This is a genomic window from Pseudomonas abietaniphila (assembly GCF_039697315.1).
In the GTDB taxonomy this organism is placed as follows: domain Bacteria; phylum Pseudomonadota; class Gammaproteobacteria; order Pseudomonadales; family Pseudomonadaceae; genus Aquipseudomonas; species Aquipseudomonas abietaniphila_B.
Genome location: NZ_CP155619.1, coordinates 2,470,659 through 2,525,588 on the forward strand (window position 1 = coordinate 2,470,659; position 54,930 = coordinate 2,525,588).

Genomic DNA, 54,930 nt, shown 5'->3' on the forward strand with positions numbered 1-54,930 from the left:
GCCGGTTTGCATCACGGCGAAGGCTTTGGCGCGACCGGCAGGCGGCCAGATTTCCGACACCAGCGCGGCTGCGGCAGACCACAGGCCACCGACTGCAATGCCGACGCAGAAACGGAACAGGTTCAGTTGCCACAGGCTGTCGGCAAACCCGCAGAGCAAGGTGCCGGTGCCATATACGAATACCGACAGCATCATGGTCTTCTTGCGGCCGATCTTGTCAGAGATATTCCCGAGGAAGAAGCCGCCGATTCCGGTTGCCAGCAGAAACCAGGCCACGGTCGATACGACATCGCCCAGGCCAACGGAGAAGGTTTTGGCGATCGCGAGCAGGACGAAGCCGAAAACAGTGGCATCCAGCGCATCGAACAGCCATGCGGCCCAGGAGCCGCCCAAAGTGGCGTAACGCTGGCCGGTGCTCAATTGAACACTGCCGTCTACGGAAGCGGTAACGGGCGCAGGCCCGACAGCAAGGGTTTTCATGGGGAAACCTCGTGGGACTCAACTTATTATTTTTGGAAACCCGTTCGACGACATGACGCACAGTTGGCGAACGGTTGGTCATTGCGACCGATGTTAGGAGTCAGAGGCGGGGGCGTATATCAGGCATTGGCGAGCTTGCCATCGCGGATGGCGATGGCAGATTGGCTAGCGCTGCATGTGAACTGTAGGAGCGCGCTTGGCTTGGGCGGCAATCCGATGAATGCATCAGGTCAGCCGATGCAAATAGCGAATGGGCCGGACAACCCGCGAGCAAACTCGCCCCCACAGGAGTCTGTGTTGGCCGGCCATTCCCGATCAGGCTTGGGAGAGTTGTCCTGCGGGCGCTGCGGTGTCGACCTTGTGATTGCCCAGCATCGCTTTGGGAATCGACAGAATCAGCCCGGCGCTGACAAACAAACACGCCCCCAGCACGTAAGTGCCGTTGTTGATATTGCCAGTCAGGTTCTCGGCCATAGCGGTGATCATCGAGCCGGTGAAACCGGACAGGTTGCCGATGGCGTTGATCATGCCGATGCCCGCCGCTGCCGCAACGCCAGACAACACCGTGCCCGGCAACGTCCAGTAGATCGGCATCAGGCTCAACACGCCCGAAGCGGAAACGCTGAGGAAGATGATCGACAGCACCACGTTGTTGGCGAAGTACGCGCTGAGGATCAGACCGATGCCGCCGATGATTGCCGGAATCGCCGCGTGCAGACGACGCTCGCCGGTCTTGTTCGAATGCCGCGCATTGAGGGTCATGGCGATGACGGCGATGCCATAAGGAATAGCGGTCAGCAGACCGATATCCAGCGGGTTGGAGATACCTGCGCTTTTGATGATCGACGGCATCCAGAACGCCAGGCCGTAGAACCCGGTGTTGAACGTCAGCAGGATCAGCACCAGCAGCCACACGCGGCCATTGAAGAACACCTCGCGCAGGCTCGACGCCTTGCCTTTGCTGTCGGTCTCCAGATTGGCCTTGAGCAGGGCCTTCTCTTCGGGCGACAGCCACTTGGCCGCATCAACGTTGTTGGCCATGAACGCCAGCACCACGAACGCCATGATTACCGAGGGAATGCCTTCGATGATCAGCAACCATTGCCAGCCGGCCATGCCCTGCACGCCTTGCATTCTGGTCATCAGCCAGCCGGAAACCACGCCGCCCAGCGTCAGGCTGATCGGCATCGCCATCAGGAAACCCGACAGGACACGGCTTTGACGGCGGGTCGGAAACCAGTAATTGAGGTAAAGGATCACGCCTGGAAAGAACCCTGCCTCACAGATGCCGAGCAGAAAGCGCAGCACGTAGAACATGGTTTCCGATTCGATGTGAAAGAACTTCGCCAGTGGCACGGTGAACGCCACGGCCATGGAGATGATGGCCCAACTGAGCATGATCCGGGCAATCCACATGCGCGCGCCGAAGCGATGCAGCAGCAGGTTGCTCGGCACTTCGAAGAGGAAGTAACCCCAGAAGAACATGCTCGCGCCGAGGGCGTAGACGGTGTTGCTGAATTGCAGGTCGTTGAGCATGTCCAGCTTGGCGAAGCCAATGTTTACGCGGTCCAGATATGCGGCCATGTAGCACAGCAGCAGGACAGGGAGGATGCGCAGGATGACTTTGCGGTAGGTGCGGTCTTCAAAGCTGGCTTGCCCGGCACCCGAAGGCTCGGGCAGGCGTGGGGAAACGGTTTCCATGGTGGGACCTCCAGGCACATGGATGCGCCTGTATTGTTGTTATGGAGGGTCGAAACACGGACAGATGTTACCGATAACAGACAGGCGTGACTACCGTAAATGCGGGTCGGGACAATGACATGTTTCCATTGATTGATAACGCGGGGTTATCGAAGGTCACACCTGAATTTACTGTGGGAGCGAATTCATTCGCGAAAAAACCTTGTTCCAATGCAGAGGTGAGTTTGAAACCGAATCGCGAATAAATTCGCTCCCACAGATGATTTCGGCAGTCAGGAACATTAACTGCGTGCCGCCTGCGCATTCGCCAGCAGGATCCCGGCAAATTCCGACGCAGCCCCCAGCAACGGCTCGCCGCGACGGGTGAGTATTCCGTAATCCTGCGGCGCGAGTTTCAGCGGGGTGTTGAGCACTTTCAGCAGTCCGGTTTCCAGATGCGGCTGCGCCATCGAGGCCGGCAGCATGGCGATCATCGGCCCGGATTGAAGCACCTGGAGGAAGGTCTGCATCGAGATCGTGTCGATGGTGTTCTTGGGCGTTGCAATGCCGGCCTGCGCAAACGCCTGTTCCATGCGCGCGCGGATGGGCGTACCGACCGGGTAGAGAATCCACGGCCACTTGCCCAGTTCCTGCAACGGCGTCTCCTCCAACTCCGTCAGCGGATGACGGCTGTTGACCACCATGCAGAACGGCTCGGGCGCCAGCGCCTGGAAGTCATACACCTGTTGCTGGTTTTCGTCGGTGTAACGCGCAACGGCCAGGTCGAGTTTTTTGTCGTCGAGCATTTCCATAAGGTGATCGCTGGTCTGCTCGACCACCTCGATGGAGAGCAACGGCCAGCGTTTCTTCAATTGAACGATCGCGTCGGGCAACACCACCGCGGTCGCCGCGAAGATCGCACCCACCTTCAGAAAACCATGCCCGCCTTCGCGCAAGCTGCTGATCTGGTCGACAAACTTGTTCGCATCGTTCAGCGCAATCTGCGCATAACGCACCACGTGCTCGCCCAAGGCGGTCGGCGGCATGTTGCGCGGAAGGCGTTCGAACAGATCGAAGCCAAGCAGGCGCTCGATCTCGCGCAGCATCTTGCTGACTGCCGGCTGGCTCAGGTTCATGTGCTGGGCAGCGGCGTGCATGTTGCGGGTCCGCGCCAAGGTATCGATCAGCACCAGGTGCTTGAACTTCAGCCAATTGCAGACCGTGGAAAAGGAAATGTCGGACATGGAAGCAGCCTCGATTCGCGATAACCCAGTGTTATCGATAATTGAGCAGATGTCATTGGAGTTTATCGGCGGCGCTGATTAGGGTCGGTACGAAAAGCACAAAAATATCCGAGGACTGCCCCATGCCTATTCAGCTCACCCCCGAAAACACACTGCCTGCCGACGGCCTGACCGGCACTTTGATCGGCCGCGCCTGGGTGCCCGGCAAAATCAGCGGGCCTTCCCCCGTTGTGCTGCGCAGCGATGGGGCGTTCGATCTGTCGGCGCAATTCGCCACGTTGAGCGAGTTGCTGGAATCAGAATCGCCGCTCAAAGCGGTGCGTGAAACCCAAGGCACCCTGATCGCCAGCGTTGAAGCACTGCTGGCCAACTCGACGTCAAACCCCGACACCAGCAAACCGTTCCTGCTCGCACCTGCCGACCTGCAGGTCATCAAAGCCGCTGGCGTGACCTTCGCCGCGAGCATGATCGAGCGCGTGATCGAAGAGCAGGCCGCAGGCGATCCGGCCAAGGCAGAGAGCGTGCGCGCCATCGTGCACAACGCCATCGGCGATAACTTGCGCAGTATCAAGCCGGGTTCCGAGCAAGCCAGCAAGCTGAAAGCGTTGCTGATCGAACAGAAAATGTGGTCGCAGTACCTGGAGGTCGGCATCGGTCCGGACGCCGAAATTTTCACCAAGGCCCCTGTGCTCGCCGCCGTGGGCAGCGGCAGCCAGATCGGCATTCACCCCAAATCGGAATGGAACAACCCAGAGCCGGAAGTCGTGCTGGCGGTCAACAGCCGTGGGCAGATTCACGGCGCGACGCTGGGCAACGACGTCAACCTGCGTGACTTCGAGGGCCGTAGTGCGTTGCTGCTGAGCAAGGCCAAAGACAACAATGCCTCGTGCGCCATTGGCCCGTTCATTCGCCTGTTCGACGAGACGTTCTCGATGGACGACGTGCGCAACTGCGTGGTCGATCTGCAGGTGAAAGGCAATGACGGCTACGTGATGAAAGGTTCCAGCTCGATGTCGCAGATCAGCCGTGATCCGGAAGACATCGCCGCTCAAACCCTGAACGCCAACCATCAATACCCCGACGGTTTCCTGCTGTACCTGGGCACCCTCTTCGCCCCGACCGAAGACCGCGATCACGTCGGCGGTGGTTTCACGCACAAGCTCGGGGACCAGGTCAGCATCAGCAGTCGCCTGCTCGGCGGCCTGCACAACGAAGTGACCCACAGCAGTCAAGCGACGCCGTGGACGTTCGGCGTGGGCGCACTGATTCGCAACCTCGCGGCGCGGGATTTGCTGTCGCGCTGAACCATTGATCCGCCCTGAACCCTGGCAGTTTACAAAACCGCTTTTCAGGCTCAATGTTACCGATAACAGATCCTGGCAACACCCTAATTCCAAGAGAGACCCGAACCATGTCCGATACGCCCAAACGCCCCCTGCGCAGCCAGCAATGGTTCGACGATCCCAGCCACGCCGACATGACTGCGCTCTACGTCGAGCGCTACATGAACTACGGCCTGACCCGTGAAGAGCTGCAGTCCGGGCGCCCGATCATCGGCATCGCCCAGACCGGCAGCGATCTTGCGCCGTGCAATCGTCATCACCTGGAGCTGGCGCAGCGCGTCAAGGCAGGCATTCGTGATGCGGGCGGGATTCCGATGGAGTTTCCGGTGCATCCCATGGCCGAGCAAACCCGTCGTCCGACTGCCGCGCTGGATCGAAACCTCGCCTACCTCGGCCTCGTGGAAATCCTTCACGGCTACCCGCTCGACGGTGTGGTCCTGACCACCGGCTGCGACAAAACCACGCCTGCGTGCCTGATGGCGGCGGCGACCACTGACCTGCCCGCCATCGTATTGTCGGGCGGCCCCATGCTCGACGGTCGCCACAAAGGGGAGCTGATCGGCTCCGGCACCGTGCTCTGGCATGCGCGCAATCTGCTGTCGGCGGGCGAAATCAACTATGAAGGCTTCATGGAAATGACCACCGCGGCCTCGCCGTCGGTCGGTCACTGCAACACCATGGGCACAGCGCTTTCGATGAACGCCCTGGCCGAAGCGCTCGGCATGTCGCTACCGGGTTGCGCGAGCATTCCAGCGGCGTACCGCGAGCGCGGCCAGATGGCCTACATGACTGGCAAACGTATCTGCGATCTGGTGCGCGAAGACGTCCGTCCCTCGCAGATCATGACCCGCGAGGCGTTTGAAAACGCGATTGCCGTGGCGTCGGCGTTGGGCGCGTCCAGCAACTGCCCGCCTCACCTGATTGCCATCGCGCGGCACATGGGCGTCGAGTTGAGCCTGGACGACTGGCAGCGCATCGGCGAAGACGTGCCGTTGCTGGTCAACTGCATGCCCGCTGGCAAATACCTGGGTGAAGGCTTCCACCGCGCAGGCGGCGTACCGGCCGTGATGCACGAGCTGCAAAAAGCCGGAAAGCTGCATGAAGACTGCGGCTCCGTGTCGGGTAAAACGATTGGCGATATTGTGCGTAATGCCGTCGCCCAAGACGTGGATGTGATTCGCCCTTACGAAGACCCGCTCAAGCATCGCGCAGGCTTCATCGTGCTTAGCGGCAACTTCTTCGATAGCGCGATCATGAAGATGTCGGTGGTCGGTGAAGCGTTCCGCAAAACCTACCTGTCCGAGCCGGGCGCCGAGAACAGCTTCGAGGCGCGGGCCATTGTGTTCGAAGGCCCCGAGGACTATCACGCGCGCATCAACGACCCGTCGCTGGACATCGACGAGCGCTGCATCCTGGTGATTCGCGGCGCAGGCACGGTCGGGTATCCGGGCAGCGCAGAAGTGGTGAACATGGCGCCACCGGCCGAGCTGATCAAACGCGGCATCGATTCATTGCCGTGCCTGGGCGATGGTCGTCAGAGCGGCACGTCCGCGAGCCCGTCGATCCTCAACATGTCGCCGGAAGCGGCGGTCGGCGGTGGTCTTGCGTTGCTGAAAACCAATGACCGTCTGCGCGTGGATCTGAATAACCGCAGCGTTAACGTGCTGGTCAGTGATGAGGAGATGGCCGAGCGTCGTGCGCAGTTCCAACCGAAAATGCCCGCCTCCCAAACGCCGTGGCAAGAGCTGTATCGTCAGCTGGTCGGGCAGTTATCCACCGGCGGCTGCCTGGAACCTGCCACGTTGCATTTGCGCGTGATCGCGCGCAGTGGTGAACCGAGGCATTCACATTGATCGACAGTCGTTATCTCTGACGTGAAGCAATTGTAGGCATGAGCTTGCTCGCGATAGCGGTGTGTCTGGCGGCATCAAGTTGGATGACGTACCGCAACCGCGGGCAAGCGCGCACCTACAGGTCATAAGGGTATTCACAAAAGCTTCGGCAAGCCCTTCTCCATGTCGACGAACCGGCTCTTGAGCATTGAATGCAGTTGCTGCACCGCAGGCGAAAATTGTTTGCGGTGCGGATACACCAGATTCAGCGGCGCAGGTTCGCCCGGATAATCCGGCAGCAGCAACTCCAGCCGGCCTGCCAGCACGTCCTCGCGCACGTCCACCCACGATTTATATGCGATGCCCTCGCCCGCCACGGCCCAGCGGCGGACCAGATCGGCATCGTCCGTGAGCAACGGTCCCGACACCGTAAATATGCGTGCACCCACGGGCCACTTGTCATAGACGCGGCCATTGAGGATGTACAGCAGACAGTCGTGACGCAGAAGATCGTCCGACGTCAGCGGTCGCCCTTTGCGCGCCAGGTAGTCGGGCGACGCCACCAGCACCCGGCGGTTATAGGGTGCGAGCGGCATAGCGATGTAGTTCGCGTCTTCGATGACGCCGCTGCGAATGGCCACGTCAACAGGATCGCGGAACATGTCGGCCATCTGGTCCGACACGAACAATCGCAGGTTCAGCGCAGGATGCTGTCGGCGAAAGTCCGTCATCCAGCCCAGCAACACATTGCGCCCCAGATCCGACGGCGCGGCCACTTGAAGCGTACCGCTCAACGCGGCGCTCTCACGCTGCAGCTTTTCGCGTCCTTCGCTCAAGGTGTCGAGCACGGCCTGTGCGGTCGGCAAATACTGCTCACCTTCGGCGGTCAGGCGCAGGCTGCGCGTCGAGCGGGCGAACAGCCGGACATCCAGCTCACGCTCCAGTCGCTTGATCGCTGCGGCTACTTGGCCAGGCAGCAGATCGACCTCACGCGCCGCGTTGGAAAAACTGCCCAGCGCGGCGGTGCGGACGAACAGCGCCAAGTCATCGATGCGGATCATTTTCACTCCAGCTGTGAAAGTGTTGACGCATTGTGCGGGTTTTTCTTGTCGGTAGAGAAGAACAAGATACGCCCAACTTCACATCCCTTGCCTTCAGGAGAGAACGCCATGAAAGCCATCGCCTTTACCCAGCACGGTCTGCCCATCGAAGATCCGAAATCGCTGATGGACATGGACCTGCCCAAACCCGCGCCCGGCCCACGGGACCTGTTGGTTGAAGTCCGCGCCATTTCGGTGAATCCGGTGGACACCAAGATCCGCGCAGGCTCCGCCGCCACCGAGCCGAAAGTGGTGGGTTGGGACGCCGTGGGGATCGTTCGTGAAACCGGCCCTGAGGTCACGCTGTTCAAAGCCGGTGACGAGGTGTTCTACGCCGGCTCCATCGCCCGCCCGGGCAACTACAGCGAATTTCATCTGGTGGACGAGCGCATCGTCGGCCACAAACCGACGTCCATCGACAACGCCCATGCCGCCGCGCTGCCGCTGACCTCGATCACCGCCTGGGAACTGCTGTTCGACCGCTTGGGCGTGCAGGAAGGCGGTGGTGCAGGCGACAGCCTGTTGATCATCGGCGCGGGCGGTGGCGTGGGTTCGATTCTGGTTCAGCTCGCTCGACAGCTGACGAAACTGACCGTCATCGGCACTGCTTCTCGCCCGCAAACCCGTGAATGGGTCAAAGAGCTGGGTGCGCATCACGTGATCGATCACAGTCAGCCGCTGGTGGAGCAACTGGAAAAAATCGGCGTCGGCCAGGTCAGCCATGTCGCCAGCCTGACTCACACCGACAGCTATTTCCCGCAGTTGATCGAGGCCCTGCGCCCACAAGGCCAACTGGCGCTGATCGACGACCCGAAAACCCTCGACGTCGTCCCCATGAAACGCAAGGCGTTGTCGCTCCACTGGGAGCTGATGTTCACCCGCTCGCTTTACGAGACCCCGGACATGATCGCCCAGCACGAACTGCTCAATCGCGTGTCGGCGCTGATCGACCAGGGCGTATTGAAGACCACGCTCGGCGAACATTTCGGCGTCATCAACGCTGAAAACCTGCGCCGTGCTCACGCCGTGATCGAGAGCGGCAAGGCCCGCGGCAAGATCGTCCTCGAAGGTTTCTAACCCTGTTCGGTCGGCGAGGCGTGTGTGAAGATCGCGCCGCGCCGGCCTCGAAGCCTTTCAATCCCAGGCTGCCCTCTTTTTTGACTCGGAAGACACCATGCAACTCACTGCAATCGCCAAATCCCGCTACACCACCAAGGCCTATGACAACAGCCGCAAAATTCCGCAGGAAACCGTCGACACCCTGCTCGATCAACTGCGCCACAGCCCGTCGTCGGTGAACTCGCAGCCGTGGCATTTCGTGGTCGCCTCTGATGAACAAGGCAAGGCGCGTGTGGCCAAGGGTGCCGAAGGCGGCTTTGTTTACAACGAAACCAAGATCATCAATGCGTCGCACGTGATAGTGCTGTGCACCCGCACCGAAATGACGGAAGACCATCTGCAGGCCGTGCTGGGGCAGGAAGAGCTCGACGGTCGCTTCCCGACGGCCGACGCCAAAGCCGGTCAGGACAACAGCCGCCGCGGCTACGTGAATCTGCACAAGCACGATCAAAAAGACCTGCAGCACTGGATGGAAAAGCAGACCTATCTGGCGCTGGGCACACTGCTGCTGGGTGCCGCATCGCTGGGTCTGGACGCCACGCCGATGGAAGGCTTTGACTTCAAGAAGCTCGACGCCGAACTGGGCCTGCGCGACAAGGGCTACACCAGCCTGGTGGTGGTTGCGCTGGGTTATCGCAGTGAAACCGACTTCAACGCCAAGCTGCCGAAGTCGCGTCTGCCGGCCGAGACGGTGTTTACCTTTTTGTAATCACCGCCCGCGTAGAGCCCTTCTGTAGGAGCGCGCCTGCCCGCGAAAAATACATCTGCCCAAATAGATGTATTGCACGTACGTCACCTTCGCGGGCAAGCGCGCTCCTACACCTCACTGCACGAACACAAGCTGCACCACTTGCCAGCGACCCCCTGTAGGAGCGCGCTTGCCCGCGAAAAATGGATCTGCCCATAAAGATTTACTGCACTTACGTCACCTTCGCAGGCAAGCGCGCGCACACATACCGACCTGGTTATAGGCACCAGTCAGCACCTCTCATTTGCCCCGATGCCCTCGCTCTGCTAGTGTCGCGCCCGTTTAACGTCTACCGGGATAGCCGCCATGGCCCGCAAGAAAGCTGCACTGGATTTCGAACAGTCCCTCACGGATTTGCAAACGCTGGTCGAGCGTCTGGAGAACGGCGAGCTGTCGCTGGAAGATTCGTTGACCGCCTTTGAACAGGGCATCCGCCTGACGCGCGAGTGCCAGAGCGCGCTGGCCCAGGCCGAGCAGAAGGTCCAGGTGTTGCTGGAACGCGATGGCGAGCTGGCAGAGGAACCCTTCGACGCGGAACAGCCAGAATGATTGCCGAGTATCAGGCCCTCAGTCAGGCTCGCGTCAATGCGGCGCTGGACAGCCTGTTCGACGCCCCTGCTCCAGAATTGACCCGCCTTTACGCCGCCATGCGCTACAGCGTGACCAACGGCGGCAAACGTGTACGTCCCTTGTTGGTTTACGCGGCCTGTGAAGCTCTGGGCGGCGATGCTGAAACGGCCAACGGCGCGGCCTGTGCGGTCGAGCTGATTCACGCCTACTCGCTGGTTCACGACGATCTGCCGGCCATGGACGACGATGACCTGCGTCGCGGCCTGCCGACCACGCACAAAGCCTTTGACGAGGCCTGCGCCATACTCGCCGGTGACGGCCTGCAAAGCCTGGCGTTCAGTGTGCTGACCGACAGCAAGCTGACCCCGCAAGACGCCGATACCCGCCTGAAAATGGTCACCACCATCGCCCACGCCGCAGGCCCTGCGGGCATGGTCGGTGGGCAAGCCATCGATCTGGGCTCGGTCGGCCTGAAACTCGACCAGAAGGCGCTGGAGTTCATGCACCGGCACAAGACCGGCGCGCTGATCGAGGCCAGCGTCAGACTGGGTGCGCTGGCCAGCGGTCACGCCAGCCAGGACCGACTGAACGCGCTGCAGATTTACGCCCGCGCCATCGGTCTGGCCTTTCAGGTTCAAGACGACATACTCGACGTCGAAAGCGATACCGCAACCCTCGGCAAGCGCCAGGGTGCCGACATCGCACGCGACAAGCCGACCTACCCTGCGCTGCTGGGGCTGGAAGAAGCCAAGCTTTACGCGCTGGAGCTGCGTGATCAGGCGCTGGTCGCGCTGCGACCTTTCGACGCTGCCGCCGAGCCTTTGCGTGCACTGGCGCGTTATATCGTCGAACGCCGCAACTGATCCCTCACCTCGCCTGCGTGGTCCTGCCGCCCGCAGAACGCGTGCCTGCGATACATGAACATCCCGCACTTTTTCGGGGCCAGGTGGACTTTTCGCGGGCAAGCGCGCTCCTACACCGGTATGCACCATTCGAACGACCTGAACATCGCATCGCTGTCTTGCGTGCGCAGCCCGCGATGCATCAGGTAAACTGCCGCCTCTTTTACTTATAACGATTCGCCTGATGCCCACGACGTTCAAAGAGATTCCCCGCGAGCGCCCGTCCACGCCCCTGCTCGACAAGGCAGCGACGCCGGACGGCCTGCGCCGGTTAGGTGAAGCAGAGCTTGAAGCCCTGGCTGATGAACTGCGCCTGGAGCTGCTCTATACCGTTGGCCAGACCGGAGGACACTTCGGTGCCGGCCTTGGTGTCATCGAACTGACCGTTGCCCTGCACTACGTCTTCGATACGCCCGATGACCGGCTGGTCTGGGACGTCGGTCATCAGGCGTATCCGCACAAGATCCTCACCGGTCGTCGCGAGAAGATGTCGACCCTGCGCCAGAAAGGCGGTGTGGCCGCCTTCCCGCGTCGCAGCGAGAGCGAGTACGACACCTTCGGCGTCGGCCACTCCAGCACCTCGATCAGTGCTGCGCTGGGCATGGCCATCGCTGCCCGCCTGCAAGGCAGCGAGCGCAAGTCTATCGCCGTCATCGGGGATGGCGCGCTGACCGCTGGCATGGCTTTCGAGGCGTTGAACCACGCCCCTGAAGTCAACGCCGACATGCTGGTGATCCTCAACGACAACGACATGTCGATCTCGCGCAACGTCGGCGGGCTGTCGAACTACCTGGCGAAGATCCTTTCCAGCCGCACGTACGCCAGCATGCGCGAAGGCAGCAAGAAAGTGCTGTCGCGCCTGCCCGGTGCCTGGGAAATCGCCCGCCGCACCGAGGAATACGCCAAAGGCATGCTGGTCCCCGGCACGCTGTTCGAAGAACTGGGCTGGAACTACATCGGCCCTATCGACGGCCATGACCTGCCGACCCTGATCGCCACCCTGCGCAACATGCGCGACCTCAAGGGTCCGCAGTTCCTGCACGTGGTCACTAAAAAGGGCAAGGGCTTCGCCCCGGCCGAAGTCGACCCGATCGGTTATCACGCCATCACCAAGCTCGACCCGCTCAACGCCCCCGCCGTTGCGCCGAAAAAGGCCAGCGGGCCGAAGTATTCCGGCGTGTTCGGTCAGTGGTTGTGCGACATGGCCGACGCCGACGAGCGACTGGTCGGCATCACGCCAGCCATGAAAGAAGGCTCCGATCTGGTGGCCTTCAGCGAACGTTACCCAGAGCGTTACTTCGACGTCGCCATCGCCGAACAGCACGCGGTGACGCTGGCAGCAGGCATGGCATGCGAAGGCGCCAAGCCGGTCGTTGCGATCTATTCGACCTTCCTGCAGCGCGGCTACGATCAACTGATTCACGACGTCGCGGTGCAGAACCTCGACGTGCTGTTCGCTATCGACCGCGCAGGCCTAGTGGGTGAAGACGGCCCGACGCACGCGGGCAGTTTCGACCTGTCGTATCTGCGTTGCATCCCGGGCATGCTGGTGATGACACCGAGCGACGAGAACGAACTGCGCAAGATGTTGACCACCGGCCACCTGTTCAACGGTCCGGCCGCCGTGCGTTATCCACGCGGCACGGGACCCAATGCCATGATCGAAAGCGCGCTGGAGCCACTGGAAATCGGCAAGGGTATCGTTCGTCGTCAGGGCAGCAAGGTTGCGATGCTGGTGTTCGGCGTGCAACTGGCCGAGGCCATGCAGGTCGCTGAAAAGCTCGACGCGACTGTGGTCGACATGCGTTTCGTCAAGCCGCTGGATGAGTCGCTGGTGCGCGTCATGGCGGCCAGTCACGACCTGCTGGTGACCGTCGAAGAGAACGCCGTCATGGGCGGCGCCGGTGCGGCCGTCAGCGAGTTCCTGGCACGGGGAAACATTCTCAAGTCCGTGCTGCACCTGGGCTTGCCGGACGTTTACGTCGAACACGCCAAACCCGCGCAGATGCTCGCGGAATGCGGTCTGGATGCGGACGGGATTGAAGCGTCGATCAACGAGCGTTTGCAAAAAATCCACAACGCCTGACAGCCCCTCTGATCGTTCCCACGCTCTGCGTGGGAACGATCACTGAAACGACGAACATGAACCTGCACCGCCTCGCCTTTACCCTATCGCTGCTTCCCATTACTCCAGCCTTCGCCGACCTGCCGGACCGCGAAAACGCCTTGAAACTGCCCGACGTGCTGATCAGCGCCAATCGCCAGGTCGAGCAGCGCGACGACAGTACGGCGACCAACACCGTGTTCACCCGCGATGACATCGAACGGCTGCAACCGACCAGCGTCACCGACCTGCTCAGTCGCGTGCCGGGTGTCCAAGTGGCGCCGAGCGGTGGACGCGGCAGTCTGCCGGGGATCTACATTCGTGGCACCAAGGCGGCGCAAAGCCTGGTGTTGGTCGATGGGCAGCGCATCGCAAACGCCACCTCCGGCGACAGCGCGTTGCAGTTTCTGGATGTCGAGCAGATCGAACGCGTGGAGGTGCTGCGCGGTTCGCGCTCGGTCATCTACGGGGCCGACGCGATTGGCGGCGTGATCCAGATTTTCACCCGCCGGGGCGTTGAGCAAGGTCTGCAAGCGCGGCTGCACACGGGCTTCGGCAACCGCAACACCCGCGAGAACAGTCTTGGCCTGTCGGGTGGCGACGAACAGACGCATTTCAACCTCAGCACCAGCCTCGACGAAACGGCAGGCATCGACAGCACCGGGCCGTCGTTTGCCAGTGACGACGATCACGACGCCTACCGCAACAAATCCATGAGCCTGAACCTCAGCCATTGGCTGAACGACGATGTGGAAATCGGATTCAACGCGCTGGATAACAAGGGCAAGAACGAGTTCGACAACCCGTTCGGTCTGTTCGACCCGGCCACGTTCAACAGCGTAGGTCAGCAGCAATACAGCGACTTCGAGGTGAGCAGCCTGGGCACTTATTTGGACGCCCGAGTCAACCCGACCTGGAAAACCCGTCTGGAACTGGGACACAGCGAGAACCGCGAGAAAACCTTCGACAAGCTCAGCGACGACCGTTACGTGTTCAACACCTATCGCGACTCGGTCAACTGGCAGAACGACCTGACCCTTGATGAGCGCAACAGCCTGATGCTCGGCGCCGATGCCTATGAGGATCGGGTAGCCGGCAGCACGCCGTTCGACGAAGACAGCCGCTGGAACCGAGCCGCGTTCATTCAACACCGTTACAAGGGCGACGGGTTCTCCACCGAGCTCGGGTTGCGCCATGACCAGAATCAGCAGTTCGGCAGCGAGAACACCTGGAGCGGCACGCTGACCGTGCCCCTCAACGACGCCAACGACGTGCTGCTGTCCTACAGCGAAGGTTTCCGCGCGCCGACGTTCAATGACCTGTATTACCCTGGCTTCAGCAACGCGAACCTCAAGCCCGAGCACTCGAAAAGCTACGAATTGCAGTGGCGCAGCCGCCTGAGCGACACCAGTAAACTGGAAGCTTCGCTGTACCGCACGGACCTGAAAGATGCCATCGCGCTGGACGCAGACTTCAGCCCGCAGAACATCGCTTCGGCCCGCATCAATGGCTTCGAGGCATCGTTCGAGCAGCAGCTGTTCGGCTGGACCGGCAAACTGGGCGCGTCGATCATCGACCCTCGAGATCGCGACACGGGCCATACCCTCAACCGCCGCGCGCGCCGAACCGCCAATCTGGACCTGGATCGCCAGTTCAATCGCTTCGGCGTCGGCGCCAGCTGGCAGGCGGTCAGCGACAGTTACAACGACGAAGCCAATACCCAGCACATCGGCGGTTACGCACTGTTCGGACTGCGCAGCAGCTGGAAAGCGAGCGACGAGGTGAAGCTGGAGTTCAAGCTGGATAACGCCCTGGACAAACGCTACAGCCGTTCGCTGTACAGCTTTGACGGCAGCAATTACGGGTACCGCGAAGAGGGCCGGACCTGGCTCTTTGGCGTGACCTGGACGCCTGATCTATAGGCCGACATGCGTAGGTCTATAGGCGATCATGTGTAGGTCTGTAGGTGATCATGTGTAGGAGCGTGGCTTGTCCCGCGATCTGGCGCGAAGCGGCAGCAAATCCTCGCGCGCGTTGTGCCTGATACAACAGAGGCATTCGATTCACTGCCGGTCCCCGGCAGATCGTCCAAATGCGGCTCAGCGACAAGCTGCGCTCCCAAGGCCTCCGACCAGAACCAAAGCCACTATTCAGCGATCCGGCGATAGCCGTTCACACAACTTCGCAACAGCCTCCAGCATCTGCCCGCTGGCGCGTTCCAGGCCTTTATCCGGCACGGCATACAGATGCTGCGCTTTTACCGCCTTAAGCTGAGGCCACGCATTCCAGCCGCTCACTAACCGGGCATCCCCTGTCAGGATCACCTCAGGGTCCCGCTGCAAAACCGCCTCCAGACTGACCTGAGGCGCGGGCTGCTTGAGGTCTGCGAACACATTGCGCGCGCCACACACGCTCAACGCATCACTGATGATCTGCCCGCCTCCCACTGTATACAGCGGCTGATCCCAGACCTGATAGAACACGCTGAAAGGCACCGCGCGCTGATAGCGTTGACGCAGTGCGGCCAGTCGCACGCGAAACTCGCCCGCCACTTGCCGCCCACGCTCGGCACGCCCCAGACGCGCGCCGATCTGCTCGATCTGATCGGCCAGCTCATCAAGCGTGTGCGGCTCAGCGACGAACGTCGCAATATTCAGCCGCTGTAACTGATCGCGCTGAGCAATGCTCACACTGCCCGGCCACAGCAGTAACAGGTCGGGGCGCAGCGACAGCAACTGCTCCATCTGCAATTGCCCATAGCGCCCCACCGACGGCAAGGCGGCGATTTGCGCAGGACGTTCGCCACCGTCGAGCACGCCGACCAGTAAATCGGCAGCGTCCAGTTCAATAACGATTTCAGTCAGCGAGGGCGCCAGGCTGATAACACGCTCAGCGGCGTTGACGTGCCAGGCCGTCAGCAACAGCAGGCAGACTAAGAGCTGGCGCATCAGGCCAACTGGCGAGGAATGCGATAGAGGTAAAGCAGGATGACGCTGGACAGCGCCAACAGGGCGAGGGGCACCGGCTCCAGACCCGCGAACACCGCCAGTGCGGCAATCCAGGCCGGTAACCCGGCCGCCAGGAATGCCATGCGCCGATCGGCAGCGAGTCGCAGCCAGGCGCCGGGCTCCTCCGGGGTATCAAGGGCTTTCTGCGTCGCGATCAACGAGCGCTTGTACACGCCAAAGGGCTTGAGGCTGACAAACATCGAGGCGACGCCAGCGATGAACAACGGCATGGCAAACACCGACGGCGTCACTGGCTCCTCGCCGCCGCCGAAGAACACGCACACGACGAGCAGCGGCCCCAGCGTCAATGCCAGTTGCCGCCACCACGCCAACGCCAGACGACGGCGCACGTTGCCGCGTGTCACGCCGGATCGACCTCGCTCTGGTGCTCATTGCCCATCATGTGGCCGAGTTTGCCGGCCTTGGTCGCCAGGTACAGCTTGTTGTGCGGGTTTTGACCGGTGTGCAGCGGCACGCGTTCGGCCACCTTGATACCCATGTCAGTCAGGGCTTTGACCTTGCGCGGGTTGTTGGTCATCAGGCGCAGCGACTTCACGCCAAGGTGCTCCAGCATCGGCAGGCAGATGGCGTAATCGCGCTGGTCAGCAGCAAAGCCCAGACGCTCGTTCGCCTCGACCGTGTCGGCACCGCCGTCCTGCAATTCGTAGGCACGGATCTTGTTCATCAAACCGATGCCGCGCCCTTCCTGGCGCAGGTACAACAGCACGCCACGACCTTCGGCCGCAATGGCGCGCAAGGCTGCTTCGAGCTGGGAGCCGCAATCGCAACGCTGGCTAAACAGCGCATCGCCGGTCAGGCATTCGGAATGCACACGACCGAGGACCGGTTCGCCATCCGATACATCGCCCAGGCTCAGAACAACATGCTCACGACCGTTTTCTTCTTCAAGAAAGCCGTTCATTTTGAAGGTGGCAAAAGGGGTAGGCAGCTTGGAAGCCGCGACAAATACGACGGGCACCGTGTGCTCCTGATCAGTATGGGGGCTGGAAATTCGCAAGGCGGCATTGTAACAGCAGGTTCCAGCGGACGCTTAGGCTGAATTGTCGGCCATTCAGATCAGGAAGTTTGATCATTGCCTCGCTCCGGTCTTGCGGGCAGCATCGTCAGCGTCGAACGGATACGGCTGTTTCCAGCGTGTAAAAATCGGTCGCAGCTTGCCGGAACGCACCAGTTGCGCCATGCGCTGATCGAACACATCACGCAGGAAATGTCCTCGCGCATTGTCGGCAAAGCTCAGAAACAACGGAATCGACATCAGGAAGGTCGTACGGAAACGCTGCGGCTCGTGGGCTTGCCCGAGGATGAAATCCATCTCTGGCCTGGCGTCGATGTACAAGTCCGCGCGTGCGTGATCGAGCATCGGAAGGATGTGATCGCGCCTGGCGACTTCGTTGAAGTGCACGACGTTGGGCAGGTAATGCTGGTATTCGTAACCGCGAACCCATGCCAGGCGATAACTGCCCAGTGTCTTCAGGGTCGGCACCGGGTTGGATGCCAGGCCCAGCGCATAGATTTCGTCGGTGTCGTAATTCCACTTCGGATAGAGGGTACCCTCGACCTCATGCTCATAGGCGCCGACCCACGCATCGGCTTCGCCACGCTGCACAAGGCCGACCGCACGCGTGTAAGGCTCAGTGCGTGAAGCCACCTTGATCCCGGCAGGCTCGAATATCGCCCGCATCAGGTCCCAACCCAGACCACTGCCGTCGGGTTCGGTGTAAGCAATCCACTGCTCGCTGACCAGCACAATGTCCGAAGGTTTTTCGGACGAGGTGTCCGCATAGGCGTCGTTCGCTTCGACCCACACACCGGTCATCAGCAGCGACAGGCCAAGTAGCCATTTCATCCTAACGCGCCCATGAGTGGTTTCCTATAACACGCCCCACACCCAGACTAGACCCTGCATCGCCAACCACGCAAAAACCCCGGCCAGCACATCGTCGAGCATGATGCCGACACCGCCGTGCACGTGTTTGTCGATCCAGTGGATGGGCCACGGTTTGAGGATGTCGAAAAAACGGAAGACCAGAAAACCCACCAGCAGCCAGACCCAGCCTTCGGGCACCAGCCAAAGGGTTATCCACATGCCGACCATCTCGTCCCAGACGATACCTTCATGGTCGTGCACACGCAGATCGTCGGCGACCTTGCCGCACAGCCAGAAGCCGAACAGCATGGTCAGCCCCAGCATCAGCCAGTAGCCCCAGTCGGGCAGCATCTGCCACAGCGGAATGAACGGCACGGCGACCATGGAGCCCCAGGTACCGGGCGCTTTGGGCAACGTGCCGGAGCCGAAGCCGAACGCCAGGAAATGCCAAGGGTTGGTCCACACCGAGGGCGGAACGTTTTCCGCCGGGACCTGATTAGGATGGTCTGTCACCGTGTCTCCCGAAAATGTTGGTAGCCCCGCGTCAACGGAGTGATGTCCTGTCCTTGTTCATCGATAAGCGCCACGCCCTGCCCTTCGACCACGCGACCCACCACCGAAACCGGCCAGCCCGCCGACACCAGGCTAGCGAGCTCCGGTTGCGGCAAGGTGAAGGCGAGTACGTAGTCATCGCCACCCGTCAGCGCAGCCTGTCGCGCGTCATCAAGACCGAAGAACGCCAGCAACGCGTCGGACATCGGCAGACGCTCACGCTCCACCAGCAAGCGTACGCCCGATGCAAGCGCGATGTGTCCACAATCGGCGAGCAGGCCGTCAGAGATGTCCAGAGCGGCGGTGGCCTTCCCGCGCAGCGCCTGCCCCAGCTCGAGTTGCGGCTGCGGCGACCAGTAACGCGCCAGCAGGGCCTTTGTGGTAGACGCCTCGGTGCTGCGCTGGTTCAACACCAGCGGCAGCGCGCCCGCGCCATCACCCAACGGTCCCCCCACACACAACAGGTCACCGGAACGGGCGCCACTGCGGGTCAATGCCAGCCCCGCCGGCACCGAACCGAAGACTGTCACGGTCAGGCTCAATGGCCCACGCGTGGTATCGCCACCGATCAACCGCATCGAGCAGCCTTGGGCCATCTCGTTCAAACCGCGGGCAAATGCCTGCAGCCAGTCGGCAGAAACGTTCGGCAAGGTCAGAGCAAGGGTGAACGCGAGAGGTTTGGCGCCCATGGCCGCCAGATCACTGGCGGAGACACCGAGGGCACGCTGGCCCAGCAGGAAGGGGTCGCAGACGTCGGGGAAATGCACCCCGGCGACCAGCGTGTCAGTGGAAATCGCCAGCTGTTCGCCGGGTGCCACCGACAACAGGGCGCAGTCGTCACCAATCCCCAACGCAACGCCTTCACCGGGCTGCGCGCAGGGCGCAGCGGCAAAGTAATTGCGGATCAGCTCGAACTCGCCCATGGCGTAGAAACACTTGAGAGTCTGGAGAAACCCAGACGCCTCAGCGCTTGTGAGCCTTCACTTCGACTTCGCGCAGACGCGGAGCCAGCTTGTCGAGCACACCGTTGACGAACTTGTGCCCGTCGGTCGAACCGTAGACTTTGGCCAGCTCGATGCCTTCGTTGATGACCACACGGTAGGGCACGTCGATGCGCTCGATCATTTCCCACGTAGACAGGCGCAGGACCGCCAGCTCAACCGGGTCCAGCTCGTCGATGGTGATGTCCAGGCACGGCGTCAGTGCAGCGTCGATCTCGACCTTCTTGGCCGGAACACCGTGCAGGATGTCGCGGAAGTAGGCAGCGTCGACATCACTGAAGTCGTTATCGACGCGGAACTGGGCTTCGATCTCGTTCAGCGACTGCTTGGCCATATGCCACTGGTAGAGCGCCTGCATGGCAAGCTTGCGCGCAGCACGGCGCTTTTCACTCTTCGAGGGTTTGCCAGCGTCGGCCGGGCGAGGTTCGCGCGGGTTGAACTGATCGCTTTCGTCGTTAATCACTTGGCCTCCAACTGCGCCAACAGGCTGACCATCTCGATAGCAGACAGGGCAGCTTCGGCACCTTTGTTACCAGCCTTGGTGCCGGAACGTTCGATGGCCTGCTCGATGGAATCAACGGTCAGTACGCCAAAGGCGACCGGCACGCCGAACTCCATGGAGACCTGAGCCAGGCCTTTGGTGCATTCGCCGGCCACGTATTCGAAATGCGGCGTACCGCCACGAATGACAGCGCCCAGGGCGATGATCGCTGAGAATTCGCTGCGCTGAGCGACTTTCTGCACCACCAGCGGGATTTCGAAAGCACCCGGCGCGCGGATGATGGTGATGTCGCTTTCGCTCACGCCATGGCGAACCAGGGCATCAACGGCACCGCTCACCAGGCTTTCCACGACGAAGCTGTTGAAGCGGCCAACCACCAGGGCATAGCGGCCTTGGGGGGCGATGAAGGTACCTTCGATGGTCTTCAGGGTCATTCGGCTGAGTCTCGTGTTCTCGTATTAAAGAGCAAGCAAGCGCGCATCAGGTGCGCGCTTCCAGGATTTTAGGCCACGAATCGGCGACCGCAGGGACAAAAACCGTGAACGCTTCAAGGCTTTCACGGCCAGTGACCTGCCGGTCTTTATTCGGAGGGCACGTATTCTACAACTTCCAGATCGAAACCGGATATCGCGTTGAACTTCATTGGCGAACTCATCAGGCGCATTTTGCGAACGCCCAGGTCGCGAAGGATCTGCGAACCGGCTCCGACCGTGCTGTAAGTGGTCGGTGTCTTCACTGGCGTCCCACCTGCGGTTTCACGCACATGGGCAAGGACAGCATCACCATCGAGCGGGTGACCGAGCAGCAGCACGACACCGCTGCCGGCCTCTGCAACGGCCGTCATGGCGGCGCGCAGGCTCCAGCGGCCGGGCTGTTTGACCATCAGCAGGTCACGCAGCGGGTCCATGTTGTGCACACGAACCAGCGTCGGTTCCTCAGCGCAGACCTTGCCCAGTGTCAGCGCCAGGTGAACGTCGCCCTCGACCGAATCACGGTAGGTCACCAGATTGAACTGGCCCAGTTCGCTGTCCAGCGGCTGCTCGGCAATCCGCTGAACGGTACGTTCGTGGATCATCCGGTAATGGATCAGGTCGGCGATGGTGCCGATCTTGATGTTGTGCTCAGCGGCAAAGGCTTCGAGCTCGGTACGACGGGACATGGTGCCGTCGTCGTTCATTACCTCGCAGATTACGCCGGTCGGCTCGAAACCGGCCATGCGCGCCAGATCGCAGGCCGCTTCGGTGTGACCGGCGCGTGACAGCACGCCACCGGCCTGCGCCATCAGCGGGAAAATATGGCCTGGGCTTACGATATCGTCGGCCCTGGCGTCCTTCGCAGCAGCGGCCTGTACGGTACGCGCGCGGTCGGCAGCGGAGATACCGGTGGTCACGCCTTCGGCGGCTTCGATGGAAACGGTGAACTTGGTACCAAAGCCCGACCCGTTACGCGGCGCCATCAACGGCAACTTCAGGGTTTCGCAGCGCTCGCGGGTCATCGGCATGCAGATCAGGCCACGGGCGTAACGCGCCATGAAGTTGATGTGCTCGGCCTTGACGCATTCGGAGGCCATGATCAGATCGCCTTCGTTCTCGCGATCTTCGTCATCCATGAGGATGACCATCTTGCCTTGGCGAATGTCTTCAACCAGTTCTTCGATGTTATTGAGCGCCACGCGGCACCCCCTTCAATTCAGGATTTGAGGTAGCCGTTGGCGGCCAGAAAGCTTTCAGTGATGGTGCCGCCCTGGGCGGGCGTCGGGTCGGCGGCCTTGTCACCGAGCAGCAAGCGCTCCAGGTAACGCGCCAGCAGATCGACTTCCAGATTGATCTTACGGCCAGGACGGTAGTCGCCCATGATCGTTTCAGAGAGCGTGTGAGGCACGATGGTCAGCTCGAACTCGGCGCCATTCACGGCGTTCACGGTCAGGCTGGTGCCGTCGACCGTGATGGAACCCTTGTGCGAGATGTACTTGGCCAGCTCACGCGGCGCGCGCATACGGAATTGGATCGCACGGGCATTTTCTTCGCGCGACAGCACTTCGCCGACGCCGTCGACGTGGCCGCTGACCAGATGGCCGCCCAGGCGCGTGGTCGGGGTCAGGGCCTTTTCCAGGTTGACGCGACTGCCGGTCTTCAAGTCCACGAACGCCGTGACGTCCAGGGTTTCACGACTGACATCGGCCCAGAAGCCGTCGCCAGGCAGTTCAACGGCGGTCAGGCAGACGCCATTGACGGCGATGCTGTCGCCCAGCTTGACGTCGGAAAGGTCGAGTTTGCCGGTCTCTACATAAACGCGGACGTCGCCGCCTTTAGGAGTAATGGCGCGGATGCTGCCGATGGATTCGATAATGCCGGTAAACATGGGTCCTCCGGGAGAACAGTGCCAGCGTTGATACGATGGCCGAAAATTATACGCTCGCGCTCGGCGTTGGTATTGCAATGACTCGCCAGTCATTGCCCACCGCGCGCATTTCGATGATCTTGAGCTCGAGTGCTTCGCTCATCTGCGCCAACGGCAGGTCCAGCAAAGGGCGCGCTGACGACCCCATGAACTTGCCGGCGATGAAAATCTGGAATTCGTCGACCAGTCCCAGCCGGGTGAACGCACCGGCGAGCTTGGGACCTGCCTCGACCAGCACATCGTTCACGCCACGGGACGCCAGCTCGACCAGCAACTTGCGCAGATCGACATGCCCGCCGCTGCTGGGCAATGCCAGCATCTCGTGGCCTTCTTCCTGGTATCGCTCACGCGCCGACGCCGCGGCACAGGTCACCACGAGCGCACTACCCGCCTTGAAGAACGGCGCATCCAGCGGCACGCGCAAGCGCCCGTCGATCAGCACACGCAGCGGCGGCCGAGTCACGGCAAGGGCGGTCAGTTCGGCATTGAGGCCCAGCTCGTCAGGGCGAACCGTCAGACGCGCCTGGTCGGCGAGAACGGTATCAGCGCCCGTCAGCACCACGCTCGACTGCGCGCGCAGTCGTTGAACGGCCGAGCGCGCTTCGGGCCCGGTGATCCACTGGCTTTCGCCGCTGGCCATCGCGGTACGGCCGTCCAGACTCATCGCCAGCTTGACCCGCACGTACGGCAGGCCGTGCTCCATGCGTTTGAGAAAACCTTTGTTGATCGCCCGCGCTTCACTTTCCAGCACACCGCTCTGCACGGCGATACCCGCGCTCATCAAACGCAGCAAGCCGCGTCCGGCAACATCGGGATTGGGGTCTTGCATGGCCGCAACCACACGCGCCACACCGGCATTGACCAGCGCGTCGGCACAGGGCGGCGTGCGCCCGTGATGGCTGCAAGGTTCGAGAGTGACATAAGCGGTTGCGCCTTTGGCCTTGTCGCCCGCCTGACGCAGTGCATGGACTTCGGCGTGGGGCTCACCAGCACGTACATGCCAGCCCTCACCGACCACTTCGCCATCACGCACGATTACGCAACCCACCCGTGGATTAGGGTGCGTCGAGTAGACGCCCTTGCGCGCCAGTTCCAGCGCTCGCGCCATATAAGCGGCGTCGAGCACGCTCTGCTCTGTCGGGGACATGCTCACTCTTTAACCGGCTCACGGGCCAGTCGGTCGATTTCTTCGCGGAATTCGTTGAGGTCCTGAAACCGCCGGTACACCGAAGCAAAGCGGATATACGCCACTTCGTCGAGTTTCTGCAGTTCGGCCATGACCAACTCGCCGACGATCAAGGATTTGACCTCGCGCTCACCGGTCGCCCGCAGCTTGCTCTTGATATGAGCCAGTGCCGCTTCAAGACGCTCGACGCTGACCGGGCGCTTTTCCAGCGCGCGTTGCATGCCGGCGCGCAGCTTTTCTTCATCGAAGGGCTGGCGACTGCCGTCCTGCTTGATCAGCCGTGGCAGTACCAGTTCGGCGGTTTCGAACGTGGTGAAACGTTCGCCGCACGCGACGCATTCACGACGGCGACGAACCTGATCGCCTTCAGCGACAAGGCGCGAGTCAATGACTTTGGTGTCGTTGGCACCGCAAAAGGGACAGTGCATGGTGGCAGGCAACAAAAAAAGGGAGGGCCATGGTAGCGCATCCCACCGGCAAGACAAGTCTCGGGGTTTGAGGTATATAGACGCGCATCCGGTGCGGCGAAAGCTGTCACCCTCGGCGATACTGCGTGATGTCCCGCGTGTCCCCATCGATTCCGTTTTGCTGGAGCTGTTCATGACGCTACGTTCGCTCGCTGTAATCAGCCTGCTCGGCCTGCTCGCCGCCTGTAGCACTGCTGAGCCGCCCAAACCCGCTGCGCCCGCCAAACCGGCGCCGAATGCGATCAAACTGCCGGAAGGCCCCGGACCGCTTCTGCCGTATCAGCGCGAATTGAGCGGCCAGCTGTTGGGCGTGCCCGCCGGCGCCGAGGTTGAGCTGGCGCTGCTGGTGATCGATGACCGCAACCGCCCGCAAAAGCTGCTGAGCAGTACCAAGCTCACCGGCAACAACCAGTCGCTGCCGTTTCAACTGCGCTTCAACCCGGAAGCGTTTCCGCAAGGTGCACGGGTCGAGTTACGCGGCCGCGCCAGCCAGTCGGGTCAGCTGATCCTGCATCTGCCGTCGGTGCTGATCGCCAGACCTGACACTCAAGCGTTGGGCCAGCTGCAATTCGTCACGGCGCCATGACACCGCCGCCGCATCTGCAGGCGGCGCTGAACGAAAGGCTTGGCGACGCCCGATTGGTGGCCGAGCCGTTGCCGGGCACGGACCTGAGGTTGTGGCTGATCGACGCCGACAACATGGACCGTGCGTTCAGCCCCGAAGAAACCCAGCGCATCCTTGAAGAGCCGCCCTATTGGAGCTTCTGCTGGGCCAGCGGCCTGGCGCTGGCACGTTTCCTGGCCGAGCACCCGCAGTGGGTCGAGGGCAAGCGGGTGCTGGATTTCGGCGCGGGTTCGGGCGTTGCGGGCATCGCTGCGATGAAGGCCGGCGCGCTGGAAGTGGTGGCATGCGATCTCGATCCCGTCGCCCTCGCTTCGTGCAAGGCCAACGCCGACCTTAACGGCGTGACGCTCACCTACTCCGCAGATTTTTTCGCCGAGGCCGATCGATTCGACCTGATCCTCGTGGCCGACGTGCTGTACGACCGGGCAAACCTGCCGTTGCTGGATCAGTTTCTGACGCGAGGGAAAGAGGCGTTGGTTGCGGATTCGCGGGTCAGGGATTTTCAGCATCCGCTGTATGAACGACTGGGGATTCTGGAGGCACTGACCTTGCCGGATCTGGCCGAGCCCTGGGAGTTTCGCAGGGTGAGCCTGTATCACGCCGCAAGATAACGCTCCTACAAGACATCACCGTCCTTTCAACAACACCCGGCGGCCCTTTATAGTTGGCGCCATTAAGCCTTTTTCGAGACTTGCGATGAGCCAGGACACGCCGTACATCTTCGATGCGACCACTGCCACTTTCGATCAGTTGGTCATCGAGAACTCCTTTCACAAACCGGTGCTGGTGGATTTCTGGGCCGAGTGGTGCGCGCCGTGCAAGGTTCTGATGCCGTTGCTGGCACAGATTGCCGAGAGCTATCAGGGCGAGCTGCTGCTAGCGAAAGTCGACTGCGACGCCGAGCAGGACATCGTTGCCCGCTTCGGCATTCGCAGCCTGCCGACCGTGGTGCTGTTCAAGGACGGCCAGCCGGTCGACGGTTTCGCCGGTGCCCAGCCTGAATCACAGATTCGCGCGCTGCTCGAACCGCACGTCCAAATGCCGCCACCGGCCGCAGCCGACCCGCTGCAAACCGCTCAGGAAATGTTCGCCGCGAGCCATTTCGCGGAAGCGGAAGCCGTGCTTCAAACCATCCTCACAGAGGACAACACCAACGCCGCCGCGCTGATTCTGTACGCGCGCTGCCTGGCTGAACGTGGCGAGCTGACCGAAGCCCGTGCGGTGCTGGATTCGGTCAAAGGCGACGATCACAAAGCCGCACTCGCCGGCGCGAAAGCTCAGTTGACCTTCCTCGGGGAAGCCAAGGCACTGCCGGATGCGGCGGACCTGAAGACCCGCCTCGCGCAAAACCCGCAAGACGATGAAGCCGCGCATCAACTGGCGATTCACCAGCTGTCCCGCCAGCAGTACGACGCCGCGCTGGAAGGCTTGCTCAAGCTGTTTATCCGCAACCGCAACTACAACGAAGGCCAACCGCACAAGACCTTGCTACAGGTGTTCGACCTGCTGGGCAACGATCACCCGCTGGTCACGACCTACCGTCGCAAGTTGTTTGCTGCGCTTTACTGATGTGACTCCGGCCCTGTAGGGCTTTAGACAGGATTGAGTCGGGAGATACCCTGCATCACTCGATCCAGTGATACTCCGGCGCATCGCCATGGCTTTCGACTTTGACGTTGGCGCTGTGGCGCATGCGCACCATCAGGCGTTTGCCCGCCGCCGTGCTGCCCGCCAGTCCTTCCAGCTGTCCAAGCAGGTCGGGCCCGCTCATGTGGCCCGCCTTGCGCAGCAGTTCCTGCGCGATCTCCCAGACCGTGTCGTTACGGCTGGCGACCGGTTTGGCCGATGACTCACTGAGTGGTTTGCTTTCCTGTGCCTGCACGCCCAGTTGCGTGCCCAGCCGGGCCCAGTCGCTTTCGTCCATCTCCACGGTCAGATCCACCGGCATGTCGCCGACGGTTCCACGGATTCGCAACATGATGTGTGTCCTCTGATTGACTGAGCGGCATGGTCCCACAGGATATTGCGCGATGCACACTGTCACCTGAACCCGGATCGCCCGAGCCACGCACACTGTAGGAGCGCGCTTGGTCTGGGCCGCAGTCGGAAGATCGCGTTGGGTCAGCCGCCACAGGATTTGCAGATACACCGCCATCGTCCGAATGCGGCCCAGACACAAGCCACGCTCGTACAGTTCCTGAACAAAAAAGTTAAGAACGACCGTAACTTATTGTTATAAGATCACATAACAAATTTCCAACCCCTCCCCGGAGCCCTCTCTTATGCGTCGTCTGTTACTCGCTTTGCCCTTCGCGCTGCTGCCACTGACCTTCGCTCACGCTGCCGATGAACATGACCACGATCATGAACACGGCAGCCTCGGCGCGCATGAGCACGGTGTGGCGCGATTGGACATGGCGCTGGATGGCCGCACGCTGGAACTGGAGCTGGACACCCCGGCCATGAACATCGTCGGCTTCGAACACGCCGCGACTTCCGCTGCCGACAAAACAACGTTGGCGCTGGCGCGGGAAACCCTGCTCAAACCCCACGGGCTGTTCAGTATCCCGGAAGCGGCGGGCTGCACCGTCACCAAGCAGAAGCTGGAAAGCCCCTTGTTTGGCGACAAGGACGATGACCACGACGACGGGGATACGAACGAGCACGAACACAGCGAAATCCACGGTCACTACCAGTTCACCTGCAATGTGCCCGCCGTACTCAACAAGCTGGACCTGACACAGCTGTTCAAAAGCTTCCCGGCGACCCAAACCGTTCAGGTACAACTGGTGACACCGAAACGCCAGATGGGCGCTGAAGTGCGTCCAAGCAATCCAGTGGTCAAGTTTTAACCACCGCGGGTTCATACACGACCGGGACTGCCCGGTCGTTCACTTTCGGATGCGACTGAGGCCATGACTCAAGCACTTATCGAGCTGTCCGGACTAGGCTTTGCCTGGCCGGGACACACCCTTCTGCTGGACATTCCGGCGTTTCGCCTGGAGCCGGGCGAAACCCTGTTTCTCAAAGGCCCCAGCGGCAGTGGCAAAACCACCTTGCTGGGCCTGTTGGGCGGCGTGCAAAAACCCGGTCGTGGCAGCATTCGCCTGCTGGGCCAGGAGCTGACAGCACTGTCGGCCGGCGCCCGCGACCGCTTTCGCGTCGATCACACGGGCTACATCTTCCAGCAGTTCAACCTGCTGCCGTTTCTGTCGGTGCGCGAGAACGTCGAGTTGCCCTGTCATTTCTCCAGACTTCGAGCAGAACGAGCGACACAGCGTCATGGCAGCGTTGATCAAGCCGCGACGGCACTGCTCGCACATCTGGGCCTCAAGGATCCCAATGTGTTGAGCCGCCGCGCCGATGCGCTGTCCATCGGCCAGCAGCAACGCGTCGCAGCCGCCCGCGCATTGATCGGCCAGCCCGAGCTGGTGATCGCTGACGAGCCTACCTCCGCCCTCGACGCCGACGCTCGCGAGGCCTTCATTCAGCTGCTGTTCGCCGAATGCCGGGAGGCCGGTGCGAGCCTGTTGTTTGTCAGTCACGATCAGAGCCTGGCGCCGCTTTTCGACCGTAACCTGTCGTTGGCCGAACTCAATCGCGCCGCCGTCGCCACCGAGGTTTGAGATGTATCTTCTTCGCCTGGCGCTGGCCAGTCTTGCCAACCGCCGCTTTACCGCTTTTCTCACGGCGTTCGCCATTGCCCTGTCGGTCTGCCTGCTGCTGGCCGTCGAACGGGTGCGCACCGAAGCCCGCGCCAGCTTCGCCAGCACCATCAGCGGCACCGACCTGATCGTCGGCGCACGCTCCGGCTCGGTGAACCTGTTGCTGTATTCGGTTTTTCGCATCGGCAACGCCACCAACAATATTCGTTGGGACAGCTTCGAACACTTCGCCAACAGCAAGCAGGTGAAGTGGGCGATTCCGATTTCACTGGGCGACAGCCATCGCGGCTATCGGGTGATGGGCACCAACGAATTGTATTTCGAGCATTACCAGTACGGCCGCCAACAGCATCTTGAACTGGCAGAGGGTCGCCCGTTCGCCACCGATCCATTCGAAGTGGTACTGGGCGCCGAAGTCGCGGACGCCCTGCATTACAAACTGGGTGACAAGCTGGTGCTCGCGCACGGCGTGGCCGTGGTGAGCCTGGTCAAGCACGACGACAAGCCGTTTACCGTGGTCGGTATTCTCAAACGCACCGGCACGCCGGTGGACCGCACGCTGCACATCAGTCTGGGCGGCATGGAAGCGATCCACATCGACTGGCATAACGGCGTGCCGGCTCAGGGCGCCGGCCGTATCACGGCCGATCAGGCGCGCAATATGGACCTGACGCCGACCGCCATCACGGCCTTCATGCTCGGGCTGAACAACAAGATCTCGACCTTTGCCTTGCAACGCGAGATCAACGAGTTCCGGGGCGAGCCGATGCTGGCGATCCTGCCGGGCGTTGCCTTGCAGGAACTTTGGAGTCTGATGGGCACGGCGGAGAAAGCGCTCTTCGTGATTTCGCTGTTCGTGGTACTGACCGGTTTGATCGGCATGCTGACTGCGATTCTCACCAGCCTCAACGAGCGTCGCCGGGAGATGGCGATTCTGCGTTCGGTCGGTGCGCGCCCTTGGCATATCGCCAGCCTGCTGATCCTGGAAGCCTTCGCGCTGGCGCTCGCGGGTGCGGTCAGCGGGCTGGCCTTGCTCTACATCGGCATCGCCGCTGCTCAGGGTTACGTGCAGGCCAATTACGGCTTGTACTTGCCACTTTCGCTGCCGAGCGCTTATGAATGGACGCTGTTGGGCGGCATTCTCGGCGCCGCGCTGCTGATGGGCGTCGTACCCGCCTGGCGCGCGTATCGCCAGTCGCTGGCAGATGGCCTGTCGATCCGGTTATGAGGACGTCTTGATGCATAGGTTGTGGATGATGATGGTGTCGCTGGTGCTCTCGACGCCGCTGTGGGCGCAGGACCTGCGCGTGCTGACCTGGCAGGAGATGATTCCGCCCGATGCGCCGCCGGTGAAACTGATCACCGCGCCCATCCACAACCTCTCGCAGATGGCCGACACGCTGGCAGTGGAATCGGCGCCTGCGGCTCATCAACTGGCGCCCAACGCACCGGTGGTCAAATCGCTGGATGGGCAAAGGGTGCGATTGCCAGGGTACATCGTGCCGCTGGAAGTCAGCGAAGAAGGTCGGGTGACGGAGTTTCTGCTGGTCCCGTATTTCGGCGCCTGCATCCACGTGCCGCCGCCTCCACCGAACCAGATCGTCCACGTCACCAGCGAGCTTGGCGTGAAGGTCGATGAGCTGTACCAGCCGTACTGGATCGAAGGGCCGATGCAGGTCAAATCATCGACCAGCGAACTGGCCGAGGCCGGGTATCAGATGGAGGCCGACAAGATTCTGGTCTACGAGCTGCCGGATCAGTAGCCATTACGTGGCTGACGCATTCCGCTGTGAGCGAATTCATTCGCTCCCACAAGGACATTCGTCACGCCAGGATCAAGTCCACAGGATTGCGACCGCTTTCATTGAGCCAAGTCAAAACTGGCGATTCACACGCTTCGTAACATAAGGCATCCCTTTTTTATGCCCTTACGGAGCCCCCATGAACACGTCCTTGCTCAGCGCATCGGTCCTCGCGCTCGCACTCGCTGTCCCCCTCGCCGCCCACGCGCACCAGGCCGGCGACATCATTGTCCGCGCAGGCGCTGCCACCACGGCGCCCAATGAAGACAGCGGCAACCTGAAGTTCGACGGCGTAAAGGCACCGGGTACCAAAGCGACGCTGGACAGCGATACTCAGTTGGGCCTGACCTTCGCTTACATGCTGACCGACCACGTGGGCCTGGAACTGCTCGCGGCCACGCCTTTTCAACACACGGTCGCCATCAAGGGGCTGGGCGCGGGCCTGGACGGCAAGCTGGCTGACGTGAAACAACTTCCGCCGACGCTGTCGCTGCAGTACTACCCGATGGAGGCGAACTCAAAGTTTCAGCCCTATGCCGGTCTGGGCGTGAACTACACGTGGTTCTATGACGAAAACCTGAGCAGCGACCGCAAGGGCCAGGGCATGAACAACCTGCACCTCAAGAACTCGTGGGGCTGGGCCGGGCAAGTGGGCATGGACTACATGCTGACCGATCGCATCATGGTCAACGCCGCCGTCTGGTATATGGACATCGACACTCAGGCGACCCTGGACGGTCCGTCAGCACTGTCCATGGGCCGCACCAAGGTCAACGTGGACGTGGACCCTTGGGTTTACATGCTCGGGTTTGGTTACAAGTTTTAAAAAGCGCTGCGTAAGGCACAAAAAAGGCACCTCGAAGGTGCCTTTTTGCGTGACGCGGTTCAGTGCCCCATCAAACGCGCCAGCCCGACCTTCAACGGCGTCGGCGTCGGCACCTTGAAGCGCTGCAGCAGACGCTCATTGTTAGCGCGAGAATGCTTGATGTCGCCTGAGCGCGCGGGCAGGTAGGTCACCGGCGGAAGACTGCCCACCACCTGCTCGAACGCCGCCAGCAACTCATTCAGCGAAGTGGTCGCATTCAGGCCAACGTTGACCGCGCCCTCGGCCACTTCAGGCAGCTCGAATCCCTGGACCACGAGGTCGACCAGGTCTTCAACGTAGAAAAAGTCCCGCGTCTGCTCGCCGTCACCAAACACCGAAATGGGCACGCCTTTCTCGGCACGCTCAGCGAAGATGCTGATCACGCCCGAGTACGGCGAGGACGGGTCCTGGCGCGGCCCGAAAATATTGAAGAAGCGAAACACCACGGGTTCCAGACCGTGCTGACGACGGTAAAAGTCGAAATAGTGTTCGCTGGCCAGCTTGTCCGACGCGTACGGCGTCAGCGGGGCTTTTGGCGTGTCTTCGGTGATGGCTTCGCCCTCGCCGTTATTGCCGTACACCGCCGCGCTCGAGGCAAACACCACACGCTTGATACCGGCCTGACGCATGGCTTCGCAGACGTTCAACGTGCCGATGAAATTGCTCTGGTGGGTTTTTACCGGGTCGTCCACCGACGCCTGCACCGAGGCCACCGCTGCAAGATGCGCAACGGCCTGACAACCTACCGCGACGCGCGCAACCAATGCCGCGTCGGCAACGTCACCTTCGATCAGCTCGACCCGAGGATTGTCCAGCGGCAGGTTGCTGCGCTTGCCGGTGGACAGATCGTCCAGCACGCGCACCGCGTAACCCTTGGCGAGCAAGGCGTCGACCAGGTGCGAGCCGATGAAACCGGCACCGCCGGTGATGAGGACAGGAGCATCAGACATGACGGTAGTAGCGGTCCAATAAGCTGGGCAAACCGGCACGCCATGCGCGAGGCTTGATACCAAAGGTGTGAAGGATTTTCTTGCAGGCCAGCACGGCGTTCTGCGGCTCTTCGGCGGCATCCGGGCTCGCGGCGTGGGCCTGAGCGGTCGGCGCTTCGATCGCCAGTGGACGCATCAGGCGCGCCTCGGTGAGGATGGCCTGACCCAGCGCCAGCGGCGTGGTCGCCTCGTGGCCTGCGTAGTGATAGGTGCCCCATAGCGGCGCTGCGCAATCCAGTTGCTTGAGCACCGAAATGATCACGCGCGCGGCATCATCGACCGGCGTCGGATTGCCGCGACGGTCATCGGCCAAGAGCAATTCATCAGTCGATTCGGCGCGGGTCAGAAACCGCCCCAGCACGCCGTCGGCACTGTCGTCGAGCAACCAGCCGAAACGCAACAACACATGTTGCGGGCAGGTAGCACGCACGCTTTGTTCGATGCGCCACAGTGCCTGGCCGCGCGAACCCAGTGGCACGGGCTCGTCTTTCTCGCTGTAGGCGGTCGCCCGCGAGCCGTCGAACACGCGATAACTGGAAGGTTGGACCAGAACGATGTTGTGGTACTGGCACAGCTCGGCGAGACGCCCCACAGAGCGTTCCTGGGTGTTCAGCCTCTCTGCGCTTACGCTCTCCGCCTGAAACCAGTCGAAGTAATAAGCAAGGTTGATCAAGGCATCCGGGCGGGTGTCATCGAGCAGTTGCGTCAGGCTTGCCGCATCCCAACCGTCTTGCGGTGGACGCGGTGCGAGGAATCCAATGTCCTCCTCGGCACCCAGACGAATCAACGCCTGCCCAAGGGCATTCCCGCCGCCCAACAGCATAAGGCGCATTCGCATAGAGTCAGCAGGCTCAGTCTTAGAAAAAATAGGTGAAAAACGCTCGCAAACATAACACGTCGGTGGATAAGTCCCAACAGGTGACCCGGCGATGGTATGACGCAAAACGGTGTTTTACCTGCGAGAGGGAGCTCGCCCATGAAGGCGGGTTGTCAGGCGCTACACCTGTGGCGGCTGCAGGGGCTTCTTCGCGAGCAAGCTCGCTCCCACAGAAACCTCAGCGATCAGCAGGCGCACATCCCGCCGATCACCGGCCCTTGCATCCGCCCGCCAGCGCCCGCATAAATCCACCCATGAATGTATCCCCCGCTTCCGATCCGGTGCTCGACGTCTTTCACCCTGCCGTCAGTGCCTGGTTTCGCACCACGTTCCCGGCAGTTACGGAGGCCCAGGCCCAGGCGTGGCCGTTGATAAAACGGCGGCAGTCCACGCTGATTGCCGCGCCAACCGGGTCGGGTAAAACCCTGACGGCATTCCTTGCCGTGATCGACGATCTGGTTCATCAAGGCCTGGAAGCCGGCGGACAGTTGCCGGATCAAACCTTCGTGGTCTACGTTTCGCCCCTCAAAGCGCTGTCCAATGACATTCAGATCAACCTGCAAAACCCACTGGCCGGCATCACTGAACAGCTCATGCGTCAGGGACTTCCCGAATTGCGCATCAGCACCGCCGTGCGTACCGGCGACACCCAGCAGAAAGAACGCACGGCCATGCGCAAGACCGCGCCGCATATTCTGGTGACCACCCCCGAATCGCTGTACGTGCTGCTGGGCTCGGATTCCGGCCGCCGCATGCTGTCGAACACGCAAACGGTGATCATTGACGAGATTCACGCCATCGCGGCCGGCAAGCGCGGCAGCCATCTAGCGCTTAGCCTCGAACGTTTGCAGGCGCTGTGCGAACAGCCACTGCTGCGCATCGGGCTGTCGGCCACGCAGAAACCCATTGAGCGTGTGTCGCGCTTTCTGGTCGGCAGCGATCCGGTCACTCGCCCCTGCGCCATCGTCGACATCGGCCACGCGCGCCCTCGCGATCTGGCCATCGAGGTGCCTCCCGTGCCGCTGACTGCCGTGATGGCCAACGATGTCTGGCAGCTGGTTTACGATCGCCTCGCTGACCTGGCGCGCGAGCATCGCACCACATTGATCTTCGTCAATACGCGACGTCTGGCCGAACGCATGGCCCGCCATTTGAGCGATCGGCTTGGCAAAGAAGCCGTCGCTGCGCACCACGGCAGCCTCGCCAAGGAGCAACGCCTGGACGCCGAGCAACGCCTCAAGCGTGGCGATCTGCAGGTGTTGATTGCGACCGCCTCGCTGGAACTGGGGATTGATATCGGCGATGTCGACCTGGTCTGTCAGATCAGTTCGCCACGTTCTATCGCTTCGTTCCTGCAACGCGTCGGACGATCCGGGCATCAGGTCGGCGGCACGCCAAAGGGCCGGTTGTTTGCCGTTTCCCGCGATGACCTGATCGAGTGCGCCGCCCTGCTTGACTGCGTGCGGCGTGGCGAACTCGACATCCTGCAGATTCCCAAGGCACCTCTGGATGTTCTGGCGCAGCAAATCATCGCCGAAGTCAGTTGCCAGGAATGGGAGGAACACGCGCTGCTGGAGATGTTCCGCAAAGCATCGCCCTACGCAGAGGTCGACGAAAGCCATTATCAGGCGCTCTTGGGGATGCTCGCCGAGGGCTACAGCGGTCGTCAGGGCGTGCGCGCGGCTTACTTGCATCGCGACGCCGTGACCCGCACGTTGCGAGGGCGACGCGGCAGCAAGCTGACGGCGGTCACCAGCGGCGGAACGATTCCGGATAACGCCGACTACAGCGTGATTCTTGAGCCGCAGGCGCTGAACATCGGCACGGTCAACGAGGACTTTGCCGTCGAAAGCATCGCCGGCGACATCTTCCAGCTCGGCAACACGTCTTACCGGATCCTGCGCATCGAAGCCGGTCGGGTGCGGGTCGAAGACGCTCAAGGCGTGCCGCCCAATATACCGTTCTGGTTGGGTGAGGCGCCCGGCCGCAGCAATGAGCTTTCCTTTGCCGTCGCGCGCTTGCAGGCCGACATCGACCAGCAGCTCACGGCGCATCCGGGAAACCTGAGGCCGTGCATCGACTGGCTGATGGGTACGCTCGGGCTGGACGCTGCCAGCGCCGAACAGATCGTCGATTACCTCGCCCGCGCCCACTCAGCGCTCGGTGCCTTGCCGTCGCAGGATACGCTGGTGATGGAACGTTTCTTCGACGAGTCCGGCGGCACCCAACTGGTCATCCATACGCCCTTCGGCAGCCGGATCAATCGGGCCTGGGGGTTGGCGCTGCGCAAGCGATTCTGCCGCACGTTCAATTTCGAATTGCAGGCCGCCGCCAGCGAAGACGCCATCGTGCTGTCGCTCTCCACCACCCACAGCTTTGCGCTGGACGATGTCTGGCGCTACCTCCACTCAAACTCCGCAGAGCACCTGTTGATTCAGGCCGTGCTCGAGGCACCCTTGTTTGGCGTGCGCTGGCGCTGGAACGCCGGGGTCGCGCTGGCATTGCCCCGTTACGCGGGCGGTCGCAAAGTCGCGCCGCAATTGCAGCGCATGAAGAGCGAGGACCTGATCGCCACGGTGTTTCCCGATCAGATCGCCTGCCTGGAAAATCTGGTCGGCGAGCGTGAAGTCCCAGAGCATCCGCTGGTCGAGCAAACCCTCGACGATTGCCTGCACGAAGCCATGGACGCTGAGGGCTGGCTGTCTCTGCTGCGCCGCATGGAGACTGGCGAAGTGCGGCTGATCAGTCGTGATCTCCCCGCCCCCTCGCCGCTCGCAGCCGAGATTCTCAACGCCAAGCCCTACACGTTTCTGGACGACGCACCGCTGGAAGAGCGACGCACCCAGGCCGTTCTCAATCGACGCTGGAGCGACCCGGAGTCTGCCGACGATCTGGGCGCGCTCGACGTCGATGCGATTGTCGCGGTCAGCGAAGAAGCCTGGCCGCAGCCCCAGAACCTGGACGAGATGCACGAAGCCTTGATGAGCCTGGGCTGCGTGAGCGGCGCGGAAGCGCGGGATCAATGCGACTGGATGAAATGGCTGGAGAGCCTGGCCCGTTCTGGTCGCGCGACTCGTCTGCAAGTCACGCCCGATCAAGCGCTGTGGATTCCTCTAGAGCGGCTGACCTGTCTGCAAGCGCTGTATCCCACCGCTGAAATGCACCCGCCGCTGGCGGCGTTGGCGGGATTCGATGAAGCGTGGAGCGAGGACGATGCGCGCGTCGAAATTGTTCGCGCGCGCCTGAGCGGGTTCGGGCCGATGGTGTTGTCGGCCATCGCCGAACCATTGGCCTTGTCGCCGGGCGACGTCACTCACGCGTTGGCGCAACTGGAAAACGAAGGTTATGTGCTGCGTGGACGCTTCAGCCCCGGCGTCGCAGAAGAACAGTGGTGCGAGCGGCATTTGCTGTCGCGTATTCATCGCTATACGGTCAAACGCCTGAGGCGGGAAATCGAGCCCGTTTCGTTGCAGGACTTCATGCGGTTTCTGTTCGACTGGCAGCACCTTTCCACGTCGACCCAGAGCCAGGGCAAAGCTGCGCTGCCCGAAGTGGTCGATCAGCTCGAGGGGTATTCCGCGGCGGCAGGCGCTTGGGACAGCGAGATTCTTCCGGCGCGCTTGAAGGATTATTCCCAGAGCTGGCTGGATGACCTGTGTCGGTCCGGCAAGGTGGTGTGGATGCGTCTGACCAGTCGCAACAAGATCGGAAGCGCTGCATTGCGCAGTACGCCGATTGTGCTGCTGCCGCGCCCACAGGTGCGGTTGTGGAGCGGTCTGACCGAGCAGCCCGCGCCGACCGAACTGTCGTTGCGCGCGCAGAGGGTTCATGAAGTGCTGTCGGATCACGGCGCGATGTTCTTCGATGAACTGACTTCAGAAGCGCATCTATTGCGCACGGAGCTTGAGAACGCGTTGCAGGAACTGGTCGGCGCAGGCCTGGTAAACGCCGACAGTTTTGCCGGACTGCGGGCACTGGTCACGCCCGCCAGCAAGCGCGCGGCGCACACCAGCCGACGCAATCGCGGTGCCTTTATCGGCGGTATGGACGACGCCGGGCGTTGGGCGTTACTGCAGCGTGCGCCCGCCCAGGCACCCACTGCCACACAACAACGACTCGACCATGACACGCTCGAACACATCGCGATGACCTTATTACGCCGCTATGGCGTGGTGTTCTGGCGATTGCTGGAGCGTGAAGCCGACTGGCTGCCCAGCTGGCGTGAGCTGCTCAGAACATTTCATCGACTGGAAGCACGCGGCGAGATTCGGGGCGGACGCTTCGTTGCAGGTCTGGCCGGTGAGCAATTCGCGTTGCCTGAAGCGATTCCTGTGCTGCGGGACGTGCGCAAGCGCCCTCTGGACGGTAGCCTGATCGGCGTCAGCGGTGTCGATCCGCTGAACCTCGCCGGCACGTTGTTACCTGGCGCGAAAGTGGCGGCGGTGGTTGGCAATCGGCTGGTCTACCGCGACGGCGTCCCGATCGCCGCGATCATCGCTGGCAAACCGCAATATTGGGGCGAGCTGGATGCCGGGATGATGTTGCAGGTGCGGGACCGGTTATTCAGATGAAAGCTCTATCCGCTGACCCACCGCATTCGTCAGCAAGCTAACTCCCACAGGTTTGATGCACGCCGTCATGCATCGGAACGCTGCGATCCCTGTAGGAGCAGTCCGAGGTTACGAGGGCCGCGAACGCGGTGGGTCATTCACCGATGATGCTGCTGACCCACCGCATTCGTCAGCAAGCTAACGCCCACAGGTTTGAGCACGCCGCAATGCATCGAAACGCCGCGATCCCTGTAGGAGCAGTCCGAGGTTACGAGGGCCGCGAACGCGGTCTGTCATTCACCGACGCTGCCGCTGAACCATCGCATTCGTCAGCAAGCTAACGCCCACAGGTTTGAGCACGCCGCAATGCATCAAAACGCCGCAATCCCTGTAGGAGCAGTCCGAGGTTACGAGGGCCGCGAACGCGATCTGTCGTTCACCGATGATGCTGCTGACCCACCGCATTCGTCAGCAAGCTAGCTTCCACAGGTTTGATGCACGCCGCAATGCATCGAAACGCCGCGATCCCTGTAGGAGCCGTCCGAGGTTACGAGGGCCGCGAACGCGGTCTGTCATTCACCGATGATGTTGCTGACCCACCGCATTCGGCAGCAAGCTAACTTCCACAGGTTTGATGCACGCCATCATGCATCGAAACGCCGCGATCCCTGTAGGAGCAGTCCGAGGTCACGAGGGCCGCGAATGCGGTGGGTCATTCACCGACGCTGCTGCTGACACACCGCATTCGTCCGAACACGGTCCGCACCACGCCCGCCACCGCCTGCGTTTCTGCCGCTACGCCGGGCTTTCCGAACCGTCCTTGTTCACCACCGAGGCTTTGCCCGGCAACGGCTGCTGCTCATCGCCCTCCTCCATCGGCGGAATTTGGCCGTTATGCGGGCTCATGACCAGCTGTGGATAAGTTTGCGCGAAACGCACATCCGTCGACTTATCCACAAGCCGCTTGAGTTTGTCGTTGAACGCACGACTCACCGCATACTGCCCGCCCGACGACGTACGGAACTGCGCAGTGATCACGATCCCGTTCATGTCCATGCGATCCAGGCCGAACACTTCCAGCGGTCCCTGCAGCTTGCTCGCCAGCAGGAAGTCATCGCTGATCGCCTGCCCCGCTTCGCGAATCAGCGATGTCGCGGAATCCACGTCTGAATCGTAAGTGAACTGGAACGAGAAGAACGCATACGCAAACTGGCGCGACTGGTTCGTCACCGCCTTGATCTGGCCAAACGGCACCGAATGCACGAAGCCCTTGCCGTCACGCAGACGCAACGTGCGAATGGTCAGGCTTTCAACCGTACCGGCGTGACCGGAGTCCAGCACGACCCAGTCTCCAATGGAGATGGTGTCCTCGATGATGATGAACAGGCCAGTGATTACGTCCTGAACCAGTTGCTGGGAACCAAAGCCGATGGCGAGACCGACGACCCCGGCACCCGCTAGCAGAGGCGCGACATTGATGCCCAGATTAGCCATGGTAGTGATGGTGCAGATCACCACGAGGATAATTTTGATCGCGTTGCGCAGCAGTGGAAGGATGGTCTTCACGCGCGTGCTGGGCTGACGCGAAGAGCGGCTGTTGGTCGGTGGCTTGAGGGCCTCCTGAATCGCGGTGTCCATGACCACCCACAACAACCACGTCACCAGGAAAATCAGCCCGATACTGCTGAGCGAGTCACTGATCACCTTGCCAAGCGCATTGCGTTGGGCAAATTCGAACAGTGAAAAACCCCAGATCCTGCCCAGCAGTTCGATGAATCCAATCGCCAGCGCGATGCGCAGCACGGCATGCAGCAGACTCAACAGACGCTCTTTGTACACACGTCCGGTATGGACTTCGGCGGGTTTGAACATGTGCTGAAACAATGTGCTAAGGAACACTGTGCCGATAAGCAAAACGGTAGTCAGCAAGGCGCAACGGAGCGCTTCCTGACTGTCCTCGCCCGCGCCGATCAGGTTCACGGCCGAGACCAGAATCATCAGCAGAATCGGCAAATGCCAGAGGCTCGAAAAAATCTTCAGCGTCTGTTGCAACGCCGGGCGTGTAAGACGCGCGCTCAATGGCCGGTTACGGATCAGATGCGCCACGGGCCTGCGCATCTTGATTACCACGATGCAGAACATCACCGACGCCATCAGCCCGGTAAAGGCCGCAACGCTGGTGGTGACGTTGCTGCCAAACTGGCGGGAAATCTGCGGACTGGTCAGGGCATCACTCAAGGCGGCGAGGAAGCCGATGATGAACAACGGATGCGGGGCGTAGCCTCGTATGACACGGACCGCTGCACGCTTGTGCCCCGAATTGAAAAGCACGATGACGGACATCAGCACTGAGGTGGAAAAGATGCCGCTACTAGTCGAGTACGCCAGACACAATGCCAGCGCCCGACCGATTGAGGGGGACATGAAATGGCTGACATACAGCGTCAGCGGAAGACAGATCAGCGCGGGAATCGTGAAGGGCAGAACGTAGCTCAGCACACCCTTGACCCGCTCCCGCCTGATCAACAGACGCCGCCGAGAGACGCGGCCGACAATGAACGTCCCGATGCGGTTGATGAGCAAAAATGCCCCGATCCACACCACTGACAAAATCAGAAAGTCGCCGACGATGCTCCACGGCGAACGCGCCAGCGGCTTATTGACCAGCGTATCGAGTTCATCCGCAGCACGGTCTGCACGCAGGCGCCAGGCATCGAACAGATTTCCGTCCAGATCCAGCTTGTCCTGCACGCTGTCGATGCTGGAGCTGATCACCCCGAGCAATCCTCCTTTCACTAGAATTTCCGGGTTGGCAGGCTCTGCTGCCGGGGCGGGATCGGCGGGTGCCGTGGACTGTGCGGTACTCGCGGCAGGCGCGTCGGCGGCCATTACGTTGAAACTGCCGACGCTAAGCATCAGACACATCAGCAGGACGGATTTGAAGTTCAACAAAACGCAGGTCACTCCTTGGAGTCATGAGGGACGGCGGAATCAAGGCCCACTGAAACTGATCCACATTCGCCCGCCAAGTTCGGCACCAAGGTGAATCCTTCATCTGCGAACAACCACGCCGACCACTGGAATCAGCCCTTTTTCAAAAACCACTTGACCAAGGAGAACGATCGTTCTACCTTGAATGACATGAACGCACCCCTGATCGAAACACGCGAAAAGATTCTCGCGACCGCCGAGCAACTGATCTACCAGAACGGCATTCACGCCACCGGCATGGATCTTCTGGTGAAAACGTCTGGCGTCGCGAGAAAAAGTATCTACCGTTACTTTGCAACCAAAGACGAAGTGGCTGCGGCAGCGCTGAATGCGCGCGACGTACGCTGGATGGCGTGGTTCAGGACGGAGTCGGACAAGGCTGAAACTGCCGATGCGCGGATTCTCAACATGTTTGTCGTGCTCAAAGGCTGGTTCGAGTCCGAGGGATTTCATGGCTGTGCCTTTATCAACACCGCCGGCGAGATTGGCGACCCGAACGATCCGATTCGTTTGATCGCCAAACTGCACAAACAGAAGTTGTTCGACTACACGCTTGAGTTGTGCGAGCAGCTGAATATCGAGCAACCGTCAGCGCTGGCCAAACAGCTGCTGATTCTGATGGAAGGCGCCATCACCATGGCCCGTGTCATGGGGGACTTCAGTGCCGCCAACAGCGCAAAGGATGTTGCGCAGCTGTTGCTGAAACAGGCCTCGCCCTAGAGGCCTGAGTTTCAAGAACGCTTTACCCAACGCCGAACTCATCATTGTCTGGAGGCTTCGCTATGTCATCCAATGCCCAAACTCGCCCGCCACTTCCCCCATTCACCCGCGAATCGGCCATCGAAAAGGTCCGCCTGGCTGAAGATGGCTGGAACAGCCGTGATCCGGAAAAAGTGTCGTTGGCCTACACCCTCGACACCAAATGGCGCAACCGCGCCGAATTCGCCACCAACCGTGAAGAAGCCAAAGACTTTCTGACTCGCAAATGGAAGAAAGAGCTGGATTACCGGTTGATCAAAGAACTGTGGGCCTTCACCGACAACCGCATTGCTGTCCGCTACGCCTACGAATGGCATGACGACTCAGGCAACTGGTATCGCTCGTACGGCAACGAAAACTGGGAATTCAACGAAGACGGTCTGATGGCCAACCGTTTTGCCTGCATCAACGACATGCCAATCAAGGAATCCGAGCGCAAATTCCATTGGCCGCTGGGTCGTCGTCCAGACGATCATCCTGGGCTGTCGGACCTGGGACTGTAATAGGCTTCAGGTACTTGCACCTGAAACGGACAGGATTCAGACCTAACAAAAAGCCCCCGGCAGCTGAGCTGTCCGGGGGCTTTTTATTCGAAGCGTTGTCGCGCTCGATCCGCTGGGTTCAGAACGGGATATCGTCGTCGAAGCTGTCGAAATCAGGTGCTGGCTGTGGCGCCTGTTGCGGAGCTGGACGGGATTCACGCTGAGGCTGAGGAGCAGCCTGCGGACGCGATTGTTGCTGCGGACGCGGGGCGGAGTTCTGATAGCCGCCACCGCCTTGGCCCTGTGGAGCGCCTTCGCCTTGCGGACGGCCACCCAACAGCTGCATGGTCCCCTGCATGTCGACGATGATTTCAGTGGTGTAACGCTTGATACCGTCTTTTTCCCACTCGCGGGTTTGCAGCTTGCCTTCGATGTAGACCTGCGAACCTTTACGCAGGTATTCGCCGGCGATCTCTGCGACCTTGCCGAACATCGAAACGCGGTGCCATTCGGTCTTTTCGACTTTCTGACCGGTTTGCTTGTCGGTCCATTGTTCGCTAGTTGCCAGACTCAGGTTGGTCACGGCATTACCGTTAGGCATGTAGCGAACTTCGGGATCCTGGCCGCATGTGCCGACCAATATGACTTTGTTAACCCCACGGGCCATAACGTTCTCCTAGGCTTCACACGTTTCCGACGCTGGATTGACCACTTCGTCGAAAGACGCCCGATCCAACAGTTCTTTGTCAAATTTGATATAGATGGCAGCCTCATCGGCAACCACTACTGCATCTGTTACTCCACGTACGGCCAACACGCGATCGGCCAGGCCTGTGTCGCGTTGAGCCTCGGGCGACAACGGCAAGCGAAGGCTGGTCACGTACGGAGGTTCGCGCATGGTAACAGCAAACGCGAGCCAAATGGCGGCCAGACCGGCACCGCCGAGGAACACCACGCCCAGTCCACCGTGCTGAAACAGCCAGCCGCCGAGGATGCCGCCAGCGGCAGAACCGAGGAACTGACTGGTGGAATAAATCCCCATCGCCGTGCCTTTGCCACCCGCCGGGGACACCTTGCTGATCAACGAAGGCAGCGAAGCTTCCAGCAGGTTGAACGCGGTAAAAAACACCACCGTGCCAATGACCAGCGCCCGAAGCGTGTCGCCGAACTCCCAAAAGAATAGTTCAGTGAGCATCAGAACCAAGACGGCGCCGAGCAAAACCCGCTTCATCTGACGCTTCTTCTCGCCGTAAATGATGAAAGGAATCATGGCGAAGAACGAAATCAACAGGGCGGTCAGATAGACCCACCAGTGCTGCTCCTTGGGCAAACCGGCTTTCTCGACCAGCGCCAGCGGTAATGCGACGAAACTGGACATCAGCATGGCGTGCAACGCGAAGATACCCAAATCCAGACGCAACAAGTCCGGATGGCGGAGGGTCGCGCCCAGCGCCTGCTTTGCAAGACCAGACTCGCGATGCTGAAGCGTCACCGTCGATTTGGGGACCACGAACGCCACGATCACGATACCGACGAGCGCCATCGCGCCTGTGGCCAGGAACAGTCCCGACAGGCCGAACGCGCTGGTCAGGATCGGACCAACCACCATGGCAATGGCGAACGAGACGCCGATGGTCATGCCGATCATCGCCATCGCTTTGGTACGGTGCTGCTCGCGCGTCAGGTCAGACAACAGCGCCATGACTGCGGCGGAAATTGCGCCAGCCCCTTGCAGGATACGGCCGGCGATCACGCCCCAGATCGAGGTCGACTGGGCAGCCAGAACACTCCCGAGGGCAAACACCACCAACCCCAGATAAATGACCGGACGACGACCGATGCGGTCGGAAATGATCCCGAAGGGGATCTGCAGCACTGCTTGCGTCAGGCCGTATGCGCCAATCGCCAGACCAATGAGTGCCGGGCTCGCGCCAGCCAGGTCCATGCCATAGGTCGCGAGGACCGGCAGAACCATGAACATGCCCAGCATACGGAACGCGAACACCAGGGCCAGACCGCCCGCCGCGCGGGTTTCGCTGCCACTCATGCGCTCGCTGTGAGAATCGTGCATGGAAGAACCTCATGTGAACCGGCGGCGATTCTACCAGTCCCATCGATGTACAGCACATACGACGGTTTGCCGCGCATCGCAGGAATTTTCTTTTTTCCATGCCTGGCAGCGTGCATGTCGATAGTGTGCATCCATCCAGTATTTCGCCGTATACTCCTGTGTTTTGACGCCCGCCGTGCGAGGCCACTTTGGACAAGATCCTGATTCGTGGGGCTCGAACCCACAACCTGAAAAACATCGACCTGACCCTGCCACGCGACAAGCTGATCGTGATTACCGGTCTATCCGGTTCGGGCAAGTCATCGCTGGCTTTCGACACCCTGTATGCCGAAGGCCAGCGTCGCTACGTCGAATCGCTGTCAGCCTATGCGCGTCAGTTCCTTTCAATGATGGAAAAACCCGACGTCGACACGATCGAAGGTCTTTCGCCTGCCATCTCCATCGAGCAGAAATCGACGTCGCACAACCCGCGTTCGACCGTCGGCACCATCACCGAGATCTACGACTACCTGCGTCTGCTGTACGCGCGGGTCGGACAGCCGCGTTGCCCGGATCATGACATTCCGCTGGAAGCGCAGACAGTCAGCCAGATGGTCGACCTGGTACTCGCCGAGCCTGAAGGCCGCAAACTGATGCTGCTGGCGCCCGTGGTGCGTGAGCGTAAAGGCGAGCACCTTGCCGTGTTCGAAGAACTTCGCGCGCAGGGTTTCGTGCGCGCCAGAGTCAATGGCAAGCTCTGCGAGCTCGACGAGCTGCCGAAACTGGACAAACAGAAGAAGCATTCCATTGACGTGGTCGTCGACCGCTTCAAGGTGCGCGCCGATCTGCAACAGCGCCTGGCCGAATCCTTCGAGACCGCGCTGAAGCTTGCCGACGGCATCGCGCTGGTTGCGCCGATGGACGACGAGCCCGGCGAGGAGATGATCTTCTCCGCCCGTTTCGCTTGCCCGATCTGCGGCCATGCGATCAGTGAACTGGAACCCAAGCTCTTCTCGTTCAACAACCCTGCGGGTGCGTGTCCGACCTGTGACGGCCTGGGCGTGAAGCAATTCTTCGACACCAAGCGACTGGTCAATGGCGAACTGACGCTGGCCGAAGGTGCGATTCGTGGCTGGGACCGGCGCAACGTTTATTACTTCCAGATGCTCGGCTCTCTGGCGAAGCACTATGGCTTTAGCCTGGAAGTACCGTTCAAGGCATTGCCTGCAGATCAGCAGAAGGTTCTGCTCAACGGCAGCGGCTCCCAGAACGTCGACTTCCGTTACCTGAATGACCGCGGCGACATCGTTAAACGCGCGCACCCGTTCGAGGGCATCGTCCCTAACCTTGAGCGCCGCTATCGGGAAACCGAATCTGCAACCGTGCGCGAAGAGCTGGCCAAGTTCCTCAGCACCCAACCCTGCCCGGACTGCCGTGGTACGCGCCTGCGTCGCGAAGCCCGGCATGTCTGGGTCGGTGAGAAAACGCTGCCTGCCGTGACCAACCTCCCCATCGGAGACGCCACCGATTATTTCGGCGGATTGAAGCTCACCGGACGTCGCGGCGAGATCGCCGACAAGATCCTCAAGGAGATCCGCGAGCGTTTGCAGTTCCTGGTAAACGTGGGTCTGGATTACCTGACGCTGGATCGCAGTGCTGACACGCTCTCGGGCGGCGAGGCTCAGCGCATCCGTCTTGCCAGTCAGATCGGCGCCGGCCTGGTGGGTGTCATGTACATCCTCGACGAGCCGTCCATCGGGCTGCACCAACGTGACAACGACCGACTGCTGGACACTCTTCGCCACCTGCGCGACATCGGCAACACCGTGATTGTGGTTGAGCATGACGAAGACGCAATCAGACTGGCCGACTACGTGGTGGACATCGGCCCGGGCGCGGGCGTGCACGGTGGTCACATCGTGGCCGAGGGCACGCCGCAGGAAGTCATGGCGCATCCGGACTCCCTGACGGGCAAATACCTCTCGGGGCGCGTAAAGATCGAAGTGCCTGCCAAGCGGACGCCACGGAACAAAAAACTGTCGCTCAAACTCAAGGGCGCGCGCGGCAACAACCTGCGCAACGTCGATCTGGAAATTCCGATTGGCCTGCTGACCTGCGTGACCGGCGTTTCGGGTTCAGGCAAATCGACGCTGATCAACAATACGCTGTTCCCGCTCAGCGCCACCGCGCTGAATGGCGCAACAACGCTGGAGGCCGCGGCGCACGACAGCATCGACGGGTTGCAGCATCTGGACAAGGTCGTCGACATCGACCAGAGCCCAATTGGCCGCACGCCGCGCTCGAACCCGGCGACGTACACCGGACTGTTCACGCCAATCCGTGAACTCTTCGCGGGTGTGCCGGAGTCGCGTTCACGCGGTTATGGCCCAGGGCGCTTTTCATTCAACGTCAAAGGCGGCCGCTGTGAAGCGTGTCAGGGCGATGGGCTGATCAAGGTGGAAATGCACTTCCTGCCTGACATCTATGTCCCGTGCGATGTGTGCAAGAGCAAGCGCTACAACCGCGAAACTCTGGAGATCAAATACAAGGGCAAAAGCATCCACGAGGTGCTGGAGATGACAATTGAAGAGGCGCGAGCGTTCTTTGATGCCGTGCCTGCCCTCGCGCGCAAGCTGCAAACCTTGATGGATGTGGGGCTTTCCTACATCAAGCTGGGCCAATCAGCGACCACACTGTCGGGCGGCGAGGCACAACGGGTGAAACTCTCCCGGGAGCTCTCCAAACGCGACACCGGAAAGACCCTGTACATCCTCGATGAGCCGACCACAGGTCTGCACTTCGCCGATATTCAGCAGTTGCTGGACGTATTGCACCGCCTGCGTGATCACGGCAACACCGTGGTTGTGATCGAACACAACCTGGACGTGATCAAGACAGCCGACTGGCTGGTAGACCTTGGTCCTGAAGGCGGCTCCAAAGGTGGCCAGATCATCGCGACAGGTACACCGGAGCAAGTGGCGGGGATGAAACAATCCTACACAGGCCATTACCTGAAGCCGCTGCTGGAACGTGATCGAGCGTAATCACTGACCGCAACACAAACTAAAAAGCCCCTGCCGTGAAGATCACGACAGGGGCTTTTTGTTGGGCCGGAGTCAGAACTGCGATTGCAGGTAGTTCTCAAGACCAATGGACTTGATCAACCCCATCTGCTTTTCGAGCCAGTAGGTGTGATCCTCTTCAGTGTCTGCCAGCTGGACACGGAGAATGTCACGGCTGACGTAGTCCTTGTGTTGCTCACAGAGCGCGATGCCCTTGCACAGCGCAGCACGGACCTTGTATTCGAGACGGAGGTCACTGGCGAGCATCTCAGGGACCGTCGTGCCGACGTCGAGATCATCCGGACGCATGCGCGGCGTACCTTCAAGCATCAGAATCCGGCGCATTAACGCATCAGCGTGCTGTGCCTCTTCTTCCATCTCGTGGTTGATACGCTCGTACAGCTTGCTGAAACCCCAATCTTCATACATACGGGAATGAATGAAGTATTGATCGCGCGCAGCCAATTCGCCGGTCAGCAGCGTGTTGAGGTAATCGATGACGTCCGGGTGGCCTTGCATCGCCGTGAATCTCCTTCGTGAAAGTCGATAGTTTGAACCAACATTAGAGACAGGTCACTCGATCAGAAGCAGAAAAGTGAAGAAACGCTGTCAATTTCTGACATTTGGTGCTTAAAACGCGGCTAAATGAGGAGAGTTCCGTTTATCACTTAGACTTAGCGCAATAGTTGCGCAAAGTAACTGATAACGCGTTGTATTTAGTGAATGCCGAAAAACAAAAAACCGGGCACTAGGCCCGGTTCTTTGTAACGACTGACGTCTTATTCAGCAGCTTCTACAGAGCCACCGACAGGACGATCAACCAGTTCGACGTACGCCATTGGCGCGTTGTCGCCAGCGCGGAAACCGCACTTGAGGATGCGCAGGTAGCCACCCTCACGAGTTGCATAACGCTTGCCCAGGTCGTTGAACAGCTTGCCGACCATTTCTTTCGAACGGGTACGGTCAAATGCCAGACGACGGTTAGCAACGCTATCAACCTTGGCCAGGGTGATCAGCGGCTCGGCAACGCGGCGCAGTTCCTTGGCTTTCGGCAGGGTAGTTTTGATCAGCTCGTGCTCGAACAGCGACACCGCCATGTTTTGGAACATGGCCTTACGGTGAGAGCTGGTACGGCTCAGGTGACGTCCACTTTTACGATGACGCATGGTTCATTCCTTACCAAACACAACGTTCGGTGATTACGACGATCAGGCAGTCGCCTTGTCGTCCTTCTTAAGACTTGCAGGCGGCCAGTTGTCGAGGCGCATGCCGAGGGAGAGACCACGAGAAGCCAGAACGTCCTTGATTTCAGTCAAGGATTTCTTGCCCAGGTTCGGAGTCTTCAACAGTTCTACTTCGGTGCGCTGAATCAGGTCACCGATGTAGTAAATGTTCTCCGCCTTAAGGCAGTTGGCCGAACGTACGGTCAGTTCCAAATCGTCAACCGGACGAAGCAGGATCGGATCGATCTCGTCTTCCTGTTCGACTACCACTGGCTCACTGTCACCTTTGAGGTCGACGAACGCAGCCAACTGCTGTTGCAGAATGGTTGCAGCGCGGCGGATTGCCTCTTCAGGATCCAGAGTACCGTTGGTTTCCAGATCAATAACCAGTTTGTCCAGGTTAGTACGTTGTTCGACACGGGCGTTTTCCACCACGTATGCGATACGACGAACCGGGCTGAACGAGGAGTCAAGCTGCAAGCGACCGATGCTGCGGCTTTCGTCTTCGTCGCTCTGACGCGAGTCTGCTGGTTCATAACCGCGACCACGAGCTACAACGAGCTTCATGTTCAGGGCGCCGTTAGACGCCAGGTTAGCGATTACGTGATCGGGGTTAACGATCTCGACATCATGATCCAGCTGAATATCGGCAGCGGTAACCACCCCCGAACCCTTCTTCGACAAGGTCAGCGTAACTTCGTCTCGACCGTGCAGCTTGATAGCCAGACCTTTAAGGTTCAACAGGATTTCAATGACATCTTCCTGTACACCTTCGATGGCGCTGTACTCGTGGAGTACACCGTCAATCTCGGCCTCGACTACTGCACAGCCGGGCATGGAGGACAACAGGATGCGGCGCAGCGCGTTGCCCAGGGTATGGCCGAAACCACGCTCGAGAGGCTCGAGTGTGATCTTGGCGCGGGTTGGACTGACAACCTGCACATCAATGTGGCGGGGTGTCAGGAACTCATTTACCGAAATCTGCATGGATGCACCTATTTTCTAGCCCTTACTTGGAGTAGAGCTCGACAATCAGGCTTTCGTTGATGTCGGCGGACAGATCACTGCGAGCTGGAACGCTTTTGAAAACGCCAGATTTCTTCTCAGTGTCTACTTCTACCCATTCTACGCGGCCACGTTGGGCACACAGATCGAGAGCCTGGACGATACGCAGTTGGTTTTTCGCTTTTTCGCGAATAGCGACTACGTCACCAGCACGAACCTGGTAGGACGGAACGTTAACGGTTTTGCCGTTGACGCTAACCGACTTGTGCGATACCAGTTGACGAGATTCGGCACGAGTAGAACCGAAACCCATACGGTATACGACGTTGTCCAGACGGCATTCGAGCAGTTGCAGCAGGTTCTCACCCGTAGCGCCTTTCTTGCCGGCAGCTTCTTTGTAGTAACCGCTGAACTGACGCTCGAGAACGCCATAGATACGACGGACTTTCTGCTTTTCACGCAGTTGGGTGCCGTAGTCGGATTGGCGACCGCGGCGCTGACCGTGGATACCTGGTGCAGCTTCGATGTTGCACTTCGATTCGATCGCGCGCACGCCGCTCTTCAGGAAGAGATCGGTGCCTTCGCGACGAGCGAGTTTGCATTTTGGACCAATGTAACGAGCCATTCTTTACAATCTCCTGGATTACACGCGGCGCTTCTTCGGCGGACGGCACCCGTTGTGCGGGATTGGCGTCACGTCGGTGATGCTGGCGATCTTGTAGCCACAGCCGTTCAAAGCACGAACTGCAGATTCACGACCTGGACCTGGACCCTTGACGTTAACGTCGAGGTTTTTCAGGCCGTATTCCAGCGCAGCTTGACCAGCACGTTCAGCAGCTACTTGAGCAGCGAACGGGGTGGACTTGCGGGAACCGCGGAAACCCGAACCACCGGAGGTAGCCCAGGAAAGAGCGTTACCTTGACGGTCGGTAATGGTCACGATGGTGTTGTTAAAAGATGCATGGATGTGGGCGATGCCATCAACCACTGTCTTTTTAACTTTTTTACGAGGACGAGCAGCAGGTTTTGCCATGATTTAATTCCTGTCGATTCGCTGGGGCGATTACTTGCGGATCGGCTTACGCGGACCTTTACGGGTACGCGCGTTAGTCTTGGTACGCTGACCGCGTACTGGAAGACCACGACGATGACGCAGACCGCGATAGCAACCGAGGTCCATCAAGCGCTTGATTTTCATGTTGATTTCGCGACGCAGGTCACCTTCAGTGGTGAACTTCGCGACTTCGCCACGCAGCTGTTCAATCTGCTCGTCGCTCAGATCTTTGATCTTTGCCGCCGGGTTAACCCCGGTGGTAGCACAGATTTTCTGTGCAGTCGTGCGACCAACACCATAGATGTAGGTCAGCGAGATAACAGTATGCTTGTTATCTGGAATGTTAACGCCTGCAATACGGGCCATTCAGTGGGACTCCAATTGACAGCTACCTACGCCCCGGAAGCCAAGAAATAGGGCGCGAGATAATATCGCTGTAATAACAAATAATCAACCCAGCAGCGCACTAGCTGCTGGGCTTATAGCACAGATCACACTCAGCCTTGGCGCTGCTTGTGACGTGGTTCCGCGCTGCAAATTACTCGAACAACACCTTCGCGGCGAATAATCTTGCAGTTACGGCACAGCTTTTTCACCGATGCACGAACTTTCATCACCAACTCCTCGAACCTTATGGGTGCTTCAGCGCAGCATGCCGCTGCCGTAGCCCTTCAGGTTGGCTTTCTTCATCAGGGATTCATACTGGTGCGAAACGAGGTGAGATTGCACTTGGGACATGAAGTCCATCACAACCACGACCACGATCAGCAACGAGGTCCCGCCAAGGTAGAACGGCACGTTTGCAGCAACCACCAGGAACTGGGGCAACAGGCACACGGCCATCATATAAAGAGCACCGAACATGGTCAGACGGGTCAGAACGCCATCAATATAGCGCGCCGACTGCTCACCAGGACGAATGCCCGGAATAAAGGCACCGGACTTCTTCAGGTTTTCCGCTACGTCTTTCGGATTGAACATCAACGCCGTATAGAAGAAGCAGAAGAAAATAATCCCTGCACTAAACAGCAGAATATTCAACGGCTGACCAGGAGCGATCGACTGCGAGATGTCCTGCAACCAGCCCATACCTTCAGACTGACCGAACCAGGCACCCAACGAAGCCGGAAACAGCAAGATGCTGCTTGCGAAAATGGCCGGAATAACACCGGCCATGTTCACTTTCAGCGGCAAGTGGCTGGTCTGCGCAGCGAAGACCTTACGGCCCTGCTGACGCTTGGCGTAGTGAACAGCGATACGACGCTGACCACGCTCAATGAACACCACGAAACCGATAATCGCTACTGCCAGCAAACCGATGGCGACCAAAGCGAAAATGTTGATATCACCCTGACGTGCAGACTCGAAAGACTGCCCGATCGCTCTCGGAAGACCGGCGACGATACCCGAAAAAATCAACATCGAGATACCGTTACCAACACCGCGCTCAGTGATCTGCTCGCCCAGCCACATCATGAACAGCGCACCAGCCACGAAGGTGGTGACCGCCACGAAGTGGAAGCCGATATCTGCAGAGAAAGCAACGCCCTGACCGGCCAAACCAATGGACATGCCAATAGCTTGAACCAACGCCAGGACGACGGTGCCATAGCGGGTGTATTGGCTGATCTTACGACGACCAGCCTCACCTTCCTTCTTCAACTGCTCCAGTTGTGGGCTGACAGCGGTCATGAGCTGCATGATGATCGATGCCGAAATGTACGGCATGATCCCCAGTGCAAAAATGCTCATGCGCTCCAGCGCACCACCGGAAAACATGTTGAATAAGCTAAGAATGGTCCCCTCATTCTGTCGAAACAGGTCCGCCAGCCGGTCAGGGTTGATACCTGGAACTGGGATATGCGCACCGATCCGGTAGACGATAATCGCCAGGAACAGGAAACGCAGTCGAGCCCAGAGCTCGGACAACCCGCCGCTTTTGCTGAGCGCTGAGAGAGCACCTTGCTTAGCCATTTATTCCTCGAACTTGCCGCCAGCTGCTTCGATAGCCGCACGCGCACCTTTGGTGGCTGCGATACCTTTGAGGGTGACCGCGCGAGTAACCTCACCGGACAGCATGATTTTCACACGCTGTACGTTTTGGTTGATCACGTTGGCATCCTTCAGGGACTGCACAGTTACAACGCCTTCAACTTTAGCCAGCTCGGAGGTGCGAACTTCTGCACGATCCATAGCCTTCAAAGAGACGAAGCCGAACTTAGGCAGACGACGATGCAACGGCTGTTGGCCGCCTTCGAAGCCCGGAGCAATGGTGCCACCGGAGCGGGAGGTCTGACCTTTGTGGCCGCGGCCACCGGTCTTACCCAAACCACTACCGATACCACGGCCCGGACGATGCTTCTCGCGACGGGAACCCGGCGCTGGACTCAGATCATTGAGTTTCATCGATTAACCCTCGACTCGCAGCATGTAGTAAGCCTTGTTGATCATTCCACGGTTTTCCGGGGTATCAACGACTTCTACAGTGTGACCGATGCGACGCAGACCCAGACCCTTAACGCACAGTTTGTGGTTAGGGATACGGCCGGTCATGCTTTTGATCAAAGTAACTTTTACGGTAGCCATGATCAGATGATCTCCTGCACGTTCAAGCCGCGTTTGGCAGCGATGGACTCAGGGGACTGCATAGCCTTCAAACCCTTGAACGTTGCGTGAACAACGTTGACTGGGTTGGTCGAACCGTAGCACTTGGCCAGAACGTTCTGAACACCAGCAACTTCCAGGACAGCACGCATTGCGCCGCCGGCGATGATGCCAGTACCTTCAGAAGCAGGCTGCATGTAAACCTTCGAAGCACCGTGAGCGGACTTCATGGCGTACTGCAGGGTAGTGCCGTTCAGATCAACCTGGATCATGTTGCGGCGAGCAGCTTCCATTGCCTTCTGGATCGCAGCAGGCACTTCACGTGACTTGCCACGGCCGAAGCCAACACGACCCTTACCATCACCCACCACGGTCAACGCGGTGAAAGTGAAGATACGGCCGCCTTTTACGGTTTTTGCTACGCGATTAACTTGAACCAGCTTCTCAATGTAGCCTTCGTCGCGTTTTTGGTCGTTATTTGCCATAACTTAGAACTCCAGCCCGCCTTCACGAGCAGCATCAGCCAGCGCCTTGACGCGACCGTGGTACTTGAAGCCGGAACGATCAAAAGCCACTTGAGATACACCGGCGGCTTTCGCACGCTCAGCGATCAGCTGGCCAACTTTAGTGGCCGCGTCGATGTTGCCAGTGGCGCCATCACGCAGTTCTTTGTCCAAAGTCGAGGCGTTTGCCAGGACTTTGCTGCCGTCGGCCGAAATGACCTGGGCATAAATGTGCTGCGAAGAGCGGTACACGCAGAGACGCACGACTTCGAGTTCGTGCATTTTCAGGCGTGCTTTGCGAGCGCGACGCAGTCGGGTAACTTTTTTGACGGTCATTTGCTATGCCCTACTTCTTCTTGGCTTCTTTACGACGGACGACTTCGTCCGCGTAACGCACGCCTTTGCCTTTGTATGGCTCTGGACGGCGGAAGTCGCGGATCTCAGCGGCCACTTGACCAACCAACTGCTTGTCGATACCACGGATGAAGATATCGGTTTGGTTGGGGGTCTCAGCGGTGATGCCTGCTGGCAATTCGTAGTCCACTGGGTGCGAGAAGCCAAGGGCCAGGTTCAGCACCGTGCCTTTTGCTTGCGCTTTGTAACCAACACCGACCAGCTGGAGCTTGCGCTCGAAGCCTTGGCTTACGCCCTGGACCATGTTGTTTACCAACGCACGAGTGGTACCGGCCATTGCGCGAGTTTGTTGATCGCCATTGCGAGCAGCGAAACGCAGCTCACCAGCTTCTTCAACAATTTCAACGGACGAGTGAATGTTCAGGTCGAGAGTACCCTTGGCACCCTTCACCGAAAGCTGCTGGCCGACGAGTTTTACTTCGACGCCTGCTGGCAACTTAACGGGGTTCTTAGCTACGCGTGACATGCTTATCCCCCCCTTAGAACACAGTGCAAAGCACTTCGCCGCCGACACCGGCAGCGCGCGCAGCACGATCCGTCATCACACCTTTGTTGGTGGAGACGATAGACACACCGAGACCGCCACGAACTTTTGGCAGATCATCGACGGACTTGTACTGACGCAGGCCTGGACGGCTAACGCGCTTGACTTCTTCGATGACCGGACGGCCTTCGAAGTATTTCAGCTCGATAGACAGCAAGGGCTTTGTTTCACTGCTGATCTGATAACCCGCAATGTAGCCTTCGTCTTTCAGGACTTTAGCTACAGCCACCTTCAAAGTGGAGGATGGCATGCTTACGACGGGCTTTTCAGCCATCTGGGCATTACGGATACGAGTTAGCATGTCCGCTAACGGGTCCTGCATACTCATGGGCTAGACGCTCCTAATACAAAATAATTAGCCTTGCGGCTACTGCTTGTCGCCAAAAAAACTCAGGCACGTAAAAACACGGGCTCTGGCGAGCCGGCAATTCTAGACGTACCCCAGAAACGAATCAAGCCCCAAAAGGGGCTTGATTCGAATTCAGGTCCTACGCTGGTCGGTTTCCGGAGAAACCCACCCGCGTAGAACGAGAAGGACGACTTACCAGCTGGCTTTAACCAGACCTGGAACGTCACCACGCATTGCAGCTTCACGCAGCTTGTTACGGCCAAGGCCGAACTTGCGGTAAACGCCGTGCGGACGACCAGTCAGGCGGCAACGGTTACGCATGCGCGAAGCGCTTGCGTCACGTGGTTGCTTCTGCAGCGCAACGGTAGCTTCCCAACGAGCTTCTGGACTT

General features: G+C 60.1%; 56 protein-coding genes and 2 pseudogenes (2 of these 58 running past the window's edge). 20 read left to right on the forward strand and 38 right to left on the reverse strand.

Features of this window, described 5'->3' with window-relative positions; genetic code table 11:
• From ABDX87_RS10880 to ABDX87_RS10890, 3 genes are all read right to left on the reverse strand, one after another.
• A protein-coding gene (locus tag ABDX87_RS10880) for an MFS transporter (protein WP_346832871.1) crosses the window boundary here: on the reverse strand, positions 1–480 show its beginning. 840 nt of this gene lie to the left of the window's left edge; 480 of the gene's 1,320 nt are visible here — the first part of the coding sequence; the start codon lies at positions 478–480; its stop codon lies beyond the left edge, outside the window.
• A gap of 315 nt (positions 481–795) precedes the next feature.
• Positions 796–2,181: an MFS transporter gene (locus ABDX87_RS10885; protein WP_346832872.1), complete on the reverse strand. Its 1,386-nt coding sequence runs from the start codon at positions 2,179–2,181 to the stop codon at positions 796–798.
• Positions 2,182–2,462: 281 nt separating this feature from the next.
• Positions 2,463–3,404: a LysR family transcriptional regulator gene (locus ABDX87_RS10890; RefSeq protein WP_346832873.1), complete on the reverse strand. Its 942-nt coding sequence runs from the start codon at positions 3,402–3,404 to the stop codon at positions 2,463–2,465.
• A 122-nt stretch (positions 3,405–3,526) separates the two neighbouring features.
• Here ABDX87_RS10890 and ABDX87_RS10895 point away from each other — a divergent pair, with 122 nt between their 5' ends.
• Both ABDX87_RS10895 and ABDX87_RS10900 read left to right on the forward strand, forming a co-directional pair.
• On the forward strand, positions 3,527–4,708 hold the full coding sequence (locus ABDX87_RS10895) for a fumarylacetoacetate hydrolase family protein (protein ID WP_346832874.1): 1,182 nt from the start codon (positions 3,527–3,529) through the stop codon (positions 4,706–4,708).
• 107 nt (positions 4,709–4,815) lie between these two features.
• Positions 4,816–6,600, forward strand: coding sequence for an IlvD/Edd family dehydratase (locus ABDX87_RS10900; protein ID WP_346832875.1), 1,785 nt, complete (start codon positions 4,816–4,818; stop codon positions 6,598–6,600).
• A gap of 134 nt (positions 6,601–6,734) precedes the next feature.
• Here the strand turns inward: ABDX87_RS10900 and ABDX87_RS10905 are convergent, their stop codons facing one another.
• Positions 6,735–7,640, reverse strand: coding sequence for a LysR family transcriptional regulator (locus ABDX87_RS10905; RefSeq protein ID WP_346832876.1), 906 nt, complete (start codon positions 7,638–7,640; stop codon positions 6,735–6,737).
• A gap of 108 nt (positions 7,641–7,748) precedes the next feature.
• Between ABDX87_RS10905 and ABDX87_RS10910 the strand changes: the two genes are divergently transcribed.
• The 6 genes from ABDX87_RS10910 (at position 7,749) to ABDX87_RS10935 (ending at position 15,044) form a co-directional block, all read left to right on the forward strand.
• Positions 7,749–8,756: a zinc-binding alcohol dehydrogenase family protein gene (locus ABDX87_RS10910; RefSeq protein WP_346832877.1), complete on the forward strand. Its 1,008-nt coding sequence runs from the start codon at positions 7,749–7,751 to the stop codon at positions 8,754–8,756.
• 97 nt (positions 8,757–8,853) lie between these two features.
• Positions 8,854–9,507, forward strand: a complete 654-nt coding sequence (gene nfsB / locus ABDX87_RS10915) for an oxygen-insensitive NAD(P)H nitroreductase (protein ID WP_346832878.1) — start codon at positions 8,854–8,856, stop codon at positions 9,505–9,507.
• Positions 9,508–9,852: 345 nt separating this feature from the next.
• Positions 9,853–10,095, forward strand: a complete 243-nt coding sequence (locus ABDX87_RS10920; protein ID WP_062384761.1) for an exodeoxyribonuclease VII small subunit — start codon at positions 9,853–9,855, stop codon at positions 10,093–10,095.
• Complete coding sequence (ispA, locus tag ABDX87_RS10925; RefSeq protein WP_346832879.1) at positions 10,092–10,979, forward strand: (2E,6E)-farnesyl diphosphate synthase; 888 nt, start codon at positions 10,092–10,094, stop codon at positions 10,977–10,979. Before ABDX87_RS10920 ends, ispA begins: the two co-directional genes overlap by 4 nt.
• 223 nt (positions 10,980–11,202) lie before the next feature.
• Complete coding sequence (dxs, locus tag ABDX87_RS10930; RefSeq protein WP_346832880.1) at positions 11,203–13,104, forward strand: 1-deoxy-D-xylulose-5-phosphate synthase; 1,902 nt, start codon at positions 11,203–11,205, stop codon at positions 13,102–13,104.
• A 56-nt stretch (positions 13,105–13,160) separates the two neighbouring features.
• Positions 13,161–15,044 (forward strand): TonB-dependent receptor domain-containing protein, encoded by a 1,884-nt coding sequence (locus tag ABDX87_RS10935; RefSeq protein WP_346832882.1) that lies wholly within the window; start codon positions 13,161–13,163, stop codon positions 15,042–15,044.
• 228 nt (positions 15,045–15,272) lie between these two features.
• On the opposite strand, the gene ABDX87_RS10940 is transcribed toward ABDX87_RS10935, so the two are convergent.
• From ABDX87_RS10940 to nrdR, 12 genes are all read right to left on the reverse strand, one after another.
• Complete coding sequence (locus ABDX87_RS10940) at positions 15,273–16,070, reverse strand: cobalamin-binding protein (RefSeq protein ID WP_346832883.1); 798 nt, start codon at positions 16,068–16,070, stop codon at positions 15,273–15,275.
• Entirely contained in the window at positions 16,070–16,495 is a 426-nt protein-coding gene (locus ABDX87_RS10945) for an MFS transporter (RefSeq protein ID WP_346832884.1), read from the reverse strand. The genes ABDX87_RS10940 and ABDX87_RS10945 overlap by 1 nt, the downstream gene beginning before the upstream one ends.
• Positions 16,492–17,109, reverse strand: coding sequence for a GTP cyclohydrolase II (ribA, locus tag ABDX87_RS10950; RefSeq protein WP_074756924.1), 618 nt, complete (start codon positions 17,107–17,109; stop codon positions 16,492–16,494). The genes ABDX87_RS10945 and ribA overlap by 4 nt, the downstream gene beginning before the upstream one ends.
• A 111-nt stretch (positions 17,110–17,220) precedes the next feature.
• Positions 17,221–17,997, reverse strand: coding sequence for an ABC transporter substrate-binding protein (locus tag ABDX87_RS10955; protein WP_346832885.1), 777 nt, complete (start codon positions 17,995–17,997; stop codon positions 17,221–17,223).
• Positions 17,998–18,021: 24 nt separating this feature from the next.
• The gene (locus ABDX87_RS10960; RefSeq protein WP_062384742.1) at positions 18,022–18,531 is read right to left on the reverse strand and encodes a phosphatidylglycerophosphatase A family protein; all 510 of its coding nucleotides are present in this window, start codon (positions 18,529–18,531) and stop codon (positions 18,022–18,024) included.
• Positions 18,528–19,493, reverse strand: a complete 966-nt coding sequence (thiL, locus tag ABDX87_RS10965; protein ID WP_346832886.1) for a thiamine-phosphate kinase — start codon at positions 19,491–19,493, stop codon at positions 18,528–18,530. Before thiL ends, ABDX87_RS10960 begins: the two co-directional genes overlap by 4 nt.
• A 40-nt stretch (positions 19,494–19,533) precedes the next feature.
• Positions 19,534–20,034 carry a transcription antitermination factor NusB gene (gene nusB / locus ABDX87_RS10970; RefSeq protein WP_346832887.1) on the reverse strand — a complete coding sequence of 167 codons (501 nt, stop codon included), beginning with the start codon at positions 20,032–20,034 and terminating at the stop codon, positions 19,534–19,536.
• Positions 20,031–20,507 carry a 6,7-dimethyl-8-ribityllumazine synthase gene (gene ribH / locus ABDX87_RS10975; RefSeq protein WP_074756916.1) on the reverse strand — a complete coding sequence of 159 codons (477 nt, stop codon included), beginning with the start codon at positions 20,505–20,507 and terminating at the stop codon, positions 20,031–20,033. The genes nusB and ribH overlap by 4 nt, the downstream gene beginning before the upstream one ends.
• A gap of 146 nt (positions 20,508–20,653) precedes the next feature.
• Positions 20,654–21,745 (reverse strand): bifunctional 3,4-dihydroxy-2-butanone-4-phosphate synthase/GTP cyclohydrolase II, encoded by a 1,092-nt coding sequence (ribBA, locus tag ABDX87_RS10980; RefSeq protein ID WP_346832888.1) that lies wholly within the window; start codon positions 21,743–21,745, stop codon positions 20,654–20,656.
• Positions 21,746–21,762: 17 nt separating this feature from the next.
• On the reverse strand, positions 21,763–22,434 hold the full coding sequence (locus tag ABDX87_RS10985; RefSeq protein WP_074756912.1) for a riboflavin synthase: 672 nt from the start codon (positions 22,432–22,434) through the stop codon (positions 21,763–21,765).
• A 46-nt stretch (positions 22,435–22,480) separates the two neighbouring features.
• Positions 22,481–23,620 (reverse strand): bifunctional diaminohydroxyphosphoribosylaminopyrimidine deaminase/5-amino-6-(5-phosphoribosylamino)uracil reductase RibD, encoded by a 1,140-nt coding sequence (gene ribD / locus ABDX87_RS10990; RefSeq protein ID WP_346832889.1) that lies wholly within the window; start codon positions 23,618–23,620, stop codon positions 22,481–22,483.
• A 2-nt stretch (positions 23,621–23,622) separates the two neighbouring features.
• A complete protein-coding gene (gene nrdR, locus ABDX87_RS10995) occupies positions 23,623–24,087 on the reverse strand; it encodes a transcriptional regulator NrdR (protein WP_167362104.1) in 465 nt (154 codons plus the stop codon).
• A gap of 172 nt (positions 24,088–24,259) precedes the next feature.
• Here nrdR and ABDX87_RS11000 point away from each other — a divergent pair, with 172 nt between their 5' ends.
• The 3 genes from ABDX87_RS11000 to trxA all read left to right on the forward strand — a co-directional run bounded on the left by ABDX87_RS11000 (position 24,260) and on the right by trxA (position 26,320).
• On the forward strand, positions 24,260–24,712 hold the full coding sequence (locus ABDX87_RS11000) for a YbaY family lipoprotein (RefSeq protein ID WP_074756906.1): 453 nt from the start codon (positions 24,260–24,262) through the stop codon (positions 24,710–24,712).
• Positions 24,709–25,362: a class I SAM-dependent methyltransferase gene (locus ABDX87_RS11005; protein ID WP_346832890.1), complete on the forward strand. Its 654-nt coding sequence runs from the start codon at positions 24,709–24,711 to the stop codon at positions 25,360–25,362. The genes ABDX87_RS11000 and ABDX87_RS11005 overlap by 4 nt, the downstream gene beginning before the upstream one ends.
• An 85-nt stretch (positions 25,363–25,447) precedes the next feature.
• The gene (gene trxA / locus ABDX87_RS11010) at positions 25,448–26,320 is read left to right on the forward strand and encodes a thioredoxin (RefSeq protein WP_346832891.1); all 873 of its coding nucleotides are present in this window, start codon (positions 25,448–25,450) and stop codon (positions 26,318–26,320) included.
• Positions 26,321–26,375: 55 nt separating this feature from the next.
• Here trxA and ABDX87_RS11015 read toward each other — a convergent pair whose 3' ends face one another.
• The gene (locus ABDX87_RS11015; protein ID WP_346832892.1) at positions 26,376–26,729 is read right to left on the reverse strand and encodes a hypothetical protein; all 354 of its coding nucleotides are present in this window, start codon (positions 26,727–26,729) and stop codon (positions 26,376–26,378) included.
• A 304-nt stretch (positions 26,730–27,033) separates the two neighbouring features.
• On the opposite strand from ABDX87_RS11015, the gene ABDX87_RS11020 reads away from it, so the two are divergent.
• The 5 genes from ABDX87_RS11020 (at position 27,034) to ABDX87_RS11040 (ending at position 31,044) form a co-directional block, all read left to right on the forward strand.
• Positions 27,034–27,603: a DUF2796 domain-containing protein gene (locus tag ABDX87_RS11020; RefSeq protein WP_346832893.1), complete on the forward strand. Its 570-nt coding sequence runs from the start codon at positions 27,034–27,036 to the stop codon at positions 27,601–27,603.
• Positions 27,604–27,666: 63 nt separating this feature from the next.
• Complete coding sequence (locus ABDX87_RS11025) at positions 27,667–28,377, forward strand: ABC transporter ATP-binding protein (protein ID WP_346832894.1); 711 nt, start codon at positions 27,667–27,669, stop codon at positions 28,375–28,377.
• A 1-nt stretch (position 28,378) separates the two neighbouring features.
• Positions 28,379–29,644 carry an ABC transporter permease gene (locus tag ABDX87_RS11030; RefSeq protein WP_346832895.1) on the forward strand — a complete coding sequence of 422 codons (1,266 nt, stop codon included), beginning with the start codon at positions 28,379–28,381 and terminating at the stop codon, positions 29,642–29,644.
• A gap of 10 nt (positions 29,645–29,654) precedes the next feature.
• Positions 29,655–30,179 carry a DUF3299 domain-containing protein gene (locus tag ABDX87_RS11035; protein ID WP_346832896.1) on the forward strand — a complete coding sequence of 175 codons (525 nt, stop codon included), beginning with the start codon at positions 29,655–29,657 and terminating at the stop codon, positions 30,177–30,179.
• 178 nt (positions 30,180–30,357) lie between these two features.
• Positions 30,358–31,044 (forward strand): OmpW/AlkL family protein, encoded by a 687-nt coding sequence (locus ABDX87_RS11040; protein WP_346832897.1) that lies wholly within the window; start codon positions 30,358–30,360, stop codon positions 31,042–31,044.
• Between the two features lie 59 nt (positions 31,045–31,103).
• On the opposite strand, the gene ABDX87_RS11045 is transcribed toward ABDX87_RS11040, so the two are convergent.
• Together ABDX87_RS11045 and ABDX87_RS11050 are read right to left on the reverse strand one after the other, a co-directional pair.
• Positions 31,104–32,033, reverse strand: a complete 930-nt coding sequence (locus ABDX87_RS11045; RefSeq protein WP_346832898.1) for an NAD-dependent epimerase/dehydratase family protein — start codon at positions 32,031–32,033, stop codon at positions 31,104–31,106.
• A complete protein-coding gene (locus ABDX87_RS11050; RefSeq protein WP_346832899.1) occupies positions 32,026–32,910 on the reverse strand; it encodes a sugar nucleotide-binding protein in 885 nt (294 codons plus the stop codon). Before ABDX87_RS11050 ends, ABDX87_RS11045 begins: the two co-directional genes overlap by 8 nt.
• A 293-nt stretch (positions 32,911–33,203) precedes the next feature.
• Here ABDX87_RS11050 and ABDX87_RS11055 point away from each other — a divergent pair, with 293 nt between their 5' ends.
• The gene (locus tag ABDX87_RS11055) at positions 33,204–37,520 is read left to right on the forward strand and encodes a DEAD/DEAH box helicase (protein WP_346832900.1); all 4,317 of its coding nucleotides are present in this window, start codon (positions 33,204–33,206) and stop codon (positions 37,518–37,520) included.
• An 876-nt stretch (positions 37,521–38,396) separates the two neighbouring features.
• Here ABDX87_RS11055 and ABDX87_RS11060 read toward each other — a convergent pair.
• Together ABDX87_RS11060 and ABDX87_RS29210 are read right to left on the reverse strand one after the other, a co-directional pair.
• A pseudogene (locus tag ABDX87_RS11060) lies at positions 38,397–39,995 on the reverse strand (mechanosensitive ion channel family protein); the annotation flags it as partial.
• A gap of 86 nt (positions 39,996–40,081) precedes the next feature.
• A pseudogene (locus ABDX87_RS29210) lies at positions 40,082–40,415 on the reverse strand (mechanosensitive ion channel protein); the annotation flags it as partial.
• A gap of 225 nt (positions 40,416–40,640) precedes the next feature.
• On the opposite strand from ABDX87_RS29210, the gene ABDX87_RS11065 reads away from it, so the two are divergent.
• Positions 40,641–41,210, forward strand: a complete 570-nt coding sequence (locus ABDX87_RS11065; protein WP_346832901.1) for a TetR/AcrR family transcriptional regulator — start codon at positions 40,641–40,643, stop codon at positions 41,208–41,210.
• A 62-nt stretch (positions 41,211–41,272) separates the two neighbouring features.
• Entirely contained in the window at positions 41,273–41,752 is a 480-nt protein-coding gene (locus ABDX87_RS11070) for a nuclear transport factor 2 family protein (protein ID WP_346832902.1), read from the forward strand.
• A gap of 118 nt (positions 41,753–41,870) precedes the next feature.
• On the opposite strand, the gene ABDX87_RS11075 is transcribed toward ABDX87_RS11070, so the two are convergent.
• Together ABDX87_RS11075 and ABDX87_RS11080 are read right to left on the reverse strand one after the other, a co-directional pair.
• Positions 41,871–42,398 carry a single-stranded DNA-binding protein gene (locus ABDX87_RS11075; protein ID WP_074758972.1) on the reverse strand — a complete coding sequence of 176 codons (528 nt, stop codon included), beginning with the start codon at positions 42,396–42,398 and terminating at the stop codon, positions 41,871–41,873.
• A gap of 9 nt (positions 42,399–42,407) precedes the next feature.
• Complete coding sequence (locus tag ABDX87_RS11080; protein WP_346832903.1) at positions 42,408–43,802, reverse strand: MFS transporter; 1,395 nt, start codon at positions 43,800–43,802, stop codon at positions 42,408–42,410.
• A 188-nt stretch (positions 43,803–43,990) separates the two neighbouring features.
• Between ABDX87_RS11080 and uvrA the strand changes: the two genes are divergently transcribed.
• Entirely contained in the window at positions 43,991–46,825 is a 2,835-nt protein-coding gene (gene uvrA / locus ABDX87_RS11085) for an excinuclease ABC subunit UvrA (protein WP_346832904.1), read from the forward strand.
• Positions 46,826–46,897: 72 nt separating this feature from the next.
• Here the strand turns inward: uvrA and bfr are convergent, their stop codons facing one another.
• The 15 genes from bfr to rpsN form a co-directional block, all read right to left on the reverse strand.
• Positions 46,898–47,362 carry a bacterioferritin gene (bfr, locus tag ABDX87_RS11090; protein ID WP_062384501.1) on the reverse strand — a complete coding sequence of 155 codons (465 nt, stop codon included), beginning with the start codon at positions 47,360–47,362 and terminating at the stop codon, positions 46,898–46,900.
• Positions 47,363–47,622: 260 nt separating this feature from the next.
• Entirely contained in the window at positions 47,623–48,009 is a 387-nt protein-coding gene (gene rplQ / locus ABDX87_RS11095; protein ID WP_062384499.1) for a 50S ribosomal protein L17, read from the reverse strand.
• Positions 48,010–48,051: 42 nt separating this feature from the next.
• Entirely contained in the window at positions 48,052–49,053 is a 1,002-nt protein-coding gene (locus tag ABDX87_RS11100; RefSeq protein WP_007970428.1) for a DNA-directed RNA polymerase subunit alpha, read from the reverse strand.
• Between the two features lie 22 nt (positions 49,054–49,075).
• A complete protein-coding gene (gene rpsD / locus ABDX87_RS11105) occupies positions 49,076–49,696 on the reverse strand; it encodes a 30S ribosomal protein S4 (protein ID WP_037017742.1) in 621 nt (206 codons plus the stop codon).
• 18 nt (positions 49,697–49,714) lie between these two features.
• Positions 49,715–50,104 (reverse strand): 30S ribosomal protein S11, encoded by a 390-nt coding sequence (gene rpsK, locus ABDX87_RS11110; RefSeq protein ID WP_002555466.1) that lies wholly within the window; start codon positions 50,102–50,104, stop codon positions 49,715–49,717.
• 30 nt (positions 50,105–50,134) lie between these two features.
• Positions 50,135–50,491, reverse strand: a complete 357-nt coding sequence (gene rpsM / locus ABDX87_RS11115; protein WP_004883692.1) for a 30S ribosomal protein S13 — start codon at positions 50,489–50,491, stop codon at positions 50,135–50,137.
• A gap of 131 nt (positions 50,492–50,622) precedes the next feature.
• A complete protein-coding gene (rpmJ, locus tag ABDX87_RS11120) occupies positions 50,623–50,739 on the reverse strand; it encodes a 50S ribosomal protein L36 (RefSeq protein ID WP_002555468.1) in 117 nt (38 codons plus the stop codon).
• 28 nt (positions 50,740–50,767) lie between these two features.
• On the reverse strand, positions 50,768–52,099 hold the full coding sequence (gene secY / locus ABDX87_RS11125; protein WP_062384496.1) for a preprotein translocase subunit SecY: 1,332 nt from the start codon (positions 52,097–52,099) through the stop codon (positions 50,768–50,770).
• Positions 52,100–52,531 carry a 50S ribosomal protein L15 gene (gene rplO / locus ABDX87_RS11130; protein ID WP_037017733.1) on the reverse strand — a complete coding sequence of 144 codons (432 nt, stop codon included), beginning with the start codon at positions 52,529–52,531 and terminating at the stop codon, positions 52,100–52,102.
• 3 nt (positions 52,532–52,534) lie between these two features.
• Positions 52,535–52,711, reverse strand: a complete 177-nt coding sequence (rpmD, locus tag ABDX87_RS11135; protein WP_028621547.1) for a 50S ribosomal protein L30 — start codon at positions 52,709–52,711, stop codon at positions 52,535–52,537.
• A gap of 2 nt (positions 52,712–52,713) precedes the next feature.
• On the reverse strand, positions 52,714–53,214 hold the full coding sequence (rpsE, locus tag ABDX87_RS11140; protein WP_062384493.1) for a 30S ribosomal protein S5: 501 nt from the start codon (positions 53,212–53,214) through the stop codon (positions 52,714–52,716).
• Between the two features lie 3 nt (positions 53,215–53,217).
• On the reverse strand, positions 53,218–53,568 hold the full coding sequence (gene rplR, locus ABDX87_RS11145) for a 50S ribosomal protein L18 (RefSeq protein ID WP_037017727.1): 351 nt from the start codon (positions 53,566–53,568) through the stop codon (positions 53,218–53,220).
• Positions 53,569–53,578: 10 nt separating this feature from the next.
• Complete coding sequence (gene rplF / locus ABDX87_RS11150) at positions 53,579–54,112, reverse strand: 50S ribosomal protein L6 (protein WP_074758964.1); 534 nt, start codon at positions 54,110–54,112, stop codon at positions 53,579–53,581.
• 13 nt (positions 54,113–54,125) lie between these two features.
• Positions 54,126–54,518 (reverse strand): 30S ribosomal protein S8, encoded by a 393-nt coding sequence (gene rpsH, locus ABDX87_RS11155; RefSeq protein ID WP_020290698.1) that lies wholly within the window; start codon positions 54,516–54,518, stop codon positions 54,126–54,128.
• A 213-nt stretch (positions 54,519–54,731) separates the two neighbouring features.
• On the reverse strand, positions 54,732–54,930 hold the 3' portion of the coding sequence (rpsN, locus tag ABDX87_RS11160) for a 30S ribosomal protein S14 (RefSeq protein WP_003228726.1). Its footprint extends 107 nt past the window's final position; only the last 199 of its 306 coding nucleotides appear in the window; the start codon falls outside the window, past its right edge; the stop codon is at positions 54,732–54,734.

Excerpts from the sequence above, each read along its gene's own strand:
- ABDX87_RS10885 (WP_346832872.1), bottom strand. The coding sequence starts at position 2,181 with ATGGAAACCGTTTCCCCACGCCTGCCCGAGCCTTCGGGTGCCGGGCAA.
- ABDX87_RS10890 (WP_346832873.1), bottom strand. The coding sequence starts at position 3,404 with ATGTCCGACATTTCCTTTTCCACGGTCTGCAATTGGCTGAAGTTCAAG.
- ABDX87_RS10895 (WP_346832874.1), top strand. The coding sequence starts at position 3,527 with ATGCCTATTCAGCTCACCCCCGAAAACACACTGCCTGCCGACGGCCTG.
- ABDX87_RS10900 (WP_346832875.1), top strand. The coding sequence starts at position 4,816 with ATGTCCGATACGCCCAAACGCCCCCTGCGCAGCCAGCAATGGTTCGAC.
- ABDX87_RS10905 (WP_346832876.1), bottom strand. The coding sequence starts at position 7,640 with ATGATCCGCATCGATGACTTGGCGCTGTTCGTCCGCACCGCCGCGCTG.
- ABDX87_RS10910 (WP_346832877.1), top strand. The coding sequence starts at position 7,749 with ATGAAAGCCATCGCCTTTACCCAGCACGGTCTGCCCATCGAAGATCCG.
- nfsB (WP_346832878.1), top strand. The coding sequence starts at position 8,854 with ATGCAACTCACTGCAATCGCCAAATCCCGCTACACCACCAAGGCCTAT.
- ABDX87_RS10920 (WP_062384761.1), top strand. The coding sequence starts at position 9,853 with ATGGCCCGCAAGAAAGCTGCACTGGATTTCGAACAGTCCCTCACGGAT.
- ispA (WP_346832879.1), top strand. The coding sequence starts at position 10,092 with ATGATTGCCGAGTATCAGGCCCTCAGTCAGGCTCGCGTCAATGCGGCG.
- dxs (WP_346832880.1), top strand. The coding sequence starts at position 11,203 with ATGCCCACGACGTTCAAAGAGATTCCCCGCGAGCGCCCGTCCACGCCC.
- ABDX87_RS10935 (WP_346832882.1), top strand. The coding sequence starts at position 13,161 with ATGAACCTGCACCGCCTCGCCTTTACCCTATCGCTGCTTCCCATTACT.
- ABDX87_RS10940 (WP_346832883.1), bottom strand. The coding sequence starts at position 16,070 with ATGCGCCAGCTCTTAGTCTGCCTGCTGTTGCTGACGGCCTGGCACGTC.
- ABDX87_RS10955 (WP_346832885.1), bottom strand. The coding sequence starts at position 17,997 with ATGAAATGGCTACTTGGCCTGTCGCTGCTGATGACCGGTGTGTGGGTC.
- thiL (WP_346832886.1), bottom strand. The coding sequence starts at position 19,493 with ATGGGCGAGTTCGAGCTGATCCGCAATTACTTTGCCGCTGCGCCCTGC.
- ribH (WP_074756916.1), bottom strand. The coding sequence starts at position 20,507 with ATGACCCTGAAGACCATCGAAGGTACCTTCATCGCCCCCCAAGGCCGC.
- ABDX87_RS10985 (WP_074756912.1), bottom strand. The coding sequence starts at position 22,434 with ATGTTTACCGGCATTATCGAATCCATCGGCAGCATCCGCGCCATTACT.
- ribD (WP_346832889.1), bottom strand. The coding sequence starts at position 23,620 with ATGTCCCCGACAGAGCAGAGCGTGCTCGACGCCGCTTATATGGCGCGA.
- nrdR (WP_167362104.1), bottom strand. The coding sequence starts at position 24,087 with ATGCACTGTCCCTTTTGCGGTGCCAACGACACCAAAGTCATTGACTCG.
- ABDX87_RS11000 (WP_074756906.1), top strand. The coding sequence starts at position 24,260 with ATGACGCTACGTTCGCTCGCTGTAATCAGCCTGCTCGGCCTGCTCGCC.
- ABDX87_RS11005 (WP_346832890.1), top strand. The coding sequence starts at position 24,709 with ATGACACCGCCGCCGCATCTGCAGGCGGCGCTGAACGAAAGGCTTGGC.
- trxA (WP_346832891.1), top strand. The coding sequence starts at position 25,448 with ATGAGCCAGGACACGCCGTACATCTTCGATGCGACCACTGCCACTTTC.
- ABDX87_RS11015 (WP_346832892.1), bottom strand. The coding sequence starts at position 26,729 with ATGTTGCGAATCCGTGGAACCGTCGGCGACATGCCGGTGGATCTGACC.
- ABDX87_RS11020 (WP_346832893.1), top strand. The coding sequence starts at position 27,034 with ATGCGTCGTCTGTTACTCGCTTTGCCCTTCGCGCTGCTGCCACTGACC.
- ABDX87_RS11025 (WP_346832894.1), top strand. The coding sequence starts at position 27,667 with ATGACTCAAGCACTTATCGAGCTGTCCGGACTAGGCTTTGCCTGGCCG.
- ABDX87_RS11030 (WP_346832895.1), top strand. The coding sequence starts at position 28,379 with ATGTATCTTCTTCGCCTGGCGCTGGCCAGTCTTGCCAACCGCCGCTTT.
- ABDX87_RS11035 (WP_346832896.1), top strand. The coding sequence starts at position 29,655 with ATGCATAGGTTGTGGATGATGATGGTGTCGCTGGTGCTCTCGACGCCG.
- ABDX87_RS11040 (WP_346832897.1), top strand. The coding sequence starts at position 30,358 with ATGAACACGTCCTTGCTCAGCGCATCGGTCCTCGCGCTCGCACTCGCT.
- ABDX87_RS11045 (WP_346832898.1), bottom strand. The coding sequence starts at position 32,033 with ATGTCTGATGCTCCTGTCCTCATCACCGGCGGTGCCGGTTTCATCGGC.
- ABDX87_RS11050 (WP_346832899.1), bottom strand. The coding sequence starts at position 32,910 with ATGCGAATGCGCCTTATGCTGTTGGGCGGCGGGAATGCCCTTGGGCAG.
- ABDX87_RS11055 (WP_346832900.1), top strand. The coding sequence starts at position 33,204 with ATGAATGTATCCCCCGCTTCCGATCCGGTGCTCGACGTCTTTCACCCT.
- ABDX87_RS11065 (WP_346832901.1), top strand. The coding sequence starts at position 40,641 with ATGAACGCACCCCTGATCGAAACACGCGAAAAGATTCTCGCGACCGCC.
- ABDX87_RS11070 (WP_346832902.1), top strand. The coding sequence starts at position 41,273 with ATGTCATCCAATGCCCAAACTCGCCCGCCACTTCCCCCATTCACCCGC.
- ABDX87_RS11075 (WP_074758972.1), bottom strand. The coding sequence starts at position 42,398 with ATGGCCCGTGGGGTTAACAAAGTCATATTGGTCGGCACATGCGGCCAG.
- ABDX87_RS11080 (WP_346832903.1), bottom strand. The coding sequence starts at position 43,802 with ATGCACGATTCTCACAGCGAGCGCATGAGTGGCAGCGAAACCCGCGCG.
- bfr (WP_062384501.1), bottom strand. The coding sequence starts at position 47,362 with ATGCAAGGCCACCCGGACGTCATCGATTACCTCAACACGCTGCTGACC.
- rplQ (WP_062384499.1), bottom strand. The coding sequence starts at position 48,009 with ATGCGTCATCGTAAAAGTGGACGTCACCTGAGCCGTACCAGCTCTCAC.
- ABDX87_RS11100 (WP_007970428.1), bottom strand. The coding sequence starts at position 49,053 with ATGCAGATTTCGGTAAATGAGTTCCTGACACCCCGCCACATTGATGTG.
- rpsD (WP_037017742.1), bottom strand. The coding sequence starts at position 49,696 with ATGGCTCGTTACATTGGTCCAAAATGCAAACTCGCTCGTCGCGAAGGC.
- rpsK (WP_002555466.1), bottom strand. The coding sequence starts at position 50,104 with ATGGCAAAACCTGCTGCTCGTCCTCGTAAAAAAGTTAAAAAGACAGTG.
- rpsM (WP_004883692.1), bottom strand. The coding sequence starts at position 50,491 with ATGGCCCGTATTGCAGGCGTTAACATTCCAGATAACAAGCATACTGTT.
- rpmJ (WP_002555468.1), bottom strand. The coding sequence starts at position 50,739 with ATGAAAGTTCGTGCATCGGTGAAAAAGCTGTGCCGTAACTGCAAGATT.
- secY (WP_062384496.1), bottom strand. The coding sequence starts at position 52,099 with ATGGCTAAGCAAGGTGCTCTCTCAGCGCTCAGCAAAAGCGGCGGGTTG.
- rplO (WP_037017733.1), bottom strand. The coding sequence starts at position 52,531 with ATGAAACTCAATGATCTGAGTCCAGCGCCGGGTTCCCGTCGCGAGAAG.
- rpmD (WP_028621547.1), bottom strand. The coding sequence starts at position 52,711 with ATGGCTACCGTAAAAGTTACTTTGATCAAAAGCATGACCGGCCGTATC.
- rpsE (WP_062384493.1), bottom strand. The coding sequence starts at position 53,214 with ATGGCAAATAACGACCAAAAACGCGACGAAGGCTACATTGAGAAGCTG.
- rplR (WP_037017727.1), bottom strand. The coding sequence starts at position 53,568 with ATGACCGTCAAAAAAGTTACCCGACTGCGTCGCGCTCGCAAAGCACGC.
- rplF (WP_074758964.1), bottom strand. The coding sequence starts at position 54,112 with ATGTCACGCGTAGCTAAGAACCCCGTTAAGTTGCCAGCAGGCGTCGAA.
- rpsH (WP_020290698.1), bottom strand. The coding sequence starts at position 54,518 with ATGAGTATGCAGGACCCGTTAGCGGACATGCTAACTCGTATCCGTAAT.